At 54.3% G+C, this 57671-nt stretch carries 54 protein-coding genes and 1 pseudogene (2 of these 55 running past the window's edge); 13 read left to right on the top strand and 42 right to left on the bottom strand.

Annotated elements, in window-relative coordinates; translation table 11 throughout:
• The 4 genes from AC07XF_RS02465 to AC07XF_RS02450 form a co-directional block, all read left to right on the top strand.
• On the top strand, window positions 1–354 hold the 3' end of the coding sequence (locus AC07XF_RS02465; RefSeq protein ID WP_495025249.1) for an acyl-CoA dehydrogenase family protein. Its footprint begins 810 nt before the window's first position; 354 of the gene's 1164 nt are visible here — the last part of the coding sequence; its start codon lies off the left edge, out of view; the stop codon is at window positions 352–354.
• A gap of 10 nt (window positions 355–364) precedes the next feature.
• Window positions 365–1714, top strand: a complete 1350-nt coding sequence (locus AC07XF_RS02460) for an MmgE/PrpD family protein (protein WP_495025248.1) — start codon at window positions 365–367, stop codon at window positions 1712–1714.
• 113 nt (window positions 1715–1827) lie between these two features.
• A complete protein-coding gene (locus AC07XF_RS02455) occupies window positions 1828–3030 on the top strand; it encodes a CaiB/BaiF CoA transferase family protein (RefSeq protein WP_495025247.1) in 1203 nt (400 codons plus the stop codon).
• Between the two features lie 128 nt (window positions 3031–3158).
• Entirely contained in the window at window positions 3159–3995 is an 837-nt protein-coding gene (locus tag AC07XF_RS02450) for an HpcH/HpaI aldolase/citrate lyase family protein (RefSeq protein ID WP_495025246.1), read from the top strand.
• Between the two features lie 139 nt (window positions 3996–4134).
• On the opposite strand, the gene AC07XF_RS02445 is transcribed toward AC07XF_RS02450, so the two are convergent.
• The 3 genes and pseudogenes from AC07XF_RS02445 to gabD all read right to left on the bottom strand — a co-directional run bounded on the left by AC07XF_RS02445 (window position 4135) and on the right by gabD (window position 6648).
• Window positions 4135–4767: an alpha/beta hydrolase gene (locus tag AC07XF_RS02445; RefSeq protein WP_495019235.1), complete on the bottom strand. Its 633-nt coding sequence runs from the start codon at window positions 4765–4767 to the stop codon at window positions 4135–4137.
• A 151-nt stretch (window positions 4768–4918) separates the two neighbouring features.
• Window positions 4919–5036: pseudogene (locus AC07XF_RS02440) on the bottom strand (DUF7740 domain-containing protein); the annotation flags it as partial.
• A 169-nt stretch (window positions 5037–5205) separates the two neighbouring features.
• Window positions 5206–6648: an NADP-dependent succinate-semialdehyde dehydrogenase gene (gene gabD, locus AC07XF_RS02435; protein WP_495025245.1), complete on the bottom strand. Its 1443-nt coding sequence runs from the start codon at window positions 6646–6648 to the stop codon at window positions 5206–5208.
• A gap of 628 nt (window positions 6649–7276) precedes the next feature.
• On the opposite strand from gabD, the gene AC07XF_RS02430 reads away from it, so the two are divergent.
• Window positions 7277–8854, top strand: a complete 1578-nt coding sequence (locus AC07XF_RS02430; protein ID WP_495025244.1) for an APC family permease — start codon at window positions 7277–7279, stop codon at window positions 8852–8854.
• Window positions 8855–9144: 290 nt separating this feature from the next.
• On the opposite strand, the gene can is transcribed toward AC07XF_RS02430, so the two are convergent.
• Entirely contained in the window at window positions 9145–9783 is a 639-nt protein-coding gene (gene can / locus AC07XF_RS02425; RefSeq protein WP_492583388.1) for a carbonate dehydratase, read from the bottom strand.
• A gap of 753 nt (window positions 9784–10536) precedes the next feature.
• Between can and AC07XF_RS02420 the strand changes: the two genes are divergently transcribed.
• Entirely contained in the window at window positions 10537–11304 is a 768-nt protein-coding gene (locus AC07XF_RS02420) for a helix-turn-helix domain-containing protein (protein WP_492583390.1), read from the top strand.
• Window positions 11305–11633: 329 nt separating this feature from the next.
• On the opposite strand, the gene AC07XF_RS02415 is transcribed toward AC07XF_RS02420, so the two are convergent.
• From AC07XF_RS02415 to AC07XF_RS02320, 20 genes are all read right to left on the bottom strand, one after another.
• Entirely contained in the window at window positions 11634–12239 is a 606-nt protein-coding gene (locus AC07XF_RS02415; protein ID WP_492583392.1) for a thiamine pyrophosphate-dependent enzyme, read from the bottom strand.
• Window positions 12240–12247: 8 nt separating this feature from the next.
• Window positions 12248–12763, bottom strand: coding sequence for a phosphonopyruvate decarboxylase (locus tag AC07XF_RS02410; protein WP_495025243.1), 516 nt, complete (start codon window positions 12761–12763; stop codon window positions 12248–12250).
• A 231-nt stretch (window positions 12764–12994) separates the two neighbouring features.
• Window positions 12995–13447, bottom strand: coding sequence for a VOC family protein (locus tag AC07XF_RS02405; protein ID WP_495025242.1), 453 nt, complete (start codon window positions 13445–13447; stop codon window positions 12995–12997).
• Window positions 13447–14241, bottom strand: coding sequence for an NAD(P)H-dependent oxidoreductase (locus tag AC07XF_RS02400; RefSeq protein WP_495019233.1), 795 nt, complete (start codon window positions 14239–14241; stop codon window positions 13447–13449). The genes AC07XF_RS02405 and AC07XF_RS02400 overlap by 1 nt, the downstream gene beginning before the upstream one ends.
• A 70-nt stretch (window positions 14242–14311) precedes the next feature.
• On the bottom strand, window positions 14312–14902 hold the full coding sequence (locus AC07XF_RS02395; protein ID WP_495025241.1) for an adenine nucleotide alpha hydrolase family protein: 591 nt from the start codon (window positions 14900–14902) through the stop codon (window positions 14312–14314).
• Window positions 14903–14931: 29 nt separating this feature from the next.
• Window positions 14932–16209, bottom strand: coding sequence for an aspartate aminotransferase type Ic (locus AC07XF_RS02390; RefSeq protein WP_495025240.1), 1278 nt, complete (start codon window positions 16207–16209; stop codon window positions 14932–14934).
• A complete protein-coding gene (locus AC07XF_RS02385) occupies window positions 16206–16811 on the bottom strand; it encodes a TetR/AcrR family transcriptional regulator (protein ID WP_492583402.1) in 606 nt (201 codons plus the stop codon). The genes AC07XF_RS02390 and AC07XF_RS02385 overlap by 4 nt, the downstream gene beginning before the upstream one ends.
• Before the next feature lie 18 nt (window positions 16812–16829).
• Window positions 16830–17225: a biotin/lipoyl-containing protein gene (locus tag AC07XF_RS02380; protein WP_495025239.1), complete on the bottom strand. Its 396-nt coding sequence runs from the start codon at window positions 17223–17225 to the stop codon at window positions 16830–16832.
• A complete protein-coding gene (gene accC, locus AC07XF_RS02375) occupies window positions 17222–18580 on the bottom strand; it encodes an acetyl-CoA carboxylase biotin carboxylase subunit (RefSeq protein ID WP_492587431.1) in 1359 nt (452 codons plus the stop codon). Before accC ends, AC07XF_RS02380 begins: the two co-directional genes overlap by 4 nt.
• A gap of 4 nt (window positions 18581–18584) precedes the next feature.
• Entirely contained in the window at window positions 18585–19091 is a 507-nt protein-coding gene (gene accB, locus AC07XF_RS02370; protein WP_492583406.1) for an acetyl-CoA carboxylase biotin carboxyl carrier protein, read from the bottom strand.
• An 11-nt stretch (window positions 19092–19102) separates the two neighbouring features.
• A complete protein-coding gene (locus AC07XF_RS02365) occupies window positions 19103–19912 on the bottom strand; it encodes a LamB/YcsF family protein (protein WP_495025238.1) in 810 nt (269 codons plus the stop codon).
• Window positions 19912–20862, bottom strand: a complete 951-nt coding sequence (locus AC07XF_RS02360; RefSeq protein WP_495019228.1) for a 5-oxoprolinase subunit C family protein — start codon at window positions 20860–20862, stop codon at window positions 19912–19914. Before AC07XF_RS02360 ends, AC07XF_RS02365 begins: the two co-directional genes overlap by 1 nt.
• Window positions 20859–21527, bottom strand: a complete 669-nt coding sequence (gene pxpB / locus AC07XF_RS02355) for a 5-oxoprolinase subunit PxpB (RefSeq protein WP_495025237.1) — start codon at window positions 21525–21527, stop codon at window positions 20859–20861. Before pxpB ends, AC07XF_RS02360 begins: the two co-directional genes overlap by 4 nt.
• Before the next feature lie 9 nt (window positions 21528–21536).
• The gene (locus AC07XF_RS02350; RefSeq protein WP_495025236.1) at window positions 21537–22313 is read right to left on the bottom strand and encodes an SDR family NAD(P)-dependent oxidoreductase; all 777 of its coding nucleotides are present in this window, start codon (window positions 22311–22313) and stop codon (window positions 21537–21539) included.
• 95 nt (window positions 22314–22408) lie between these two features.
• On the bottom strand, window positions 22409–23125 hold the full coding sequence (locus AC07XF_RS02345; RefSeq protein WP_492583416.1) for an ABC transporter ATP-binding protein: 717 nt from the start codon (window positions 23123–23125) through the stop codon (window positions 22409–22411).
• Window positions 23122–23997 carry an ABC transporter ATP-binding protein gene (locus tag AC07XF_RS02340; protein WP_495025235.1) on the bottom strand — a complete coding sequence of 292 codons (876 nt, stop codon included), beginning with the start codon at window positions 23995–23997 and terminating at the stop codon, window positions 23122–23124. The genes AC07XF_RS02345 and AC07XF_RS02340 overlap by 4 nt, the downstream gene beginning before the upstream one ends.
• Window positions 23997–25328, bottom strand: coding sequence for a high-affinity branched-chain amino acid ABC transporter permease LivM (livM, locus tag AC07XF_RS02335; RefSeq protein WP_492583420.1), 1332 nt, complete (start codon window positions 25326–25328; stop codon window positions 23997–23999). The genes AC07XF_RS02340 and livM overlap by 1 nt, the downstream gene beginning before the upstream one ends.
• Before the next feature lie 2 nt (window positions 25329–25330).
• On the bottom strand, window positions 25331–26245 hold the full coding sequence (locus AC07XF_RS02330) for an ABC transporter permease subunit (RefSeq protein WP_492583422.1): 915 nt from the start codon (window positions 26243–26245) through the stop codon (window positions 25331–25333).
• A 79-nt stretch (window positions 26246–26324) separates the two neighbouring features.
• Window positions 26325–27440: a branched-chain amino acid ABC transporter substrate-binding protein gene (locus AC07XF_RS02325; protein ID WP_495025234.1), complete on the bottom strand. Its 1116-nt coding sequence runs from the start codon at window positions 27438–27440 to the stop codon at window positions 26325–26327.
• A 338-nt stretch (window positions 27441–27778) separates the two neighbouring features.
• Window positions 27779–28498, bottom strand: a complete 720-nt coding sequence (locus AC07XF_RS02320) for a helix-turn-helix domain-containing protein (protein ID WP_492583426.1) — start codon at window positions 28496–28498, stop codon at window positions 27779–27781.
• 363 nt (window positions 28499–28861) lie between these two features.
• On the opposite strand from AC07XF_RS02320, the gene AC07XF_RS02315 reads away from it, so the two are divergent.
• Both AC07XF_RS02315 and AC07XF_RS02310 read left to right on the top strand, forming a co-directional pair.
• Window positions 28862–30034, top strand: a complete 1173-nt coding sequence (locus tag AC07XF_RS02315) for an NAD(P)/FAD-dependent oxidoreductase (RefSeq protein WP_492583428.1) — start codon at window positions 28862–28864, stop codon at window positions 30032–30034.
• A 62-nt stretch (window positions 30035–30096) separates the two neighbouring features.
• Window positions 30097–31374, top strand: a complete 1278-nt coding sequence (locus AC07XF_RS02310; protein WP_495025233.1) for an MFS transporter — start codon at window positions 30097–30099, stop codon at window positions 31372–31374.
• Between the two features lie 14 nt (window positions 31375–31388).
• Here the strand turns inward: AC07XF_RS02310 and AC07XF_RS02305 are convergent, their stop codons facing one another.
• A complete protein-coding gene (locus tag AC07XF_RS02305; RefSeq protein ID WP_495025232.1) occupies window positions 31389–31841 on the bottom strand; it encodes an Lrp/AsnC family transcriptional regulator in 453 nt (150 codons plus the stop codon).
• A gap of 147 nt (window positions 31842–31988) precedes the next feature.
• On the opposite strand from AC07XF_RS02305, the gene AC07XF_RS02300 reads away from it, so the two are divergent.
• Genes AC07XF_RS02300 through AC07XF_RS02290 form a run of 3 tightly spaced genes read left to right on the top strand, consistent with a single transcriptional unit; the run spans window position 31989 to window position 33980 of the window.
• A complete protein-coding gene (locus AC07XF_RS02300) occupies window positions 31989–32606 on the top strand; it encodes a LysE family translocator (RefSeq protein WP_492583434.1) in 618 nt (205 codons plus the stop codon).
• Between the two features lie 25 nt (window positions 32607–32631).
• Entirely contained in the window at window positions 32632–33495 is an 864-nt protein-coding gene (gene panB / locus AC07XF_RS02295; protein WP_492583436.1) for a 3-methyl-2-oxobutanoate hydroxymethyltransferase, read from the top strand.
• A complete protein-coding gene (locus AC07XF_RS02290) occupies window positions 33495–33980 on the top strand; it encodes a MaoC family dehydratase (RefSeq protein WP_495025231.1) in 486 nt (161 codons plus the stop codon). The genes panB and AC07XF_RS02290 overlap by 1 nt, the downstream gene beginning before the upstream one ends.
• A 104-nt stretch (window positions 33981–34084) precedes the next feature.
• Here AC07XF_RS02290 and AC07XF_RS02285 read toward each other — a convergent pair whose 3' ends face one another.
• The 3 genes from AC07XF_RS02285 to galB are packed head-to-tail and all read right to left on the bottom strand — an operon-like array spanning window position 34085 to window position 36629.
• A complete protein-coding gene (locus AC07XF_RS02285; RefSeq protein ID WP_492583440.1) occupies window positions 34085–35179 on the bottom strand; it encodes a 4-oxalomesaconate tautomerase in 1095 nt (364 codons plus the stop codon).
• 2 nt (window positions 35180–35181) lie between these two features.
• Complete coding sequence (locus tag AC07XF_RS02280; protein ID WP_056854689.1) at window positions 35182–35898, bottom strand: 4-carboxy-4-hydroxy-2-oxoadipate aldolase/oxaloacetate decarboxylase; 717 nt, start codon at window positions 35896–35898, stop codon at window positions 35182–35184.
• Window positions 35895–36629, bottom strand: coding sequence for a 4-oxalmesaconate hydratase (gene galB / locus AC07XF_RS02275; protein WP_253397357.1), 735 nt, complete (start codon window positions 36627–36629; stop codon window positions 35895–35897). The genes AC07XF_RS02280 and galB overlap by 4 nt, the downstream gene beginning before the upstream one ends.
• Window positions 36630–36786: 157 nt before the next feature.
• Here galB and AC07XF_RS02270 point away from each other — a divergent pair, with 157 nt between their 5' ends.
• Entirely contained in the window at window positions 36787–38013 is a 1227-nt protein-coding gene (locus tag AC07XF_RS02270; protein WP_495025230.1) for a LysR family transcriptional regulator, read from the top strand.
• A gap of 80 nt (window positions 38014–38093) precedes the next feature.
• On the opposite strand, the gene AC07XF_RS02265 is transcribed toward AC07XF_RS02270, so the two are convergent.
• The 4 genes from AC07XF_RS02265 to AC07XF_RS02250 form a co-directional block, all read right to left on the bottom strand.
• The gene (locus AC07XF_RS02265) at window positions 38094–39719 is read right to left on the bottom strand and encodes a methyl-accepting chemotaxis protein (protein ID WP_492583444.1); all 1626 of its coding nucleotides are present in this window, start codon (window positions 39717–39719) and stop codon (window positions 38094–38096) included.
• A gap of 119 nt (window positions 39720–39838) precedes the next feature.
• Window positions 39839–41086 carry an OprD family porin gene (locus AC07XF_RS02260; protein WP_492583446.1) on the bottom strand — a complete coding sequence of 416 codons (1248 nt, stop codon included), beginning with the start codon at window positions 41084–41086 and terminating at the stop codon, window positions 39839–39841.
• A 137-nt stretch (window positions 41087–41223) separates the two neighbouring features.
• On the bottom strand, window positions 41224–42486 hold the full coding sequence (locus AC07XF_RS02255; RefSeq protein WP_495025229.1) for a gallate dioxygenase: 1263 nt from the start codon (window positions 42484–42486) through the stop codon (window positions 41224–41226).
• A gap of 25 nt (window positions 42487–42511) precedes the next feature.
• Window positions 42512–43849, bottom strand: coding sequence for an MFS transporter (locus tag AC07XF_RS02250; RefSeq protein ID WP_495025228.1), 1338 nt, complete (start codon window positions 43847–43849; stop codon window positions 42512–42514).
• Between the two features lie 798 nt (window positions 43850–44647).
• Between AC07XF_RS02250 and AC07XF_RS02245 the strand changes: the two genes are divergently transcribed.
• Window positions 44648–45196 (top strand): hypothetical protein, encoded by a 549-nt coding sequence (locus AC07XF_RS02245; protein WP_401313849.1) that lies wholly within the window; start codon window positions 44648–44650, stop codon window positions 45194–45196.
• A 365-nt stretch (window positions 45197–45561) separates the two neighbouring features.
• On the opposite strand, the gene AC07XF_RS02240 is transcribed toward AC07XF_RS02245, so the two are convergent.
• The 10 genes from AC07XF_RS02240 to AC07XF_RS02195 all read right to left on the bottom strand — a co-directional run.
• On the bottom strand, window positions 45562–46437 hold the full coding sequence (locus AC07XF_RS02240; RefSeq protein ID WP_492583450.1) for an ABC transporter ATP-binding protein: 876 nt from the start codon (window positions 46435–46437) through the stop codon (window positions 45562–45564).
• Entirely contained in the window at window positions 46434–47387 is a 954-nt protein-coding gene (locus AC07XF_RS02235) for a FecCD family ABC transporter permease (RefSeq protein WP_495025227.1), read from the bottom strand. The genes AC07XF_RS02240 and AC07XF_RS02235 overlap by 4 nt, the downstream gene beginning before the upstream one ends.
• A 116-nt stretch (window positions 47388–47503) precedes the next feature.
• Window positions 47504–48505 (bottom strand): FecCD family ABC transporter permease, encoded by a 1002-nt coding sequence (locus AC07XF_RS02230; protein ID WP_492583454.1) that lies wholly within the window; start codon window positions 48503–48505, stop codon window positions 47504–47506.
• Window positions 48505–49437: an ABC transporter substrate-binding protein gene (locus AC07XF_RS02225; RefSeq protein ID WP_492583456.1), complete on the bottom strand. Its 933-nt coding sequence runs from the start codon at window positions 49435–49437 to the stop codon at window positions 48505–48507. The genes AC07XF_RS02230 and AC07XF_RS02225 overlap by 1 nt, the downstream gene beginning before the upstream one ends.
• Window positions 49438–49652: 215 nt before the next feature.
• A complete protein-coding gene (locus AC07XF_RS02220) occupies window positions 49653–50948 on the bottom strand; it encodes an MFS transporter (RefSeq protein ID WP_495025226.1) in 1296 nt (431 codons plus the stop codon).
• 270 nt (window positions 50949–51218) lie between these two features.
• Window positions 51219–52502, bottom strand: coding sequence for an ABC transporter substrate-binding protein (locus tag AC07XF_RS02215; protein WP_492583460.1), 1284 nt, complete (start codon window positions 52500–52502; stop codon window positions 51219–51221).
• A 99-nt stretch (window positions 52503–52601) separates the two neighbouring features.
• Complete coding sequence (locus AC07XF_RS02210) at window positions 52602–53870, bottom strand: DUF1479 domain-containing protein (RefSeq protein WP_492583462.1); 1269 nt, start codon at window positions 53868–53870, stop codon at window positions 52602–52604.
• A gap of 350 nt (window positions 53871–54220) precedes the next feature.
• Window positions 54221–55543 carry an MFS transporter gene (locus tag AC07XF_RS02205; RefSeq protein WP_056854701.1) on the bottom strand — a complete coding sequence of 441 codons (1323 nt, stop codon included), beginning with the start codon at window positions 55541–55543 and terminating at the stop codon, window positions 54221–54223.
• Window positions 55544–55621: 78 nt separating this feature from the next.
• A complete protein-coding gene (locus AC07XF_RS02200) occupies window positions 55622–56794 on the bottom strand; it encodes a dihydrodipicolinate synthase family protein (RefSeq protein ID WP_495025225.1) in 1173 nt (390 codons plus the stop codon).
• Window positions 56769–57671: the 3' portion of a GMC family oxidoreductase gene (locus AC07XF_RS02195; RefSeq protein WP_492583466.1), read on the bottom strand. 735 nt of this gene lie beyond the right edge of the window; the window shows 903 of its 1638 coding nt (coding positions 736–1638); the start codon falls outside the window, past its right edge; the stop codon is at window positions 56769–56771. Before AC07XF_RS02195 ends, AC07XF_RS02200 begins: the two co-directional genes overlap by 26 nt.

Here is a 57671-nt window from a genome sequence, read left to right as displayed (position 1 = left end):
CGCGTGGTGTTTGGTCGTCCAATCGGCCAGAACCAAGGTGTGCAGTTTCCAATCGCCGAAGCCCATATCGAAATTGAAGCGGCCGACTTGATGCGCTGGCGTGCTTGCGAGGAATACGACAGCGGAATGAACGCCGGAGCCAGCGCCAACATGGCCAAGTACCTGGCGGCAAAAGCCTCTTGGGAGGCGGCCAACGCCTGCCTGCAAACCCATGGCGGCTTCGGGTTTGCTTGCGAATACGACGTCGAGCGCAAGTTCCGCGAAACCCGTCTGTATCAAGTCGCGCCGATCTCTACCAACCTGATTCTTTCGTACGTTGCCGAGCACCTGCTCGAACTGCCACGCAGCTTCTGAGGACATGATAATGAGCCATACCCAAGCCCTGGCCAGCTTCCTGGCCGAGCTGAAATACGACGACGTTCCCAATTCTGTTCTCGACCGCACAGAAGACCTGTTTCTCGACTGGCTCGGCTCCGCGCTGGCCAGTCAAGGCTCGCATCCGATCCCGCTGTTCGAGCGCTATGCGCAACATATGGGGCCAAGCGATGGCCCAGCGAAAATCCTGGTCAATGGCCTTGGGACGTCGGCGTATTTCGCTGCTCTGGTGAATGCTGCGTCATCGCATTTAGTTGAGCAGGACGATCTACACAACAGTTCGGTACTGCACCCGGCTACGGTGGTGTTTCCCGCTGTATTGGCGGCCGCCCAAGACTTGGGCAAGTCTGGACGTGACTTGCTGCTGGCCTCGGTTGCCGGCTATGAAGCGGGAATCCGTATCGGCGAGTTTCTGGGCCGTTCGCATTACACGGTGTTTCACACAACGGCTACCGTCGGCACGCTGGCGGCAGCTGTCGCCGTTGGCAAGTTGCTTGATTTCGATACGGAGAAATTTATCAACGTGCTAGGTAGCGCAGGAACTCAAGCTGCCGGGCTGTGGGAATTCTTACGCGATGCTGCTGACTCCAAGCAACTGCACACGGCCAAGGCGGCTGCCGATGGTCTGCTTGCGGCCTACTTGACGCTCGATGGTCTGACCGGTGCCCGAAATATTCTCGAAGGTGACCAGGGTATGGCTGCCGGAATGTCCCGCGATTCTAATCCTGGCAAATTATCTGACCGTCTGGGTACGCGATGGGCGCTGGCTGAAACCTCGTTCAAGTTCCATGCATCGTGCCGTCATACCCATCCAGCGGCCGATGCCCTGCTGCTACTGATGAAACGTGAAAACCTGCATCACGAGCAGATTGCCGGGGTCAGAACCCTTGTTCATCAGGCTGCCATTGACGTGCTGGGACGCGTGGTGGTGCCACAAACCGTGCACCAGGCCAAGTTTTCCATGGGCGCTGTGTTGGGCTTGATCGCTGTACACGGCAGCGCGCAGTTGATCGAGTTTCAGCAAAAGTCGCTGACCGATCCTGACGTAGCCGCATTCCGCGAAAAAGTCAGCATGGAACTCGACAAAGAAGTCGACAGTGCTTACCCGGTGCGTTGGTTGGGTCGAGTGATCGTTACTACTACCGACGGGCGCACGCTATCTGCAGCCATTGACGAACCCAAAGGTGATCCGGGCAACACTCTTTCGCGGTCTGAGCTGGAGGACAAATTCCAACGCCTGCTGGCCTTCTCCGGTGCACGAACAGTAGAACAGGGCAAGACCTTGATCGAAAAGGTGTGGCAACTGCGCGATGCCACTTCCCTGAAAAACCTGATCTAGAAGCCACCCCGTAGGGCAGCCCTGGGCTGCGATCGACCAGGAGCCGGTTGGGTTCAATGCTTATCGCAGCCTACGGCAGCTCACAGGTTTGGCGTCAATTGAGGTACAGAAACATGACCACCCAGCATAATCTGCGTCCTCTGGACGGCATTACTGTCATCAGCCTCGAACACGCAATTGCTGCGCCGTTCTGTACACGGCAACTGGCCGACCTCGGCGCTCGCGTGGTAAAGGTCGAGCGCCCCGGCAGCGGTGATTTCGCCCGTGGGTACGATGAACGGGTACACGGCCTGGCGTCACATTTCGTCTGGGCCAATCGCTCCAAGGAAAGCCTGACCCTAGACCTGAAACAGGACGAAGCGGGCGAAATCCTTATGGCTCTTCTGGGGAAAGCCGACGTGCTGGTGCAGAACCTGGCGCCGGGGGCTGCTGCCCGCATGGGCTTGTCATTCGAAGCGTTGCATGAGCGCTTTCCTCAACTAATCGTCTGTGACATTTCGGGCTATGGCGAGGGCGGGCCTTACGAGAAAAAGAAAGCTTACGACCTGCTTATTCAAAGCGAGGGCGGCTTCCTTTCCGTGACAGGTGGGCCCGGTGAAGATGAGATGGCAAAGGCTGGTTGCTCAATCGCTGATATCGCTGCAGGCATGTACGCCTACACCGGAATTTTATCGGCGTTGATGCTGCGCGATAAAACCGGGGTTGGCAGTCGCATTGATGTGAGCATGCTCGAGAGCCTGGTGGAGTGGATGGGTTACCCGATGTACTACGGATTCGAGGGCGCGGCACCGCCACCTCGTGCAGGCGCGTCCCACGCGACAATTTACCCCTACGGCCCCTTCCCTACCAAAGGCGGCGATACCGTGATGCTCGGGTTGCAGAACGAGCGTGAGTGGGCACTGTTCTGCGAAAAAGTGTTACTGGATACAGCACTGGCGACTGATGAACGCTTCTCAGCGAACTTCAAACGTTCTGCCAACCGCGAAGTGCTACGCCAGATCATTGTTGACGGGTTTTCGCAGCTGAGCGTCGACGAAGTCGTGGCCCGACTGGAGTCCGCGCAAATCGCCAGCGCTCGGGTCAACGATATGCAAGGCGTGTGGGATCACCCACAACTTAAGGCCCGCGACAGTTGGCGTGAAATCGACAGCCCCGCCGGCAAATTGCCCGCGCTATTGCCACCAGGGCGAAATACGTCCTTCACCCCACGCATGGACTCGGTGCCGGGGTTGGGAGAACACAACATGGGCATTCTCGCTGAGTTGGGTTTCTCTAACGAAGACCAAGCGCGGTTGGAGGCAGCAGGGGTCATCTGAGCCCTAGGTTCTGTTTAGGAGCCGTCTTGTTGGCAGTGTGTCAGATATAGCCTCGCCAACAAGCTGGCTCTAACAGAGGTCGATGAAGTAAACCAACCGCTAAACAATGACAACACAGGAAGCCTTCCATGTCCGGTTCCACCATTCGTTCCGCACTCTTTGTGCCTGGCAGCCGCCCTGAACGTTTTGCCAAAGCACTGGCTGCGGGTGCCGATGCCGTGATCGTCGATTTTGAAGACGCCGTCGAAGAGTCCCTCAAGCGCCAGGCACGGGACAACCTCGCCGCATTTCTGCAAGCCGAAACACAAGCATCAGTCTGGGTGCGTATCAATGCTCCAGAGCACGCTGAACATGCCGCCGATATCGTCTTTTGCCAACAGCAATCGGGCATCGCTGGAGTTCTACTACCGAAGGCCGAAAGTGCGGCTCAGGTCGCCGCGGTAGCAGGCACAGACAAACCGATATGGCCAATCATAGAAAGTGCGCGCGGGATTTTAAAACTCGCTGAAATCGCTGCCGGACAGAGTGTTCAACGTTTGGCATTTGGCGCCTTGGATTACGGACTGGACTTGAACCTGAACCTAGGCTCACCCGCGGGTCAGTTCGTGCTAGATCAAGCACGCGTGGCGTTGCTACTGCATTCACGGGACGCTGACTTGCTGCCGCCGCTGGACGGTGTCTACCCAAGTATCGACGACCTGGAAGGTCTGCATCAAGCTATCTGCCACGCGCATGAAATGGGGTTCGCCGGCGCTATGTGTATCCATCCCAAGCAAATTCCAGTTATCCAGCATGCGCTGTCCCCGAGTGCGGAAGTGTTAGCTTGGGCGCAACGAGTCGTTGACGCCAGCGCACACGGTCGTGGTGCCTTTCAAATTGATGGGCAGATGGTCGATGCGCCAGTGCTGATCCGTGCGCAACGGATAATCGCGATGGCTTCGATCAATCCGAACACTCATCGATGAAGCTGGGATTTTCTTAAGCATCCGGTCTTGTGTGCTCTGCATTTACCCACGCACTAAGTTGGCCGAGGTAGAGTGCCGTGCACATATGACTTGGCTTTGCTTTGAGATAATGAACCGCCCGAACACAGATTGAGTTCGGCTAGATCTTCGACTTGATCCTTTCAGAAATCAACGCTGAGAGCACACCTAGGCGCCCAGTGAAAAAATGATCCGCACCTGGTACGACTCTTACTGACGCGTTACTCCGCTCAGCCCACCGAAGAGCCTGCGATAGCGGAGCGCTTTCGTCCATCTCCCCGTGTATCAAACATGCTTCAGCGACTACTGGTGTCGCGTAGTTTCTCTTGCCTGGAACCTCGCCATCTGGAAGCCCACAGAGAATAACGTCATCACAGGATAGAGAGGCCTGCGCCAATGCCTGCTCTACTCGAGCCGCAATGAAGGCACCAAAGGAAAATCCCATCAGAATGAAGGGCACCCTGCCCTCCCTTTCGCGCAGCAGATTGATCAAATCGATGATGTCCTGAGTTTCAAGAACTCCACCATCATATTTACCTGATGATTTCCCGACACCTCGAAAATTTGGACGATAGACACTCACACCTAGCGCGTTAGCGGCACGCATCATCGTAAAGGGGACTTTGTGATTAGCATTACCCCCTAGCAACGGATGAGGATGGGCAATCAACGCTACCGCTTTAGGTGATGCCAGACAGTCGCTCAGTACCTCTGTGACGCCATTGGATACTTCAAAAAATTCACTTGTTGCCATGGAAAACACCGCAGCTAGTTTACGCGTCCCTCTACCTGGGAGCTCGCGTCAGCGCCCGTCGGGGGGCTTAGTTCTGGGACAGGTACATCTTCAATAACGCGCGACAGCAGTACCATTGGTTTTTTGCTATTTATAATGGCAAACATCATACCCCTGGCGCTTCTGGGCAATTTCTTGATAAGGCTCTTGGCCGTGTCCCTGAGCGCTTGATCCGTCCCGTGAATCTTGGCCGCCAGAAGTAGACAGATAGTTGCATCGATCATATTCATGAAACGTTGGTCTCGACAACTACAGCAGGATTTATAACGTCCAGTAGACACCGTTTTTCTGGTAGTTCATTACTAGATACGCTATCAAAATTAAAAATCAGTCTCATGTGTTGCTCAGCACGACGCAGCAGAACTAGCATCGTGCTGGCTCATTGACCGAGTAATGGGCCTAGACGCTAAGGCACAAGTATTTGATTTCCAGATAGTCTTCAATACCGTATTTGGAGCCTTCTCGTCCCAATCCGGAGGCTTTAACACCGCCAAATGGGGCAACCTCGTTAGAGATCAGCCCAGTGTTGATGCCAACCATCCCATACTCGAGCGCTTCAGCGACGCGGAACACTCGACTCATGTTCTGGGCGTAGAAGTAAGAAGCCAAGCCGTACTCCGTATCGTTGGCCATCGCGATGACTTCAGCTTCGTCTTTGAAACGGAACAGCGGTGCCAGTGGCCCGAAAGTCTCCTCCTTTGCCACGGCGGCATTCGTGGGCACATCAGCCAAAATAGTTGGCTCGAAGAAATTCCCCTCCAGGCCGTTCCCACCCGAAAGAATCTTGGCCCCCTTGCTCACTGCGTCAGCGATGTGTTCTTTGATCTTCGCCACGGCTTTTTCGTCGATCATTGGCCCAGTGGTAGTACTCAAATCCAGACCGTTACCGACCTTCAGCTTAGCCACTCCTGCTTTTAGCTTTTCTGCGAAGGCATCATAAATAGCATCCTGCACGTAGATCCGGTTGGCGCACACACAGGTTTGCCCGTTGTTGCGATACTTGGAAATGATCGCGCCCTCAACGGCTTTATCAAGGTTGGCATCATCGAACACAATAAACGGTGCATTACCGCCCAACTCAAGAGAAACCTTCTTGATGTCCTTGGCACACTCACCCAACAGCTGCCGGCCGATTTCGGTTGAGCCAGTGAACGAAAGCTTACGCACGATCGGATTACTGGTCAGCTCTGAGCCGATATCGCCAGCGCTCCCAGTGACTACGCTGAATACACCAGCAGGAATTCCTGCACGCTCTGCAAGTGCCGCTAATGCGAGCGCTGAATAGGGGGTTTGCGAAGCGGGTTTGAGCACCATGGTGCAACCGGCGGCCAGTGCGGGGCCAGCCTTGCGAGTGATCATCGCCGACGGAAAGTTCCAAGGTGTAATGGCGGCAGTAACACCGATGGGCTGCTTTAAAACGATCAATCGCTTGTCCGGTTGGTGGCCCGGGATCACATCGCCATAAATTCGTTTCGCTTCTTCAGCAAACCACTCAAGAAAGGACGCCGAATAAACAACTTCCCCTTTAGCTTCAGATAAAGGCTTGCCCTGCTCGAGCGTCATCAGACGAGCGAGATCGTCTTGGTTTGCAATGATCAGCTCAAACCAGGCCCGCAATTTACTTGAACGCTCTTTGGCAGTCAGAGCACTCCAAGCTGGAAGTGCGCGGTTTGCAGCCTCAATGGCACGCCGAGTTTCGACTGCGCCCATTTTAGGCACAGTGCCAAGAATCTCATTGGTGGCTGGATTGTTCACCTTGATCGTCTGGCCACTGTCGGCATCAACCCACACGCCATCTAAATAGGCTTGCTGTCGAAACAAATTGGAGTCTTTGAGCTGCATGATCACTTCCCGCCTTATGATTTTGTGTCGAAAACTGCTCCGGTGAATTGGCCATCATCGCTGGAGTTCAACGAGGGAAATATGGTCACTGTGGCTACTTGGGAGGGGCCATTAAAGCCTGCTCCTAGCGTCACAGACACGAAGCAGCTTCAATCCTATCTCCAAAAGTTAACGGCCTGTTTTTTCGCGCATTCACATTTTCCGAAGCCCCCGTTCACCGAAATAAAATCAACCGTTAGTTTTAAATAGTTCCCTTCGGAGTTCGCTCAATCCACGGCCGTAATCTGGGCAAGCAACTATTACTTTTCTTAGGTGGAATACTCATTTCAATGGTTATACGTCTGACGATCTGACCGGCATTATGCAGAAATCGGCGACTAACTGACTGTATTCCTGCAAGCCGCCACCAAGAGTGGCGGATAGACTGACCATTCCACTCGAAGATCCCGCTCACCGCGGAAATCTGACTGATCCAACAACAAGAAAAAGCTCAGTTGATTACAAAGCGGGCATGTCCCGCCTAGATACATGTTGTCCTTACTGCCCTACCTCTAACGTTGTGCGCCAATGATGTGTCACACCTCGTGCGTGGCCGCTGTTTGTTCACGCTTTCGAATGGAAGAAAAGAATGTCAAACCTAAATAATCTCAAACGCAAATTATCCCTACTGGATCTCACGCTCATAGGACTGGGAGCCACGTTCGGTTCTGGATGGCTATTCGCATCAAGCCACGTTGCAGCCATTGCCGGCCCAGCGGGCATCATCTCCTGGATAATTGGTGCTGCTGCCGTGTTTCTCCTGGGCCTTATGTACTGTGAGCTTGGGGCAGCGATGCCAACCACTGGTGGGATATTGCAGTACCCGATCATCAGCCATGGCCCAATGCTCGGGTACATGATGGGTTTCATTACGCTGGTTGCTTATTCCAGCGTCGTAGCGATCGAGGTGGTAGCAGCCAGACAATACGCAAGCGCATGGTTTCCATCCTTGACTGAAGTAGGCTCAAGCTCTCCCACAATGCTGGGGTGGATGGTTCAATTCTGCTTGCTTTGTTTGTTCATGTTGACGAACTACTTCAGCATCAAATCGTTCGCCCTGGCAAACAACATCATCAGTCTGTTCAAGTTTATAGTGCCGATCTGCGTAGTCGTGGTGCTATTCCGACACTTCAACAGCGAAAACCTGACCCAGTCTGGATTCGCTCCAAATGGCGTTGAAGGGATTGGTGCCGCGATTTCCGCAGGCGGCATTATTTTCGCGTACCTCGGGTTGACTCCAATCATTTCCGCGGCGAGCGAGGTGAAGAATCCTCAACGTAATATTCCACTGGCTCTCATGCTCTCCATCGCTTGCTCAGCCGTCATCTATTTGCTTTTACAAATAGCCTTCTTGGGTAGCCTGCCCACTGAGATGCTCGCCAATGGCTGGAGTGATCTGGGTAGCAAGCTTCCACTCCCCTTCCGTGACATTGCGTTGCTGCTTGGGGCAGTGTGGCTTGCGACGATTGTGGTTGCTGATGCAGTGGTGTCCCCCACCGGTTGCGGCAACATTTTCATGAACTCCACATCACGAATTGCTTGTGGGTGGGCAGGGTCGACAACTCTGCTGAATGGCTTTGCCAAGGTCGATCCAAAATCCGGTATCCCTCGCCGAGCATTGTGGCTGGCATTCGGACTCTCGGTGGCCTGGACGCTGCCCTTCCCATCCTGGGAAAAACTGATCAGCGTCGTTTCAGCAGCGCTCGTGCTTAGTTACGCAATCGCGCCAATTTCGGTTGCAGCATTGCGGCAGCGGAAATTCTCTCGGCCATTCAAGGTAAAAGCTCTTTTCTTGCTCGGGCCGTTGTCGTTCTTCGTGGCCAGCTTGCTGGTATTGTGGTCTGGTTGGGGCGTCATCTCTTGGCTCGCCGGCTTGCAGATCCTGATCTTCATCGTGCAGTTGGTGCTTAAATCGATGAGCGGTACACGTTCGACGATGCATAGGGAAATCGGATCATCACTTTGGCTGGTTGTTTATTACGCTGGGATGATGGGGCTTACCTGGGCAATCGGGCCTGGCAAAGTAAGTGAAGTAACCGTAATTTCGATCCTGGCGATGTTCTCGACTGCTATTTACTTCTGGGGAGCCACAAGCTGTTATCCCCTCACCGAGAAGACGGACTCGCTTGCTATGCCATCTGGGGACTTAAAACCGCATACCGTTTAATCAACCATGAACTGATGCCAAGCCAGCCAACAGGCCGGTTTGGCACATGTGAAGCCTACTGTTTTCCATACCTTATACTCAGCGCCTCGTGAGTTAGGATCTGTGAATCAGAGTCGATGCTACATCTGGCATCGCCGCATTGAATTGACCACCTGGTTGCGTACTGTTTGACCAAGGTGAGATTCGCACTCACCAGCAGTTCAACAAATTAGAGCTCCACCAAGATCACATGAGCGACCGGGCCCGTGAGTCGCTCCCTTCTGAGACAGAAGGAAGCGACTTAGGCCGACTCAGTTGATTGGCCGCAGGCGATATTGCGGCGGCAGGTGCTCAAAGCCACTGATGGTTGAGTTCAGGCTCTTCCAGCGGCCATCCTTGATGCCATAAATGCACCCATGGATCGACAGGTTCTGACCGCGGCTCCAAGCGTTCTGGATGATGCTGGTGTGGCCGACGTTGGCCACTTGCTGGATCACGTTAAGCTCACAGAGGCGATCGACCCGTTCTTCTTCAGTCGACAATTTGGCCAGTTCTTCGCGCTTTTCGTAATAAAGATCGCGAATCGAACGCAGCCAGCCGTCGATCAGGCCGAACTGGCGATCCTGCATCGCCGCACGCACACCGCCACAACCATAGTGCCCGGTGACCAGTATGTGTTTGACCTTGAGCACATCCACGGCGTATTGGATTACCGACAGGCAATTCAGATCAGTATGCAGCACCACGTTGGCCACGTTGCGATGTACGAACAAATCGCCCGGGAGCATGCCTACGATTTCGTTGGCAGGCACCCGCGCATCCGAACAACCGATCCAGAGGTATTCGGGGGTTTGCTGACGTGCCAGTTTTGCGAAAAAATCAGGATCTTCCTGCTTAATTGCATCGGCCCAACGCTCGTTGTTATCGATCAGTATTTGTAGATCGTTCATGTTCAAACCTCATAAATGATCCGCAGCTTTGGCGCGCGGCAAGCGCCCGAGGTCACGTTTCCATTCGCGAGTCGCGGGCAAAGTCTCCGATCTCTCACGTTGAGTGCTGGGCCTATTTTGAAATACAGGCCCAAGTATGAGAAGTAGTCATAACCAGGTCGCTTCTCCCAATGGCGATTCAGTCGCTCTGCAAATTTGCATGTTCCCGTATAACCTAATCGCATCGTAGCAAGTCAGTGCAAACGCAATTTCCTGGTCAACGGAAGTGCTTCTGGTAGTCAATTGTCGTGCAATTTTGCGGCATTGCGATATTAACGAGCCTAGCGTCACCCCTTCACATTTGGGTCAAGCGTGGTGCGTTTGGATCATTGCTTCCACGAGCATCAGAAACTCACTTGGCCACACCTAAGTAAACAAAATTCGACGCATAAAAAAACCGCTTGGTATTTGCTAACCAAGCGGTAAAAAGCGCTGACCAAGCGCAAGCCAATAGTTCAAAGTTACTCGTCAACCATACCGTGTTGTGCATAGCGAAGATTATGGCTTTGAAAAAGCAAGCATTACTATCGCAGCTGGGATAATCTTCAGCCTTCGAAAACATTGCTAAATCATACAGCGCCCCATATTCATTCGCTGTATGATCTCTCCGTGATATTTTGCGGCATTTAGCATAGCAGCCCGAATCTTCACAAATTAATCTCATGCTTGGCGAGTAAACTAACACCTCGACTTCTTACTAGAGCGGCGCTTTAAATGATCGACAGTAAAGATTTGCTACATTGGATCGACAGGGATCTTTCGTTGATGGACAAGATCTTTGATCGCATGCCTGATTTGATGTTTTACGTCAAGGATACATTGGGGCGTTACGTCGTAATTAACCAGACGCTCGTCCGGTACAGCGGAAAGCGAAATAAACAAGATGTCATCGGCCTGACAGCTGACGATCTGTTCCCGATCACAAGCTCGAGCATAGTCGCACAAGATTTGAGCGTCATTCACACAGGAAAAGAAATCATCGATGCCTTACGGCTTTTTCGCTCCGCCGATGGACATCGACAATGGTGTCTGAGTTCAAAGTTCGGGATTGTTGATGCTAACGATCAGACTACAGGATTGGTAGGCATATCTCGAATTCTGGCACGCCCGGATGAAAAGCACCTGGGATATAAACGGCTAATGGAATTTTCAAGGCTAGTTAAAGAAAACCTTGCTCAGCCGCAGCTCATTGCCGATATTGCGAGGGAAGTTGATCTCTCAATGGATACTCTGCAGCGATTAACCCGAGAGGTTTTTCAGTTGTCGCCGAAGCAGATTTTGATGAAGGCAAGAATCGAGAAGGCGTGTGACATGCTCGAACACAGTGAGGCGAGTATTACTGATATCGCAACTGAGTGCGGGTACTCGGATCACAGTGCATTTAGTCGTCAGTTCAAGGCTACGCTTCACTGCACGCCACAGCAATACCGCAGCACAACGATAAAAAATATAGCGCAAGATAATTTAGTATCAGCGCTATAAAAGTAAACCCTACAATCATCCGCGATCATTGAACATCAATATCGCGGATATTTATGACTTTAGTAGGTTGGAAGCTCTCCTAAGCGCTCCACAATATCGACACACCAACGTTTGAAACGAATGCACCAGGATTTTCTTATCATTATTGTCTCCACCTGAGAAGCGTTAACAATTCGATCCAGCGGTGATAGGGGCGCCAACGGCCTCCCTTTTTAATCTGTAAAAAAGTTATATTTTTTAGAATCGAATTAAGTCACCACAATCGAACCAAATGCATTGATGGCGCAGGCACGCCATCAATGCATATACAGTTCGGAGTTCGCCGGTCATTAAACGTGACTGGCGCTACCCATAAGGGCCTCTCTGAAACGGCTTCTCAGATACGGGCCATCGCGAGGTGGCAACGCAGTCGGTGCTGGGTCTGTCGTAACCTTCACACACAGCGTAACCGGGCCTTGGTGGCTATACAGTGTGTCGATTGCACTCTCAAGACCATCCTGGTCGTTCACGAGAATACTCTGGCCAAAGCCCACTGCTGTAGCGACGGCGTTGATACTGACACCACGGCCAGCATGGGCTGGCTGCATCCCTGTTTCGGCATAGTGCTCGTTATCAATTACAACAATGCTGAGGTTGTCAGGGCTGTGACAAGCAACTGTAGCCAGAGAGCCAAGGCCCATCATCATTTCGCCGTCACCGACAAATACGATGACACGTTTTGTCGGTTGAGCCAGAGCGATGCCCATACCGAACATCACTGCCCCCCCCATTGCCCCCCACAGGTAAAAATTCTGGGCGCAGTCGCCTGCAGCAGCGACGTCGAAAGTGGGGTTGCCGAGGCTTGTGACAGCTAGCGCATCGCCGCGATCTTTTAGAATCCGGGCCACGACTTCACGACGATTGAGAGTCGGTTTAATCTTCTGAATAGCCTGCATGATCACACTCACTTATTAAAGTTTTTGGTGCCGATGACGCGCTGCCCAATCAGGACTGCAACCATACGGCCGGTCTGGTAAGCGAAACGTGCGCCAGCGCTAACCGTCGCCTCGACCTCTTCGGCAGAATCGGCGCGGTACACATACACACCAGACGCTTCCAAAACTTCTTGAGTGGACTTACCCATAGCTACCTGCCATGGGTTGAACTCGCCCCATTCCCCCCTCATGGTAACAATCATGAAGAGTGGCATTCGGGTTTCATGTTGCAAGGAAAGCATGTTGATGCAGTTACCTACACCGCTTGACTGAACAAGAAGAACGCCACGTTGCCCTCCTGCCCAAGCGCCACCTAGTTGAGCAACACCCTCCTCCTCTGTGGTCAGCGAAACGGAGTGAATTTCCGGATCAGCATCACACATCTGGATCAACTTGCTATGCCCAGCATCCGGAACATAAACAACTTGCTTCACATCCAGTTTCTTAAATTCAGAAAATATTTGCTCTGGCCAATTTATCGTCACGTCTGCTCAACTCCAGTTGTTATTTTTGGCAAGAAAAAGCATGCAACCATCACGGGGTGTGGTAGCAAATTTTCGCTTAATAAATTACGGGCACATCAATATACAAGCCTTCGGGCAGCCTGAAAGCTGATAAGACGCGATCAGCCAGACAGTAAAGTTTTGCTTTAATTTCCACGGCAAGCCTCCGCCGCGAGACTTTTTAAGTCTCGCTAGTACCAATCAAGTTTTATACTACTTAACTGCGCGAACCTGGAGGGTTATTCCTGAACCATGCTCCGCAGAGTCAAAGTACGTAAACCCATTTCTGTTAGGCAAACGACCGCGAAGAATAGGCGTCAACCCGGCAGCAAATGCCTCTGATTCCGCAACATCGCAGTCAGGAACTGTGAACCCTAGATGGAACACGCCTTCACCTCGTTCCTCAAGGAAGCGACGTTGAAGAGTGTTTCCTTCAGGTGGCGCACATAATTGAAGCTGAAAATTTTCGAGATTGGCATATTTGTAGTGCAGCTTCACAAAGTCTTCGGCATTCGGAGCAAGCAACTCCCCTTTGAAAGCTTCCAATGAAGGAAATTGATTCCAAGGGCCTATTCCGAGAGATTCGTAGTAGGCGACAGCCTTATCCATGTCGCGAACAATTACGCAGACATGATGGAGAGTTTTGAAGATGCTTGTGTCGCTCATCACTTCACCTGTTTTTTCGCAAAGGCATCAGCAGATTCGACAAAGCTCTGACCAATCAACGGGTTCCATTGCACACCAGATTTAGCTTCTACACCTGGTTTAAGGCGCTGAGTTTCGTCGTAGTCACTCCATGGGTGCATGAACAAGGGCTCGGCACTTTCCAACGTCTCTAGACGCTCCGCATAGTCCGCGAGGTAAGCCACTCGCTCTTCAGCAGTCACACGGCCAGGCATCCATGCCGCAAATGGCGGTAGGACGGAGAAGCCGGTATAAGCCAGGAGGCCGTTGTGAATTGGCCAAAGTACATGCAGCAAATCCCCATCGATCCCGTTGGGCTCATAGAGTGTCGATGCAGTCCCTGTTGTCAGGCACAGCATTGCCTTCTTGCCTTTGAACAAGCCCGAGTCGTATTTGCGGCCGGCAGCATAGGCAAAGCCACGACTGAATACCCGATCGCACCACCCCTTCAGGATCGAAGGCATGGAGAACCACCACACTGGAAAGTGGAACAACACAAGGTCAGCCTCAGCAACTTTCTGCTGCTCACGAACAACGTCAGCACTTTGGCTATTCTGTGCGAACGCGTGTTCTTGCTCACGAGACAGATCCAAGAAATCCGCATTCTCGCGTTCAGCAAAATCTGCTGCCGACAGCACTGGATTCCACCCCATTGCGTAGAGGTCGCTGACGACAACTTCGTGACCTAAGCGGGTCAATGTTTCCACAGCTGTGTTCTTAAGCGCTGCGTTGAACGATGCCTGCTCTGGGTGTGCATAAACGATGAGAGCTTTCATTTACTACCACTCTGGATCTGAAAAAAAGGAGGCCTAAAAAACAGCCCAAACGAATCATCTGTGATCAACTTTAGGCCGCAAAGGGTTCAGTGTCTTGATGATCCTCGACCAGTTTCTGCGGTTTTTTGCATAGTCTGTGTTTTTTCCTTCCCCGTAAGATACTCCGTACTGGTGGCACAGCCCCGGGAACCCACTGCACAGGTGTAGCACCGCCCGTAGCAGCAACCGGCTGAATACTCCCAGGTGCCAGCAGCAAGAGCTGCATGGTGGGACGAGCCAAGATGATTGGAACCGACTCGGGAGTGCTTTCTTCTAGAGGTTGATCGACGTCCAGCATTGCGCAAACATGCGCCATGATCTGTTGGCTTGCTTCAGTTGAAGCGCAAAGGATATGGCTGCAGGCAAGCACCTCATGTGTAAAGACTCTTACGATGAGTGCGGCGAGGCTCGCCGGCAACGAATGCTCGTATGCCGGATGCTGAGCCAGCCAAATTTTTTTAATCCCGCAGACTTGGGCAGCTTGAAACGCAATCTCGCTCACTGCTTCACCCGCCAGTAGCAAATACACTTCAGCGCCTGGCAACTGTGCAGCGGCAATTGTTGCGCGCGTTTCCAGGGTTAAAGCACCGTCGGCATACTGAGCCAAAACCAGAAGCTTCATTTGGTAATCCGTGAGTTTTGACCAAGCGCTTAAGACAGCTTTTGCTCACAAGCCGCTAGTAATATCGATGCACAAATAACTTCTGATGCCGTCCGCAATGCCTCAACAGCAGGTGACGATGGCGCTATGCGCAACTGCTGATCGTGCGGGTCAATTCCATGGGGAAAACACGACCCCGCATCTGTCATCTGAACACCCGCTGCCTTGGCTAGCGCGACGACATGCTTCGCGGTTCCTGGGTAAACATCTACGCTGATGAAGTACCCACCCTTAGGGGTACTCCACTGTGCAAAGCCGTGTTGGCCGAGCTTGGCTTCCAGGATTTCGAGCACTGCGTCGAAACGAGGTTTAAGCAGCTCCCTGTGGGAATCCATCAGCGCTTTGAGGCCATTCAGATCACGCAGAAACCGGACATGGCGGAGCTGATTTATTTTGTCGGGCCCAACACTCCGCACCGAAGCGTGTTGCAACCACCACTTGATGTTGTCTCCCGAGCTACCAAACATGGCGAGGCCCGCACCAGCCTGGGTGACCTTGGAAGTCGAAGCAAAGACAAGCGCACGATTTGGATAACCATTTCGCGTGCACGCTTCATAAATGTTTTCAATCTGAACATCTTCGTCGGTCAGGTGATGCACGGTGTAAGCGTCATCCCAAAACAATCGAAAGTCAGGCGCAGCTGTAGGCATCGACGCGAGCGCCTCAATAACCAACTCACTGTAGATAGTGCCCGTAGGGTTACTGTACTTCGGAACGCACCACATCCCTCGAATAGAAGCATCCCGAGCAACCAAGCTACGAACTGCACTCATGTCCGGGCCATCTTCCAGCATTGGGATGGGGATCAAACGAATGCCAAAAGCTTCGCAGAGAGTGAAGTGACGATCGTATCCCGGAACAGGGCAGAGAAAGGCCACTGTCTCCTTTTCTTGCTGCCATGGACGAATGGATCCAGGCACTCCTCCGCGCATGGCGAACGACAGACAGTCGTACATAAGCGCAAGGCTTGAATTTCCGCTGACCACTACCTGGCTTTCAGGCACACCCAGCACGGGTGCAAACAGTCTACGAGCCTCAGGGATACCTTGCTGCCCCATGTAGTTTCGGCAGTCCGTACCATCCTCTGCTATGTAATCTCCAACCCCTGGTAGCTCCAGCAACTTGTTAGAGAGTTCAAGCTGCTCACTGCTGGGAACGCCGCGAGCCATGCTGATCGACAATTTCAACTCGCAAAGGCGAATATAATCATTCTGCGCACGCGCATGCAGCTGCGAAAGATCTTCCCTGGAGAGATCATCCAGTTTCATTTGTTAAGCCTCTGACTATTTTGAATACCCAGCAAACGTCGGGACAGTTCGGTAAGCGTCTGTACAGCGAGTGATTCGGAATCAGCTATAAAAGTCGCTCCGCCGGTCAACAATCCCATCAGCGCCCGAGCCGCAATATCGACATCCGAAACATTGAAAATGCCAGTTGAGACACCTCGCTTGATAATCGCAATGAGCTCCTTGCGGTACAGCTCATCTTGAGCAACAACCGTCGCGCGCTGGGCCCCTTTTAGATTTTTGAGCTCGAGCATCACCAAGTCTTCCTCTCTAGAGTTTCGCAATACGCGCCCCACGTGAAACGAGATGAAGGCATTGAGCTGCGTTAACGCGCTGGCACGTTTTGGCTTGATGGACAGCCAGTCGTTCAAGCGTTGCTGGAGAAGGGAATCCAGCACTTCTTCGAGCACATCAATCTTGCTTGGAAAGTGGTAATAAAGGCTCCCCGCCTGCATGCCCGCCTTTCTGGCCAGACTACGCATCGACATTGCAGAAAAGCCGCCTTCCATAATCAAATCAATGGCAGCGTTCACAATGAGCTGATCAGAGCCCACCTCAGTTGTTACCGCATTTGCCTGGTGCATATGGATAAAAACCTTGAGTTAACGGAGTTCAAACAGGGGCTGCGCGAAGCCAATGACTTGCCCTTCTTCAGCAACAGCCGCGACCAGCACTCCTGTACAACTTGCTTTAACCTCCTCCAGCAGGTCGTCGTTCTGCAGAAACGCAACGATCTGGCCTTCCTTGATCTCACTTCCAATCTTTACGAACGACTCTTCTCGCTGAGGATGAATGAGGCGCAGAACGCCCATGGACGGCGAGAGGATAATTTTGCACGGTTCCTCCTCTACCATCTCAATGTGAGCAGATGATGAGGTGCCGTTCGCCTTGGCGTCGAACCTCAGACTTAAACAGGCTCCCGCCTGCTCAAATTCAAAGGCTCTTAGAGAGTGTTTCTGAAGCAGAATCACAACCTTTTCGATGAATTCGGGGCTCATTTCGACGTCTCCTTATCCTGATCGAGATAGCGTTCTAGATGGTGAATGTCGAATCCCCCTTGAACGAAACCTGGTTCGCTCATGAGGCGTTGATGCAGCGGGATATTATTTTTGATACCAGTGAGCTGCGCCTCTCCCAAGGCACCGGCCATACGGTTGATAGCCTCCTCTCGGGTGGAACCATGGGCAAGGAACTTGGCGACAAGCGAGTCATAATGGGGTGGTACCTGATATCCAGAATACAGGTGGCTATCAATGCGAATACCTGGCCCTCCAGGTGGAAGCCAAGACTTCACTGTCCCTGGGGCTGGGACAAAACTGAACGGATCTTCAGCATTAATCCTGCATTCGACCGCATGCCCCCGAAGTGTGACTTGGCTTTGATCGATCGACAGAGGGAAACCTTGAGCAATCAGCAGTTGTTCACGCACGATATCCACCCCTGTTACCAATTCGGTAACCGGATGTTCAACTTGAACTCGGGTGTTCATCTCGATGAAAAAGAACTCACCGTTCTCATAGAGGAATTCGAACGTGCCGGCGCCCCTGTAACCTATCAGTTGGCATGCCTTCACACAGCGCTCGCCGATGAATGCAATAGCCTCTCTATCGACACCTGGAGCCGGAGACTCTTCGATAATCTTCTGGTGGCGTCGTTGCATTGAGCAGTCACGCTCGCCAAGCCACACGGCGTTGCCAAAATTGTCAGCCAGAATCTGGATTTCGATATGACGGGGATGCTCTAGAAACTTTTCCAGATACACCTCAGGATTACCAAAGGCTCGCCCGGCCTCCTCACGCGTCATGGCCACAGATTCATTCAGCTCAGCAGGTGTGCGGACAATGCGCATGCCGCGCCCTCCACCACCTCCAGATGCTTTTACGATGAGTGGGTATCCACACGTCTCAGCAATGTGGCGAACTTGCTCGACATCATCTGGCAGCGCGCCTGGTGAGCCAGGGACGCACGGAACACCAGCCTCCAGCATCGCTTGCTTGGCCGAAACTTTGTCCCCCATCAAGCGGATGGATGCAGAGCTGGGCCCAACAAATACGAGTCCTGCTGCTTCGATGTCAGCAGCAAAGCCAGCGTTTTCAGCCAAAAAGCCATAGCCCGGGTGGATAGCTCCCGCGTCTGTGAGCTTCGCCGCTTGAAGTAAGCGCTTGGAGTTCAGATAACTTTCACTTGCTGCAGCCGGGCCTATGCAAATGGCCTGGTCAGCCAATGCCACATGGCGCAGACCTGCATCAGCCTGGGAGTGCACCGCAATTGTGCGCACCCCTATATCCCTAGCAGCTCGCAACACACGTAACGCGATCTCACCGCGGTTGGCGATAAGTACACTGTCAAACAACGGCTTACTCATGATCGTCCATCGCCTCGATTGTGAACAAAGGGCTACCGGCTTCAATCATCTCGCCGTCACTTTTAAGGATCGCCACAATGCGACCGCTGCGATCTGCCTCAATGGGATTGAGCATCTTCATGGCCTCAACGATTGCCAGCGTCTGCCCTTCTTCGACAACATCTCCCACCTCAACAAAGGGTGGCTTGTCTGGTGAAGGCGAACGATAAAAAATTCCGACCAAGCTGGACGACACTGAATAGCCGGGTTTATCTGATGACACAGGCGGGACTGCTATTGAGCTATCTTCAGTCGCAGCGCTCGCAGGAATGATGTTGGTGGCAACCAGTCCACGCTGTGCTGAAGCGACAACAGTCAGACCGTGCAAGCCGAGACGGACGCGACAGTCCCCCTCGCTGTATTCCAACTCCGCGACTCCCGAGCGTTCGACAATTTCAATCAGGCGCTCGATAAACTCTATGTTCATATCTCTTCTCGCTTTGACGATACCGTCAGTCATTCGCTTAACGCTCAAACGAAACTGGCAATGACAACGTTTTGGGTTTCCAGAGTGCTTCGCACATGGGCGGCGATTGCGACAGCAGCCGGTGTATCGCTATGGACACAAATTGAATCGATGGGGCATGGAATGATCTTGCCCGAGATGGTTTCGATACCTTGAGCACGCACCATTCGTACAACCCGATCTGCAGCTTCGTCAGGATTGTGGATTACCGCGCCAGGTAACTTGCGCGAGACGAGATGCCCGTCCTCGGTATAAGCACGATCGGCAAAAATCTCTGAGCGCACTTCAAGGCCCATTTCGGAGGCAATGCGCGCCTGGTGCCCCAGGGCAATGACCAGACAGATCAAAGAAGGGTCTACGGCATGTATAGCGCGACACACCGCAGCAGCAACGTCTGGGTCAGTTTGCGTCAGATTTCCAAGCGCTCCATGAGCCTTGACGTGCGTGAGCGTATGGCCGGAATAGCTCGCCATCGCTTGTGAAGCACCAATCTGGTACGCCACTAACCGCTCTATTTCTGACACCGAGAAAGGAATATTCCGGCGACCAAAACCCCAGAGATCAGGAAAGCCGGGATGCGCGCCCACGGCCACGCCTCGTTCTTTTGCCATCGCATAAGTGGCAGCCATGATATCGGGGTCGCCACCGTGAAAGCCGCAAGCGACATTGGCAGAGCTGACGATGTTCAAAATGGCCTCATCATCGCCCATCGAATATGCGCCAAAACCTTCGCCCATGTCCGAGTTCAAATCGACCGTCAATGCATGCTGTGACATGAAAATACTCTCGTAAAAATTGTGGGCCTGCCGGCCCATCAAAGGGTCAGGCCCAACGTCCGCTCTAACTTGTTAAGCTCGAGATCCTGCTGCGTCTGAGCTTCGATTGCCTCTGCCAGATCAACCACCAAAAAACGCAGTTTGCTGCCGACCGGTGCTTGACCAAGCAGCGATAAGTCCGCGTCGATGACGTTGGCGATTTTTGGGTAGCCACCACACGTATTGGCCTCTGCCATCTGAATAATGGGTTGGCCAGATGGAGGTACTTGAACGGTGCCGGGGAGAATTCCGTGCGACAGAAGCTCCAACCGACTGCGCAACTTGAGCACCGACCCACTCAGTCGCATGCCCATGCGATTTGTCTCCTGAGTGACCTGCCAGGGCTCAGAGAAAAAACGCTCGCGGGCCTCCTCCTCGAAATCTTCATACTGAGCAGCAGCTAATACGCGAATGGTGGTTTCTGTAGTCAGAGATGGCAGTTCACGAGCAGCAGCGAGCCCACAGCTGCCGGTGTTTTTTGTCCGAGGTAGATTCAATGCCAGTTGATCACCGCGAGAAAGCCCACGGCCCTCAAACCCACCAAAACCGCTTTTCAAATCCGTCGCACGTGAGCCCAATAGCACTGGAACATCGATTCCACCTGCGAAGGCCAGGTAAACCCGGGCACCTCGTCGTGGGGCTTGAATAATCAATGTCTGACCAGCTTTGCCTTCACAGGCCCAGTTCGGTGGCAACTCAAAACCATCCAAATGAGCCAGCGCATCCGCGCCAGTTAGTGCAAATCGACTGTCAGTTATGAATCTCAGACGCGCAGGGAAAAGTACGATCTCCAGTCCTGCGAAATCTGCAGGGTTGCCGACCATGATGTTGGCCGTGCTGAGCGCAAACCTATCCATAGCGCCAGATTGGCCTACGCCAATGTTGAGGTAACCCTTGCGCCCCAAATCCTGAACAGAGTTCAAGGCACCAGTAGATAGAATTTCGATCATGATTCAATTCCAGCAATGCTGAAGCGAATGCTATCGCCTGGTTGCAAGAACGAAGGCGACTCACGCCGCTGGTCGAATAATTTCAGTTCTGTTCGGCCAATGACGTGCCAACCGGAAGGGGCCGAGCACGGCATGATCCCAGCCTGGGCACCACCAATAATGATTGCTCCTTCCTCCAGACGCATCCGAGGCACTGAGCGACGGGGAGTTGCGAGTCTAGGGTTCAACCCAGACAGGTATGGAAAACCTGGCATAGCGCCAACACAGGCAACCCGATAAACCGCCTCGCTGTGCAACCCTATGAAGGTTTGAACATCCATATTTGCCAGCTCGGCAATGACGGCCAAATCCTCACCTTGTTGCCCGCCATAGATAACTGGTACATCGATCTCTCGCCCCACGTGCTCATCAACAGTCACATGCGACCAGGCATGAAGTAGTTGCTCGGTTAGCACACCGACTGAAGTTTCAGTCGGTGAATAAACGATCAGCAGATTGTTCATCCCAGGTACGACTTCGCGTACGCCGGGCAAATGAGCAACCAGATTCGCCGTTGCAAGCACTCGCTGCTGCATTGGCTCACTGAATCCAATTGAGGCGGCATCAAGAAACAAACCTTGGCTGCCTGCAATGCAGACTTTTGGCATGGGATCGAGAGAGGACATGTCAGTGACTCACTCGTTAACAGGAACGGTGTAGTTCAGGATGAGGCGACCGCCATCGGGATAGATGGTCTGGCCGACGATGTAAGACGCGTCCTCGCTCGCCAGGAATGACGCAACACTGGCCACCTCTGACGCTTGACCTACGCGTGCGATTGGAGTGCGAGACAGCACGGTGTGCCGCTGTGCAGGGCTGGCCATTACCGAGTTCATCACCAGATCGGTCGCAATCGTTCCTGGGCCGATCGCGTTGACCCGAATTCCATGCGAGATCAAACCAACGGCCATAACGGCTGTTAGCTGCTTGATGCCACCTTTTGAAACTGCGTAAGCAACCGCTGTAGGGTTGGCGAGTACAGCATTGATGGACGACATATTGATGATCGAACCTTTGATCCCTTTCTCGATCATGACGCGGGCTGCAGCTTGGCCGATCAAAAAAGGAGACTTCAGGTTAACGCGCTGAGTTTTATCAAAGGCATCTTCGGGATAGTCAACGAAGTCCGCGGTGATGATAATTCCGGCGTTGTTTACGACAATATCCAGCGAGCCAAAGTGATCCACTGCCTTTGCTACAATCGCCTTGGCCATTGATGAGGAAATATCGCTCAAATCCGCGGCGTACCAAGTTGCGTTTTCGCCGAGACGCTCGGCCTGTGCACGAACTTTTTCCTCTTGCACATCGACCAACACTACCTTGGCACCGTCAGCCAAAAAACGCTCGGCACACGCCAAACCCAATCCCTGTGCAGCGCCAGTTACCAATGCGACCTTGTTTACGTGTTTCATAGCTACTCCCGTTTACTTTGGATAATCAAAAACTCAATTCGAAGTTTTGGTGGTAGAGACCTCAACGCACTGATTTACGAGTTAGCGCGACACAGTCAGTGGCCGCCCAGGTATGCGTTGCGAACTTCATCGTTGGTCAGTAACTCGTGCCCGGTGCCTGTCAAACGAATCTCACCGTTAACCATTACGTAGGCACGATCCGACAGCCTCAGCGCATGGTTGGCGTTCTGCTCGACCAGGAAGATCGTCATGCCTGTTTTCGCAAGCTCACGCAGTGTGGAGAAAATTTGTTTGACGACGATTGGCGCCAGCCCGAGGCTTGGCTCATCCAACAGCAACAGCTTGGGGCGGCTCATCAGGGCACGTGCAATGGCCAGCATTTGCTGCTCACCGCCGGACATAGTCATCGCACGCTGGTTCCTACGCTCCTTGAGGCGCGGGAACAGTTCAAACATGCGTTGCATATCTTCGTTGGCGTACTTGTCCCCAATCGGGATGGTGCCCATCATCAAGTTCTCTTCCACCGACATGTCGGGGAACACACGGCGTCCTTCTGGCGATTGAGCAATGCCGTTAGAGGCAATGTAGTGCGACGACTTGTGGGTGATGTCGGTACCTTGAAAGACGATCTGTCCGTTTGCTGCACGTGGTTGGCCGAAGATCGACATCAGCAACGTCGACTTACCTGCTCCGTTTGAACCGATCAGGCTGACAGTTTCGCCTTCGTTAATTTCTAGCGAGACTTTCTTCAGAGCCTGAATCGGCCCGTAGTACACATCGATGTCTTTCAGTGTGAGGATCGACTTAGTCATGCCAATTCCTCCTCATCTGCGCCCAGATACGCGGCAATCACTTTCGGATCGTTGCGGATCTGTTCCGGCTTGCCCTTGGCAATTACATTGCCGTGGTCGAGCACGACGATATCGTCGGAAATCCCCATAACCATGCCCATGTCATGCTCGATCAGCACGACGGTCATGTCATGGTTGTCACGCAGGTAACGAATCATGCCGCTGAGTGCTTCAGTTTCCTGTGGATTAAGGCCTGCAGCAGGTTCGTCCAGACAGATCACCTGTGGACGCGTGCACATGGCACGGGCAATTTCCAGACGGCGCTGCTGACCATAGGAAAGTTCACCAGCCAACCGATTGGCGCAATCCAAAAGATCGACCACTTCCAGCCAGTAGAAAGCGGTATTCATGGCGTCTTCCTCAGCCTTGCGGTAACCCTTGGTATTGAGGATCCCTGCAACCATGCTGCGGTTGACCCACATGTGCTGGGCGACCAAAAGGTTCTCGATAACGGACATCTCCTTGAACAGACGAATGTTCTGGAATGTCCGTGCAAGCCCTGCACGGTTTACCAAGTGCGTACCGCCGAACATCTTGTAGAACAGACGTCTGGCGAAGCGACCGGGCGAGATGAAGTCGGTGGGGAGAAATTGTTCACCGAGCAACTGAATGACATTGGTCTTCTTGCCGCGAGCATTAAGTTCTATGCGCCCGCCTGTTGCCTTGTAGAAACCCGTCAGGCAGTTGAATACGGTGGTCTTGCCTGCACCATTGGGGCCGATCAAGGCAAAGATCGAATTGCGGCGCACCTCCAAGCTGACATCGCTGAGGGCCTTGATGCCACCGAAGTGCATCACCAGGTGCTCGACGGAAAGAACGATTTCGTCGTTCATTACACGCCCCCCACTTTCGTCAGTACACCTTTGCGTGGGCGGATTCCGATACGGCTGATACGGATCAGGCCACGGGGCCGCCAGATCATCATAAGCACCATCAGGATGCCGAACAGAAGAACGCGGTACTCAGCGAAGCTGCGAAGCATCTCTGGCGCCACGGTCAGCACGAACGCCGCAATCACCACGCCAACCGTGGAGCCCATGCCGCCGAGTACAACGATGGCGAGAATCAGCGCAGACTCGAAGAAGGTGAACGAGGTCGGGTTGACGAAGCCTTGATAGCTGGCAAAAAACACACCCGCTAGACCTGCGGTTGAGGCACCAATAGCGAATGCCGAGAGCTTGACCAGAACATGGTTCAGGCCCATGGAGCGGCAGGCGATTTCATCTTCACGCAAGGCCTCCCATGCTCGACCGATCGGCATGCGGGTAAGGCGATGCTTGATGTACAACACAGCCAGAACCACCAGGAACAGCACGACGTAAATGAAGATAAATTTGAGGTTGGGGTTGTAATCCATACCCAGCAATTGGTGGATCGGTATCCCACCCTCTTTCGCCTGCCTACCGAACTCAATTCCCATGAATGTAGGTGCTGGAACTGGTAAACCGTTGGGGCCGCCAGTGAAGGACAGCCAGTTGTTGAGCACCAGTCGAATGATTTCACCGAAGCCCAAGGTCACGATGGCCAGATAGTCGCCATGCAGCCGCAAAACCGGAAAGCCCAATAGACAACCCGCGAACCCAGCAGCAATAGCGGCCAGTGGTAACACAGACCAGAACCCGAGCCCCAGGTATTGATATCCCAATGCCAGGCCATAAGCCCCGATCGCATAAAAGCCGACATAACCCAAATCTAGAAGACCTGCCAGACCGACCACGATGTTCAGGCCAAGACCCAGAAGAACGTAGATCAGACCAAGGATGACCACTGTAATCAGGTACTTGTCAGCGAAGGCTGGAAAGATCAGAGCGACGACCACCACCAATGGCATGATCCAGAGCAGGCGTGATCTGTGATCAGGCTTTAAGACATGCACACCGCTGTCGGCGTGAGTGAAATGATGGGATAACCGCTGCCCTGTTTGAGTTTGTAGGAACAGGCTCAACGCCAAACGTCCAGCCATGACAATCGCTGTCATCCAGGCTACTCGAGCGGGTTGCCAGTTGAAGCTATAACCGTCCAGAACGACACCCACAACCGGGCCAAAAACGATCAACGCCAAGAGGCCAGCGACCAACGTCTCGATAAGGCTTTTCTTGATATCGTAGGATTTGAAGCGATGCGCTTCATTCCCTAGTGCTTTATTCAGAGTTATGGAAGACATGCTCACACCTTTGTAACTAGGGGACGGCCAAGCAGGCCTTGTGGTCGCAAGATCAGGATGAGTACCAGCAGCGCGAAGCTGAAAACGTCCTTGTAATCACTGTTGACCATCCCTGCGAATTGCGACTCAGCGACACCCAATATCAAGCCACCGAACATGGCTCCTGGTAACGACCCGATCCCACCGAGTACTGCTGCTGTGAATGCCTTTATGCCGATGATGAAACCTGCATAAAAATCAAACGTGCCGTAGTTCATGGTGATCAGAACACCTGCCAAAGCAGCCATGGCAGCGCCAATGATGAACACGTAAGAAATAACTCGATCCGTATTGATCCCCAGAATCGATGCCATTTTTCGGTCTTGCTGCACGGCGCGGCACATCCGTCCAAGCTTCGTGCACTTGATTAACCACGTGAGGATCGCCATGCCGATGAAAGCTGCAATCAGGATGAAAATCTTGGTGTAGGTAAGCTGAACAAAGCCGGTGCCGATCGAAAACCTCATCGATCCTTCAAGCAAAGTAGGCACGCCCTGCTGACGCGCCCCTTGGCTTATTTGCACGTAGTTCTGCAGGATCAGAGACATGCCTATGGCACTGATCAGCGGCGCCAATCGCGTCGAGTTACGCAGCGGTTTATAGGCCACGCGCTCGATCACTAACCCATACACACCTGTGACCACAATCGTGAAAACCAGGGTGCCCAGAATGAGGAAGGGAAATGACTGGAGACCGAAGAAAGAAAATACGGCTAGCCCGATTGCAGCTAAATACGCAGAGACCATATACACATCGCCATGGGCGAAGTTGATCATCCCGATAATGCCGTAGACCATGGTGTATCCGATCGCAATCAGCCCATACACTGAGCCAAGCGTCAGGCCATTCACCATCTGCTGAAGAAAGATGCCGTCCACGATTAGAGTTCCGTCAGTGAGTTGAGAAACACGCACCTTGTCTCGACCCGCTAACGGGTCGAGACAAGTGAGCACCCGGTCAAATTTGTTTGTATTTGCCGTCAGGGCCCCACTGATACATCACATAATCGGAAACCTTCAGATCACCATTCTTGTCCCACTCTTTGTTGCCAATCGCAGTAGGTACCGGATGGTTCTTTAACCAAACAGCAGCCTTCTCACCGTTGGTGCTTTTGATCGCACTGAACGCCGCCGCTAATGCTTGAACCGAAGAATAGGAATACAGGGTGTAGCCTTCCGGCTCGTAGCCATTGGCTCGGAATTTTTCAACGACAGTTTTACCGGCAGGGTTGTTACGCGGATCGGCTCCAAATGTCATCATCACGCCATTCACGTACTGAGCCCCGCCTGCGGCGCTGACCAACTCATCGGTCACGATGCCGTCGCCAGAAATAAATTTCGCTGTAACACCCTGTTCACGCAGCTGCCGTACAAGCGGGCCAGCTTCTGGATGCAAACCACCGAAATAGACCACTTCGGGATCAGTCGAGCGAATCTTTGTAACGAGGGCATTGAAGTCCTTTTCTCCGCGGGTCAAACCCTCGTAAAGCACTTCCTTGACACCCTTTTTGTTGAGCTCAAGCTTTGTCGCGTCGGCTAAGCCCTGACCGTACGTATCCTTGTCATGAATGATCACAACTCGCTTGGCTTTGAGGACATCAGCGATGTAATCGCCAGCGACGATGCCTTGTTGATCATCGCGTCCGCAGTTGCGGAAAACTGTTGGCAACCCACGCTCAGTCACTTTAGGGTTGGTTGCTGCCGGACTGATGCTGACGACGCCGGCATCGGCGTAAATCTCATTCGTCGGAATAACTGATGACGAACAGAAGTGACCTACCACTGCGACCACTTTGTCTGACTCGATCAACCGGTTCGCAACAGCGACTGCTTGTTTTGGGTCACAGGCGTCGTCGCCCTTAACTAGGCGAATTTTCTCGCCATTGATACCGCCATCGTTATTTATGGCTTCTGCGGCAGCCTGGGCTCCTCGCCAGACCTGATCACCATAAGCCGCATAGGTGCCCGTAAAGGGCCCAGCCACACCGATCACAACATCAGCATGAACGGCACCGCTGACTAACGCAGCAGCCAACGTTGCACTCACCAAAAACGGTTTTGCTTTACCACTCATATCGCTCGCTCCAAGGTAGAACAGCTCTATTGCGACCCTCAACTCCATACCGCAAACTGCACAACGCGACTGAAAAAGAAGGTCTTTAAGGGATCAGCAGAAGAAAATTGGCAAACTCCGGGAAGCCGCCTGCCAATATCAAGGGCTTATTTTATTGATCTTCGTATGGGTGCCGGCCCTGGCATGTGTGCTCATTTTGCCGACAATAAGCGGACACTGGCTTGCACTAACACAGCCGATTCGATGCGGTTTTTTGCATAGCAAGCGGGCGAGCGGGCACGAAATGCCCCGCCTGGATACAGCAGCGTCCAAATGAAAAAAGTCGGATAAGCGAGGAGTTACTGAGCCTGAAGGCTCAATCGGTACTGCTGAGGGGTGAAGTGCGTTGCGGCTTTGAACTGACGAGAAAATGCGCTGTGATCGGCATAGCCGCACTCGCCAGCGATGTCGGTGATACTGGCTTGCGACTCCTCCAACAATCGACAGGCCTTGTCTATACGAATCCGGATGAGCATCTGCTTGGGTGTAAGCTGGAAGATCTCTTTCGTTAAACGCTCCAGCGTATCAACGGACAGATTGACGCTCTGGGCAACATCCGAAATAAGCAGTTTTTGATCGCTATCTGTTTCCAGAATTCGTATGAAATCCATCAGTCTTTTATAGCTGCTTTTTTTCTCATCCGGTCTGGGCAAAATTCGCGATATCCCCACCAGGCCAAAATTTCCCGTCACCGGATCCTTGAATTGGAATTTAGAGCTGAGACACCATTGCTTCCTTCCGTCAGCAGAGAAATACAAACGAAGCAGATCCACGATTTTTTTTCCATCATTGATCACACTCATATCCTGAGCCAACGTGTTGTGACCTGTTCCCGGAAAAAGCTCGTCTGCGGTTAAGCCTATAACCTGTTGCTTGCTACGCATCCCTGCCTGGTCAACGATCGCCTGATTGACCATTACATAGCGTGCTTCATTGTCTTTAACAAAGAACATCACATCCGGCAGTCGATCAAATACCTGCTCCAGTAATGGCAGATTTTCGTCGGCGCTACGTAGCAAGTCATCACACCTGAACATTTTTGTATCCAATCCAACATTTACAGGTATCTACCTTACACCAGACTAGCCAGGCGTATAGGGGGAAATCAAGGCGTCTCATTGTGCAACCTCCCGCTAGAAACTTGGCAAGGTAGCCGCACCCCATTGGGTCATGATCTACCAAGTGCGCACCGAAAACGGTCGATAAAGACTAGAAAAAATATAAGCGGAGGAGAAATTCATCCTTAACACATCGTGAAGCTCCGAGATCACCCGAGCAAAAATGACTATGCAGAAAGCCGTAAAAATCCACGGAGTAAATCACAAGCCACCGCCACCTGGTTACAGCAGACTGTGCCGAGTTCGCTACTTGAGGATTTCCCCGTGACCCATCCAACCGATTCAGTTGTCATCATCGGCGGCGCCATCATCGGCAGCTTCGTCGCTTACTTCCTGCGACGTGAGGGCCATAAAGGTTCGATCAAAGTTATCGAGCGCGATAGTACCTATCAGTTCTCCTCCACCGCTCTCTCCGCGTCTTCGATCCGTACCCAATTCGGCTGCCCTTTCAACATCAACATGAGTCTTTTCAGCGCCGGAGTTTTCAAAGATATCAAGAAGTGGTTTGGCGAAGATGCAGACATCGGTTTTGAGGAGCGTGGGTATCTCATGCTCGGGTCACCAGATGGAGCCGACGTGCAACGCACCACAGCTATGATGCAGCGCGAGCATGGTGCCACGGTTGATATTCTGACCCCTGAACAAACCAAAGAGCGCTTCCCCTGGATCAACGCCGAAGACCTTGGAATCGCGACCTATGGAGCCGCAAACGAAGGCTGGTTTGACGCTTGGGCGCTGCTGCAATTGGTTCGCCGTGAAGCCAAAAAACTTGGCGTTGAATATATACAAGGCGAAGCCTGCGGTATCACCTATAACGGCGGCAAAGTCGAGTCCGTCCAACTAGCAGACGGAACCAGTTTGCCATGTGCCTGGTGCGTCAACGCCGCTGGGCCGGCAAGCGGAAAAGTAGCGAGCTGGCTGGGGATTGATCTGCCGGTAGAGCCACGTAAACGAACCGTCTTTCACATCAAAACACCGGTACCGACCGAAGGCTTTCCAATGCTTTTCGATAATTCCGGCGCGTGGATCCGTCCTGAAGGCGATGGGTTCATCGCTGGTATTGCTCTGGAAGAACCGGTGGACGTACATGCCGAGGGTGACTTCGAGCCGAGCCATCATTTGCTCGAAGAAACACTGTGGCCACTTCTGGCACATCGCATCCCAGAGATGGAGCAGATTCGCCTGCAGCGGTCATGGGCAGGTCACTATGAAATGAATTTGCTGGATCACAATGGCATCGTTGGTGCACACGACCAAATCACCAATTTCGTATTCGCAACCGGTTTCTCAGGCCACGGAGTCATGCACTCCCCTGCAACTGGCCGCGGAGTGGCTGAGCTGATCGTTCACGGCAAATACAAGACACTGGATCTGTCGCCCTTGGGTTACGAGCGCATACGTGACAATCAGCCCATCGTTGAGTCAGTCATTTATTAACTGCTGCGCGAGTCGGCTTTGCCCGGCTCGCTATCCAAAACATTTTCGGCTACCTAGCGGTATTGAACGTGACAGCTGTCTCGAATGCGCTCACCCCCACTTCCCCTTCCCTTCAGCAAAACCAAGCGTTGTTGGACGTACTACCTGTCTCGAGTTACATAGAGAAAGGAACCCCTCAGTTCCGTAAAACCTCGTGGGCATTACTAGCCGGAGGATTTTCCAGTTTTGCTCTGCTCTACTGCGTTCAACCGATGATGCCCGCCTTGTCAGAGGCTTTTTCAATCAATGCCGCCCAGAGCAGCCTCATCTTGTCTGTTTCGACCATTACCTTGGCAATTGGACTCATCTTAACTGGCCCAATTTCAGACGCCTTGGGTCGAAAGCCTGTAATGGTGGTCGCGTTGATGGCCGCTGCGCTATGTACCCTCCTGGCGTCGGTGATGCCAACCTGGCAGAGCTTGCTACTGATGCGTGGGCTACTCGGGTTGTCGCTTAGCGGCATAACGGCGCTTGCTGTGACCTACCTGAGTGAAGAGATACATCCTCGCAACATAGGCGTCGCGATCGGCTTATATATTGGTGGCAGTGCGATCGGAGGTATGTCAGGACGCTTGGTCAGTGGACTGATTCTTGAGTACGGATCATGGCGCATGGCCGTGGGGGCGATAGGCATTGTTGGTGTGGTTGCCGCGGTACTTTTCTGGCGCTACTTGCCGGAGTCTCGGCACTTCACACCCCGCGCAATCAACACGAAAAATCTGATGGGAGGGTTTCTTCTCCATTTCCAAAACTCAGCATTGCGCCTGCTCTACTTTCAGGCGTTCTTGCTGATGGGCAGCCTGGTAACCTTTTTCAACTATATCGGTTATCACCTACTCCAAGGCCCGTTCTTTCTAAGCCAACAGATGGTCAGCCTGTCGTCTTTTGTATACCTGACAGGCCTCTACAGTTCAGCCAAAGTTGGCTCTTTGGCAGACCGAGTCGGACGACCAAAAGTTTTCTGGAAGATCATTCTAATGACATTGATCGGCGTCGTGCTCACGCTAGCGAACAACATCTACTCACTCGTCATCGGCACAGTGATTTTCACATTCGGTTTTTTTGGTTCTCATGCTGTTGCCAGCAGCTGGATCGGTCGATGCGCGAAGACTGCAAAAGGACAAGCTACCTCCCTTTATCAGATTTTCTTCTACATAGGAGCCAGCGTTGCGGGTACTTGGGGAGGGATGTTCTGGCAGCATGCTCACTGGCTGGGCGTGGGACTTTTCATCGCTGGCCTGCTGACCGTGTCCCTTCTGATCTCACTGAAACTCGCTCAAGAGGTGGCTAGCCAATCTTGATGCGCTGGCCCCAGTCACAAAGGAAGGGGCCTGTCCTGAACGACCCGTTTCATTACAAGCGTTGAGGTCAGACGTTGCACATTGGGCAGCGTCGAAAGGTTCTCATCATAGAGCCTTTGAAACGCTGGCAGATCTTGAGTGATGATGTGCAGCAGGTAATCTGGCTCGCCAAATAATCGTTGAGCGTCAACCACTTGCGGGATATCAACAAGCGCTCTCTCGAATGCCTCGACCGCTTGCCTGTCACCTTCACGCAACGTGGCAAATACCATGGCGGAAAAGTTAAGGCCTAATGCGCCTGGATCAAGTTGTGCTCGATAGCCGAGCAGCACACCCGACTCTTCCAGTGCGCGTACCCGTCGATGGCAAGGGGAAAGGCTCAGCCCAACGCGCTCGGCGAGCTCGGTGACTGAAAGGCGACCGTCCTTTTGCAGTTCGGAAAGAATCTTGCGATCAATCCTGTCCATCTAGAAGAATCTCCCCACCAATAGCGATTAGCTGATTATCTTTGGAAGTAAATTCTAACAATAATTCATTATTCTTCCTCGCATCAATAATTACCGGAGCGGGACGATGCAGTACGCGGGATGTCAGCAGCAGGGGTGGATAGCACCATGACCTTGAGCGTTTTCGTTGCCTTTTGGGCAGTGTCGATTTTATTCGTCATTACCCCTGGCGCAGATTGGGCCTATGCAATTTCGGCAGGCATAAAGGGCCGAGTGGTCATACCCGCCGTGGGTGGGCTGTTGTCCGGCCATTTGATCGCAACCATGATTGTTGCCGGCGGTGTCGGCACGCTGGTGGCCAACCACCCTACTACCTTGACCGTACTGACCGTTGCCGGGGCAGGCTATCTACTTTGGCTGGGCCTGAATATGCTTGCGCACCCCGCTACACCACACTCTGATGAAGTTCAGACATCGGGATCCTGGACGCGCTGGGCGATCAAGGGGCTTTGCGTGAGCGGGCTGAATCCGAAGGTGTTCCTGCTGTTCCTGGCGCTTTTACCGCAATTCACCGACGCCACCGCTGCCTGGCCTGTGCCGACGCAAATGATTGCGCTGGGGCTCATCCACACCGTCAGTTGCGGCGTGATCTATCTGCTGGTCGGATTTGGCTCGCAGGTGGTACTGCGGGCACGTCCAGCTGCAGCTCAATTCGTCAGTCGTTTTTCCGGCGCGGCCATGATCATCATCGCAGTCATTCTGCTCAGCGAGCAGATGTTCAGTTAATCCAATTTTTCCGCGAGACCACATCATGAGCGATCAGCCTTCGCCGTATGGCAACGCCCAACCGGCGACCCGAGTGCGAATTCCGCACCTGAAACAAATGAAAATGGAGGGCCAGAAATGGGCGATGCTCACTGCGTATGACATGTACACCGCAGCCATTTTCGAGGAAGCGGGAATACCCGTCCTGTTAGTCGGCGACTCTGCATCCAACAATGTCTATGGTAATGAATCCACGCTATCGATCACCGTTGACGAAATGATCCCGCTGGTTCGTGCGGTCAGCCGTTCGACCCGACGGGCACTGGTGATCGCCGATCTTCCATTCGGCTCCTATCAGGCATCTGCGGAACAGTGCTTCCATACAGCGGTGCGCTTCATGAAAGAAGGCGGTGCGCATGCGGTCAAACTCGAGGGCGGGATCGAAATGCTGCCGCAGGTCGAGAAGCTCGTGAACTCAGGCATACCGGTCATGGCGCACATTGGCTTTACCCCTCAGATGGAACATCAGCTGGGCGGTTACCGCGTCCAGGGCCGAGGCAAAGATGCGCAGCGCCTGATTGATAGTGCCAAAGCGCTTGAGGCCGCTGGTGCCTTTGCTGTTCTGATTGAGATGGTGCCTGGTGACGTCGGTCGAGCGATCACGGAAGCCATTTCAATTCCGACTGTCGGGATTGGCGCGGGTAATCATTGCGATGCCCAGGTGCTGGTCTGGCAGGACATGGCCGGAATGCGCGGCGGTCGTCTGCCGCGATTCGTCAAACAATACGCAGATCTTCGATCAGTACTTCACTCGGCAGCGAGGGACTTTGCGCTTGAGGTGAATGCTGGAACATTTCCAGGCCCTGACCATACTTTTCAGGCTCAGCCCTCACCGCCCAGGGAGTTGTGATGAAAAGTCCAAGAGAGCGTGCGGCCGAAGGTCTTGAGGTAGGAGACCGATTCACGGTAGTCCGCTGTTTTACAGAGGACGATATTCGCCGATTCGCGCAAATCTCTCGCGATTACAATCCGGTTCACTGCGACACACGCTACGCAGAGTTGCGTGGGTTCAAGGCCCCCATTGCCCATGGCTTGCTGACGGCCAGCCTCGTCACCGAAGTGGGTGGGCAAATTGGTTGGCTCGCTACAGGAATGAGTTTCCAGTTTGAACGTCCCGTTTATGCGGGAGACGAGATCACCTGCCACTGGCTCATCGTTGATATCGATGAGCGCGGTCGCGCAAAAGCAGAAGTCAGAATACTGAACGCAGAGGGCATTACCGTGCTGGAGGCGAAGACGACTGGCGTACTGCCTGGAACTGAGGAACGTCAGCGATTGAAACAGATGCTCGCTGATGGAGATCAAACCAATGGAGTCACACACTTTGTCGGCTGATTGCTTGCCGTCGATGGATGGGTGTCCGACTTTAGCTGCTGGGTACCGACTGCGGCTGCACAGGGCGCAGCCCGTCGGCACCAGGTCTTGCATTTCGCTGAGTGTTATCGCCGAGATGGGCCCCGGCCTGCCCACAAATTCGCGGGAACACATACGGCTCCATCCAACAACAACCTTGCCGTTCGCATCAGCCCGCAACTGACCAACTGGCCATTGTCCAGACGCAGTTCCACGGTGAACTCGCCCATCGAGTGTTCAACCGAAACTTGCTTTACGTCTCCATCCTTCACCCTGGCCAGACGTGAAGCCACACTGCCCTCGATCAAGCAGGCAGCGGCAACACTGACCGCACCGAACACCCCAATGCTGGTATGGCAACGATGAGGAATGAATGTGCGGGTGCTGAGCGCCCCACCGGCCTGTGCCGGTGCAATCAGGCACATTTTGGGCACGTTGCGTTGGCTCACATCACCGAGGTTCATGCGCGGGCCGGCCTGCAGGCGGATCGATTCAAGGAGGGCTTTCAACTCAGTATTGGCATCCAGTTGTGCCGGACTCTCATAGCCGCCCAAAGCGAGGTCTTCGGCTCGGATCAGCACCACTGGCATGCCATTGTCCACGCAGGTGACTTCAACGCCGTCGAACAGATCCACTGCGTTGCCAGTCGGCAACAAAGCACCGCAACTGGAGCCGGCGACATCCTCGAACTCCACGATCAACGACGCACCACCGCCGGGAACTCCGTCGATTCGCGCATCACCGGTATAGCAAACCGCACCATTGGGAGTAGGCACATGCGCAATCGCAATCTGCCCGGTGTTCTCCATGAAGATACGTACCGGGGTCACATCCCCCGTCACATCCACCAGTCCGCGTTCGATGGCGAACGGGCCGACACCGGCGAGGATGTTGCCGCAGTTCTGGCCATAATCGACTCGCGGCTCCTCCACCAACACTTGGGCAAACAAGTAGTCGACATCAGCTTCGGCACGCGTGGACGGCTTAATGATCGCCACCTTGCTGGTCAGCGAGTCGCCGCCACCGATGCCATCGATCTGGCGCGCATCAGGCGAGCCCATGACGGCCAGCAAAACGCGGTCTCGCAGTGCCGACGCCTCTGGCAAGTCTTGAGCAAGGAAATAAGCCCCTTTCGACGTCCCCCCGCGCATCAACAGGCAAGGAATGCGTGTCTGGCTCATGCTCAATCTCCGAGATCGTCAAGACTGTCGACGTACCGCAACCCTTTTTCAGCGAGGCGTGCACGCATGTTGTAGATGTCCAGCCCCAATTCGCCCTTCGCCAAGCGCAAGGCCTTTTGCTCTTCCAGATCGGCACGCGCTCGACTGGCTTCGACAACCTGGGGCACTTCGCCGCGACGTACAATAACCACACCATCGTCATCGGCTACCACCACGTCACCAGGGTTGACCAACTGACCGCCGCATACCAGTGGCAAGTTGACCGAACCAAGGGTCTCCTTGATCGTGCCCTGAGCACTGATGGCACGAGACCATACCGGGAACCCCATCTCGCGCAGCGTGTGGGTATCACGCACGCCGGCATCGATCACCAGGGCGCGCACGCCGTGAGCCTTGAGCGAAGTGGCGAGCAGGTCGCCGAAGTAGCCGTCGGTGCATGGCGAACTGGGGGCGACCACCAGGATATCGCCGGGGCGGCACTGCTCCACCGCCACATGGAACATCCAGTTGTCGCCCGGCGCCACCAGCACCGTGACCGCCGAGCCACTGATCACTGTGCCTCGTTGTATTGGTGTGATCGAAGACGTCAGCAGGCCTTTTCGCCCCTGAGATTCGTGGACGGTCGCGACACCGAAGCGCCGCAATTCATCGACCAACACCTGGTCGGCCCTGGCGATGTTGCGCACGACAACACCGGTTTTTCCGATCAACTCGCTCATCCCAGATTCTCCGTCACGCGCGGGAAGATGCTTTGGTAGCCCTCGCCATAAATGATGTCGCGGCTGGAGGTGATCCCTACGTTGCGCTTGGCTTGCACACCACGCTGCAGGGCAACGCGCGTGTAGTACTCCCAGAGGTGTTCCTGACCGGCCATGCACTGGATGGCGGCGTACTTTTTGTCCCAGACCGAAGTGATGTCCAGCAACACGTCAGGGCGCCATTCGCATTGCTCGGGCTGGTGAGGTTCGAAGCTGTAGACCGGTGGTGCGCCGACGATTTTCTCACCCGGTTTGTAGCCTTCGGCCTGGGCGATGATACGCGCCTCTTGGGTCAGGTTCATGGCAAGCGGGTGATCGTAGTTGTAAGGGTCTTTCAGCGAATGGCTCAACACGAATTCTGGCTGAACCCGGCGGAACACATCGGCCAGGCGAAACAGCGTTTCCTTGTCGGCACGCATCGGGTAGTCGCCGATATCGAAAAACTCGACACTGGCACCCAGGATATCGGCGGCGGCCTGGGCCTCTTCGCGGCGAGCGCTTTTGACTTTTCCTTCGCTCATCTCGCCCTTGCGCCACAGCTTGGCGGACTCACCGCGTTCGCCGAAGGACAAGCAGACGATGTGCACGTTGTAACCCTGCTGTGCATGCAGCGCGATGGCACCACCGGCACGCCAGACGAAATCGGCAGAGTGTGCGCTGACGACCAGCGCGTTTTTTGGTGATTCGTTCATTGCGGATTCTCCTCCTGCGTTTCGAAAGAGCATCGCACCGCGAACCACTGAGGTAGAAATGCGTTAGAGTTTTCGAGGTATGCTTTTTTTTTATTGTCTACAGCCAATGGGCGATGCATAGTCAGACTTAAACATCGATATGTAGAGCACGCTTCCCATGGAGACCAATGAACTTCCCAGCCTGATGCAGGTGCGAGCCTTCGTCAGAGTCGCCGACCATGGCAGCGTTTCGAAGGCTTCTGTGGCCCTGTTCCGGGCGCAGTCGGTGGTCACCCGGTCTATTTCCGAATTGGAAGCCCGGCTGGATGTACCGTTGTTTGAACGTCATGCCAACGGTATGCGTTTGACCGATTACGGTGCGCGGCTATTGCCTCGGGCGCGTCGGGTACTGGTGGAGCTCGAAAGCGTGCCACGCTTACTAGGTAGTGGGGAGAAGCGTGCTGTCGAACCGCTTTACCTGTTCCAGAACAGGCGTCTGCAAGTTTTTGTCAAACTTTGTGAAACCCACCATATGCAGACCGTTGCCAGCTTGCTTGGTCTGAGCCAGCCGGCGATCAGCTCGACCATCAAGGTCATGGAAAATGGCTGTGCCCAATCATTGTTCGAGCGTACACCTCGCGGGCTGCAGCCGACGCGTGTCAGCCATGAAATCCTCTTTCCGATCCGTCGGGCGCTGAACGAGTTGCGCCATATCGAGACCGATATCACCGCAATGCGCGGTGACCTGCAAGGCGTGGTACATGTCGGTGCCCTGCCCTTGGGTCGTACGCGTATTTTGCCCGAGGCCATCGTGCGCTTGATGGCCGAACACCCTGCGACCCAAGTTATCACCAACGAAAGCCCATTCGATCTGCTGGCGACCGAGTTGCGAGCCGGCGATGTGGACTTCATTTTTGGCGCCCTACGGCCGCAGGCCTACGCCAGCGACCTGAGCGGCGAAGTGTTGCTCACGGAGGAAATGGTAGTGGTGGCGCGGCGTGATCACCCGCTCTATCTAAAAACGGCTTTGCAAGATGAGCTTAGCGCCGCCCAGTGGGTACTGCCTCGCGCCGGATCGCCCGCCCGGCAGATGCTCGACGAGTGCTTCACCCGGTTCGGGATTGCGCCGCCCCGACCGATGGTGGAAAGCGGCGACATGTCTATCATTCGTGGACTGTTATTGCGTTCGGACATGCTCGCCGCAGTGTCCACTCACCAGCTGGAACATGAGATTTCCTCGGGCGAATTGTGCATCCTGCCGCTGGAGCTGAGGCAAACTACCCGGGCCATCGGCCTGACTTATCGTAGCGGCTGCCTGCACTCTCCGGTGGCTCAAGCCCTGATGGATACGATTCGCCAGGTAATCCTTGAGGCAGGCAGTGGTTCAGGCCCGTCACCAACCTAATATGTGCCTGGAGCACTGCTTCGCGAGGAGGCTCAATGAAACAGTTTGAGTTTGCCCATTTACGGGGAAACTACCAATAGTCACGTGCGAAAGCGTCCTACCAGCCCGCTTAACTCCTCCGCAAGCTGTGTCAGCTGCTTGCTGGCAGTGTTCGTTTGTTGCGCACCTTCCGAAGATTTCGCCGACAGGTCGCGGATTGTGAGGAGATTGCTGTCCACTTCACGCGCCACCTGCGCCTGTTCTTCCGCTGCGCTCGCGATCACCAGGTTGCGCTCATTGATCTGGCCGATGGCAGCGAATACTTCTTCCAGCACTACACCGCTCGCTTGAGTCATGTTTAGCGCCACCTGTGCTTTAGACGAACTAGCATGCATAGCTCCAACCGCCTGTTCAGCTGTGCTCTGCACGCTAGCAATGATCTGTTCGATTTCACGAGTCGACTCCTGCGCCCGGTATGCCAGCGTCCGTACCTCGTCGGCCACCACCGCAAAACCACGTCCAGCTTCACCGGCGCGTGCTGCTTCAATGGCTGCATTGAGCGCCAGTAGGTTGGTCTGTTCGGAAACCGACCGTATTACGTCCAGTACTTTGCTAATGTTTCGCACTTCATGAGCCAGATTTTGAATGCATTCGGCGCTGCCCTGGATATCGGCTGTCATCGATTGGGTTCCCTCGATATTCTCGTGAACTTGCTGACGGCTCTTTTTCGATAGGTTGTCGGAGGCAGCGGCCGTTTGCGAAGTCGACACGGCGTTACGAGCCACCTCTTCGATGGCGCTCGTCATTTCGTTGACTGCCGTGACGGCCTGTTCCAATTGCTGGTTCTGCTGCTGAAGCCCACGATTGCTCTCTCCTGTTATCGCATTCAGTTCTTGTGCAGCTGACGCCAGTTGGGTCGCGGAACCGGTGATCAGATCCAGGGTGACGCGCTGACTGGTTTGCATGCGCTGAAGCTCGACGAAGAGTTCGCCAATTTCGTTGCGGCCAGGAACGGTCACAGGCTGAGTGAGATCGCCACCTGCGATACGTCGAAAATGTTGACCTGCATCGCGCAAGGGCCGCAATACACGGGTAGCGATAAAGACCCAGCACAGGATGGCCATGGCCAATGTAATAACGCCCAGTGTAGCTGCCACGGTCTGCGCCATTTTCAGCCGATCAACTGATTGCACAATGATCTGCTTGCTTCGTGTTTCCAGCTCGCCAACCAGCTTTAGGCGTACCGCCTGCAGCTTGGCCATGCCATCAACGGCCGCTTTATTTGACTCAATGTAATCTGCGGCCGACAAAGCACGCACCGCTGCGCGCTGGCCGACAACGGCAGCCCCGAACTTGTCGAAGCAGACCTTGAGTTCGTCGGCCATACCCTTGAGCACCGGATCTTTAATGGCGTCGGCGGCAGCGTTGAGCTTGGCGATACTTTCCACCCAGATACCCTCGCTACGCAACAGACGCGCTTGTGCATCCTCAACGTGGCCGCCCATACTTTCTATGAACGCCGAAGAGACGTTAGCACTGGTTCGGGTAGCCAATAGCAGCGAATTGTTTACGCCGTCGATGACAATAGTGGCGCTGTTCAACTCGATGATCTCGTCGTGGCTGGTGACTGCCGCCCGCCAACTGCTCAGGGTCAAGAAGAGCAATGCCACGATGAAGAGTAAGAGCACCGTGATCATACCGGTGCGGATTTTAAGATCAGGGAACATTTGACGAGCTCCAAGTAGTGACTGCGGCTGAGCAGGCTCGCACCCGCAGGGGATTGATGTCGTACACGACTTCGTGAACGACAATGGCCACCTGTGGGGCGAATCTGCTTGCCAAGGCGTTAGAGCAGGCTCAATGGATAGCTGATGATCAGACGGTTCTCATCAAACTCATTGCTGCTGTAGTCCCGACGAATGCTGGAATTACGTAGGCGCAAGTTGAGGTTCTTGAAGGTGCCGCTCTGCACGGTATAGGCCAGCTCGGACTCACGTCCCCACTCCTTGCCATCGGTGATGCTGCCTGTGTGCACGTTTTCCCCGCTGATGTAGCGGTTCATCAAAGTCAGGCCGGGGATGCCAAGGGCAACGAAATTGTAGTCGTGGCGCAGTTGCCAGGATTTCTCTCGGGCGTTGTCATAACTGTTGTTGAAGCTATCGTTGGCCAGGGTACCGCCGCTGGTGCCGTTGACCCGCATCCATGCGTTGTCACCGGTGAGCTTTTGCAGGCCGACGTAGAAGGTGTTGCCACCGTACTTGGCCGAGAGCAGCGCTGAGGCGGTGCGGTTGTCTAGGTCGCCGGCGCGGGCACTGCCGTCCTCGCGTCCCCAGAAGTAACCCAGGTTTGCCCCCAGCGTCCAGGCGCCGAGCGGTTGACTGTGTACCAGTTGCAGATACTGTTGCTGATAGATGTCCTTGAGCTCGGCATTCCACAGGCCAATCATGGTGCGCTTGTCGTTAAAGCTGTATTCACCGCCGACGAAGTTGAAGCGATCGGACGTGAACGCGGTTTTCCCCTGCATGAACATGTCGTCCATGCTTGAATCGTTGCGTGGGCTGTTCTGCCGGAACTGACCGCCGTACAGGGTCAGGCCATCGATATCCTGCGAGGTGATCTGGCCGCCACGGAAGGTTTGCGGCAGCGAACGGCCATCGTCGGAACGCAGGATCGGCAATACCGGCATCCACTCACCGACCTTCAGTTCGGTTTTGCCCACTTTCATTTTCCCGGCGACCGCCAAGCGGCCGAAATCATCGGCAGGACGCCCATCGCTATCGAGTGGCAATAGCTGCGTACCACCGGTGCCCTGCCCACCATCAAGCTTGACCGAATAGAGTCCCAACACATCTACGCCAAATCCCACCGTGCCCTGGGTGAAACCCGAACGAGCATCGAGGATAAAGCTCTGCGTCCACTCTTCGGCCTTGCCTTGCGGGTAAGCCGGATTGGTAAAGTTGCGGTTGATGTAGAAGTTGCGCAGGTTCAGGTTCGCGCTGGCGTCATCGATGAAACCTGCGGCCTGAACTTCCAGAGGTGCCGTACAAGCAACAGCCAGCGAGCAAGCGATTCGGCGATTAACGGTGATTTTCATTGTTATTGTTTTCCGATTTTTGGGTAAAGAAATGCCCTGCGCCCTTATTTGCCGGGCACACTGGGATCAAGCGAAAAATGGGTGATGGCGACCCGGAAAAGGTCGCCGAGAACTAACGGAGCGATCGCCCCTGAGGATCAGCGAGAGGTTTTGCCCGCCACCGAGTACAGCACCTGCTGGTTGCGGGTCTTCATAAACTCCTCAAGGGTCTGCCCACGCATTGCTGCGTAGACCTGCAGATTTGGAATGCCGAGCACAGCAGCGAGTTTTTCCAGCACAAAGAAAATCGCCCCGTACTGGATCAGACCGCGCCAGTCACGACGTCGCAGCAGATCGCATTCCTCTTCGCTCAAGCCACCCTCCTCGTACAGCGCCTCCGGTGCCTCAAGAAATCGTTGGCGCCATTGCGGCTCGATCATCCGGTGCAGGAATTTGTTCAGGCGATAGCCCTTGGCGCTGCGCTCCAAGGTGAACGGGTAGGTGCCTTCCAGTTTTTCGATACCCGCCAACTGATGCTGCATATGCTGCAAGTGACGCGTCGTGACTTCGACGGGCACCTCCCTGTCCTGATTCTCCAACAACAGCGTGGCGATACCCGTCATGGACGGCAGGTAGTAGTCCTGATGCAGGTTCTTCACCGTGGCCGACAGCGCACCGCGCATGATCAGCCAGGTGATGACTTCAGAGCCTTCCATTCCGCCGAGGGTGGCGTACTCGGCATGGGTGATTTCGGTCAGGCGCACCGGGTCGTTGACCAGCAGATCAACAAATTGCTCATCCCATTGCGGGTTATTGAAGCCGCAACGCTCGCCATGCACCTGATGGGACACCCCACCGGTCGCGACAATGGCCACCTTTAGATCTTCGGGATAGCTTTCAATGGCACGGCGCAAGGCATGGCCCAGCTTGTAGCAGCGCAGGGCACTGGGAATCGGGAACTGCAACACGCCGACCTGTAGCGGCACGATTTCTACCGGCCACTCAGGTTCGCACGGCAAAAGTGCAGACATCGGCGAAAAAAAGCCATGATCCAGTGGCTTGTCACGGAAGAAACTCATGTCGAATTCATCGGCCATCAGACTTTGACCAATGTGCCGCGACAGCGCCGCATGTCCGCCAACCGCGGGCAGCAAGCGCGGATTACCGCCCTCATCCGCCACCTCGTAATGCTCATCGACTCCCAAGGAGAACCCGCCATAGTGGTCGAAGAAGAACGAGGTCACATGGTCGTTGAAGATGTAGAACAACACATCCGGTTGTTGCTCCTTCAGCCAGACTTTGATCGGTTCGAAGCCTTCGAAGATCGGCGCCCAGGCCGCCTCATTCTGTTTTTCGTGATCGACGGCAAAGCCGATGGTTGGTGTGTGCGATACAGCGAGGCCACCGATGATGCGTGCCATGATGAGTTCCTTTGTTCGAAGTAGATTATTGCGTCAGCAAAGCCTTATTTACCCGTCGCCGAGCATGACCGTTGGCCAGGATTGCCAGTGCAGCGATGAAAGCCGGCACGCTCAGCAGGGTGAACAGCAACGGCAGACCTAACCCGAGGCTGAGCACTGCACCACCGATGAGAGAACCAAAGATAGCCCCGAAGCGACCAATCCCCAGCATCCAGCTCACACCCGTAGCGCGAAAATCAGTTGGGTAGTAGCCGGGAGCAAACGCATTGAGTCCGGTCTGCGCACCGCTCATACAGAATCCAGCCGCCACTACGCCGAATGCCAACAGACTTGACTCGAGACTGAATGCTCCCAGTAGCAGGATGAACGCACCGCCCATCGCGTAGGCCGTTGCAATCACACGGTTTGGATTACGCCGATCCATGGCCCAGCCGACCACAATTGCGCCGACCGTTCCGCCGATCTGGAACAGGCCAGTAATAGTCGCCGCGCGCTCGATGGACAGACCACCTTCGCGCAAAAGCGTCGGCATCCAGCCCATGGTCAGGTAGATCACCAACAGGCCCATGAAATAAGTCATCCATAGCGCGACGGTGCCAAACCGGAAGCCCTCGCTGAAGAGCATGCTCACGGGCGCCTTATGCTGAGCCTGAGGCTCGGTCATGGTGAATTTTGTGGTGGCCGAAAAGGTGCCACCCAGTTTGTTCAGCACTCGGGCGATCTGACTGGCGGGGGCATTACGCGTTGCCAGGAAACGTGCGGATTCGGGCAACAGCAGCCAGAGGAACGGCAACAACACCAGCGGCAAGATTCCACCAGCCAGGAGCACCGATTGCCAGCCGTGGTGCGGAATTAGCCAGGCCGCCAAAAAACCGCCCAACCCCGACCCCATGTTGAAACCGGTAAACATGATGGTAATGAACAACGACCGGTTGCGCTCTGGCAGGTACTCGGAAAGCAGTGTTGTGGTATTGGGCAGCGCTGCGCCCAAAGCCACACCCGTCAACAAACGCAACGCCGCCAGTTCGTAAGGATTGCTGGCAAATGCACAAGCAAGACTCAACAAACTGAAACCAGTAACGGCGAACAGCAGTATTTTTTTGCGCCCTAGGCGATCAGCATAGGGGCCAGCCGTCAGGGCGCCAATGGCCAACCCGACCATGCCGGCACTCATGACTGGGCCAAAGGCCGCTTTGGACAGGCCCCAATCTTGAATCAGCGAAGGCGCGATAAAACCCATGACCGCGACGTCAAAGCCATCGAACAGCACAATGAAGAAACACAGGCTCATGATGAGCCACTGATAGCCGGCAACCGGGCGGTTGTCGATCCACGCTTTGATATCGACCGTTTCGTGACGCATGCTTTTCACCTTCTTATTTTTGTAGACCATCCGACAGGCACGGGAATGAAAAGACCTTTTCACTCAGTCGGATACTAGGCATGACTGTAAAGCCGCAAGTGCTCGCCCCGCCTCTAGGAAATCCTTAAGCAGGTATCGGTTTTTCTTATCGGGCACGCAAGGACGGCGTAACCAACGCAATGGTTCGCGAACAGCTAATCAGTGCCCGCATGATCACAGGCACCAGCGTATTGTTTCCCGCGCTGCCTGCTTCGGAGAGCGTTTTGGATGTCTTCGTGGCAACCGACTCTTCCGGCAACTTCAGCATCGCAACTCAACAGGCAATCTATGAGCGCATGACATAAACAGGCGCTCTAATGCTGCTTGGTTATCGCTGCCCCATGAGCAATTGCGCGAATGGCGCTACGACACCACAGCCCTGTAGTGCCGAAACCGCATTTGCGCAGATGGTCGCAGGTGCTGCGTGCTCGCACTGTGTTTATCCCTTTGCCAACCGTCGCGCCAATCGCGAGAAGGTGCAGGCGCAGGATAAGCCAAGTTTCTGGCTGGCGGCCCGCCGCCAGCATTAGGCCAAGTTCTTCTTGCCCGATTCTCGGCACGGGTCGCAGATTCAATCACCCACGTTGTTTGCTAGATAAGCTGACACAAAGCTCAAAATCACCCGATAAAGAAAAACGATACCTGCTTAAGCATTTCCCAGAGGTGTAGCAGAGACCTGCGGCCTACAGTCAGCCCCAGCGCTAGGCTATTAGGCAGTCCAGCTCTGTAGTTTTTTTACAACAATAAGAAGGTGAAAGCATGAGTCACGAAACAGGTTTCAGCATGAGCGACAACGATGTCAACACGGGGTCGACGTTGAACTCAGATAAGCAGAATCTGAGAACTTTAATTCGCGCCGGTGTGATTGGCGGCCTGACTGGCGCGGTAATCATCTGGATTTACGAGGCCCTGATTTGGGTTGGGGTACAACATCTGATGCCGCTCGCCGGCATTCCGCGTAACGCGACAGGTCTCGTGTTCGGCAAGGAAGTTCAAGAGGCGCTCGGCCCATGGGCCTATCTTCTCGGCACTGCGATTCATTTTTTCTTCGCAATCGGATGGGGCGTCCTGTTTGCTCTCATCTGGCCGTATTTCCGCCGTCGTGGATATGAAGCGACTTTCATCGCGTTGTTCTACGCCATCATCGCGTGGATCGTGATGCACGTGGCTATCGCCATTGCTTCGGACAATCATCCAAATTACTACGACCCTGTCGTCATCATTGGCGGCTTCATGTCGCACTTCTTCTTCACGGTATCACTCGCACTAACCGTGAAGAGGTTGATGGCGTCGTGCCCGGGCGCGTAGTTCGGAGCACCCGTTAAGACTGATCTATCGGTAGCTTGAAAGCGTTCGACCTTCAGGCGGCGGAGAACCGGGTTTTCGCCTTGCGCCGGTTCACCGCCCCTGAAGGAAATGTCCTTAAGTAACAGCTTGATCTGTTTGGGCCGTTAATACGACGCCAGGTTCTCTCGGTTTACTCTTCCGGGCCCGATCACCTTGAGTCCGGCAGCAAACATCCCATAAGGTCATTAGTTACAGAAAGAAGTCGACCGTTGTCGCTTCCCTACCCACTCGATCATTCCGCTCCCCATTACATCTAGAGAAAACATTCAATCTCTGAGCAACAGAGCCTTGTGGTACTTGCTTGAGACTCTTACTGGCAGTCTCGATCAGCACTGAAACTCTTCAGCCACGAACTCTGTCTGACCTTGCTGCTTCTGCTGCTTATGCGGTAGTGGTTGAATCGCGGTGATAACAGGCGTGCCTGTCTGGGGGCACTTCAACAGTACACAACTCACTCCGTAAAGCTCTTCAATGAGAGCAGAAGTCACGACTATGTCTGGAGCGCCCTCAATCACAATACGCCCCGCCTTCATGGCCACCAGATGGTCTGCATATCGGCACGCGCTGGAAAGATCATGCAGAACCATGACCACCGTCTTGCCGGCATTGGTCAGTTGGCGAACGAGCTCAAAGACTTCTATCTGGTGACCCAAATCCAGCGCTGAAGTTGGCTCGTCCAACAACAGCAAAGGCGTGTCCTGGGCGATTGCCATCGCAATCCAGGCGCGTTGTCGCTGTCCACCGGACATGGACTCGAGCGCACAGTCTGCCAACTCGACAAGGTCTGCGGCGTGCAATGCATTTTCTACGATCAGTTGATCCTTGGAGCTCCACTGGCGCATCATGCCCTGATGCGGTTGCCGGCCAAACCGGATGAGCTCATTCACGGTTATCCCCTCTGGCGCACTTGCGTCCTGAGGTAGCAGGGCCAATAACCGGGCTACGTCGCGGGTTGGCAATGAACCAATTGGCTGACCGTTAAGCAGGACGGCGCCACTGCGTGGTTTATTGAGCCGCGCCAGGCCAGCGAGCAAAGTGGATTTGCCACAGCCATTGGGGCCGACGATGACCGTCACCTGTCCTTGCGGAATGTGCAAATTCAGGCCATTGACCACCATGCGTCGTCCGTACCCGAGATACAGATCGCGGGTTTCCAGAGTGGCCATGGCGTCGCCGATGCACGGTAACTCGAATCGCTTCATTGGACTCTCCGATCAGGTTGGCACAAAACAATCCATATCAGATAAGGGCCGCCTATGATGGCCATCACGATACCGACAGGCACCTCTATGGGGGACAGGATATTGCGACCTGCCCAGTCGGCGACCACCATCAGCAGCGCCCCGCTCCAGGCCGAGTTCAAAACCGGAACACCACGCTGCCTGGCAAGATAACGCGCTATTTCCGGTGCGATCAGCGCCACCAGTCCTACCGGGCCGGCCACCGCTACGCCCAACGCTGTAAGCCAAACGGTCGCCGCCAACGTCGTCATGCGCAAAGCGCCCAGGCGCACGCCGAGGCTGATAGACACCCGTTCAGAAAAACCCATCGCAGCCAGCTGGCGCCCCAGCAGACAGGCCCAGGGCAAGCCAAAGAACAATCCTGCCGCGAGCGCCCTAATAGCAACGGCCGACGTCCCATTCAGACTGCCTACCGTCCACGGGTAGGCGCGATTGGCAACGTCTATAGGGGCCTGGGAGAGCATGAGATTTGTTAGTGCGCTGAACATCGCGCCGACGCCGATACCCGTAACGATGAAACGATAGCCCCGCGAACCCGACCCAGACGCCAGAGCGAACGTCAAAACAGCTGCAGTGGCCGCTCCGGAAAGAGCCAGAATCGAGGGCAACAGGCTAGTGGACGTTGCCACGATGGAAGCCACCGCAAAAGCCGTGGCGCCATTGTCCAATCCGACAATTCCAGGAGTAGCCAGTCGATTGCGCGCCAAGGTTTGCATAAGGCAGCCGGCGGCGCCCAAGGCGGCGCCGGTCAACACAGCCGCGAGTATCCGCGGCATTCGAAGCGTGTTGATCAGCAACCGGCTGACGGCATCTCCCTGGCCTGCCAGGACGAGCAGCGCGTCCTTGACAGGTATTGGCCGACTGCCACCGAAGGTCAGTGAGACCAGACAGGAGCATGCCAATAGCAGCAAAAGAAGTGCTCCCGCGACAAACGAACGGCGCGATACCAACTGAGTCCAGGGGCCTAGGCGCAACAGCCAAAAACCGGCGGGAGCATTATGTGAGGGACGACGTACGACCATTGATTTCATAGGATCGGCAGACGCTGCGCGCGCACCGTTGCTATGAGTACAGGCGCACCAATGAAGGCGGTGACAACGCCGATGGGCAATTCATAAGGGCGTACTAAAAGGCGTGAAACGATATCGGCACCCAGAAGCACCGAAGGGCCGAGCAACAGGCTTAACCAAAGTGTCTGGCGAATGTCGCTGCCCACCATTCGGCGAGCCATGAAGGGCACGATAAGCCCAAGAAATCCAATCGGGCCGGCTGCGGCATTGGCCGTTCCGACCAGCATCGCGACCACGATCAATACCCCCAGACGCACTCGCTGTGGATGATGGCCAAGGCTGCTGGCCAACGCCTCTCCCAAGGCCAGCGCCGCCAATGGGCGAACCAAAGGTAGCATCAATATCAGTCCGCAAATCAGGCCCGGTAGCGCTGCGGAGAGTGTTTCGACAGGCCGACCAGCCAGAGAGCCAATCACCCAAAAGCGCATTTCGTCGGCGGTACGCTGATCTCGGAGCAGCAATAGACTACTCAGGGCGCTGAGAAACCCGGAAAACGCGGCGCCAGCCAAAATCAGGCGAACCGGATCACTGCCTACGCCACGAAGCCAGCCGACCGCCATGACCAGCAAACAGCCGATTAGCGCGCCGACTACGGCGACACTGAAAGCGAGAGATGAGGCCGAAGCGCCGAGACTAATCGCCAAGACCACTGCAAAGGATGAACCAGCGCTGACACCTAGAAGTCCAGGCTCGGCCAAGGTGTTTCGGGTGACGGACTGCAATAGCACGCCTGCCGCGCCCAACGCGATTCCCACCACGACGGCAAGTTCGGTACGCGGCCAACGCAGGCCATAAATGACAAACCTTGATTGCTCATCCCCCTGCCCGAATAGGGTTTCCAAACTTCGCCAAGCGCCGACATCACCCGCACCGATCAGCAGGCTGATCAGGCACAGCAGCGCCAACCCGACGCCAGCTACCGACAACATGGGTGCGAGGTATCGCGAACGCTCCGGCATCAGAGGGCCAATGCCTTCGCGATATCCGCAAGAATACGCTCGGCCGCCATATAACCCGCGCTACTACTCCATACTTGCCCGTCGACGCTGACTACGTGCCCGTCCTTTACCGCTTTCAGTTGTGCGAAAACCGGTTGCCCGCTGACTTCATCCAGCGCTTTATCGCCATCGGCGTTCAGGGTTGCTAGGAAGATCCAATCGGCATCGGCCTTAGTAAGGTTTTCGAGACTCAAGATGTCACTGTGCGGGCGATGATTGAGCGAGACAGCCAGCTCATTTGGTAAAAAGCCGAGGCTTGCGAGTATTTGACCGGCGAAGACTTGGGCCGACATCAAGATCGGCCCTTGAGGATTCAAGCGCAACACCGTTGCGCTTTGCCCGGTTGCGATGCACTGGCGCAAGCTCTCAACCTGATGATCGAAATCCTTCAGACGTTCTTCGGCCATGGCTTGCTTGTCCAGCGCAAGCGCATAAAGGCGGAACGAGGCTCGCCAGTCATCCAGGCTGCCCACTTTCGGAATCACGGTTGGAGCAATAAGGCTGAGCTGGTCAAAGAGTTGCTTGGATAAGTCATTGGTAGCCAGGATTAGATCCGGCTGCAATGCCAACACCGCTTCAAGGTTAGGTTCGCGTACGCTGCCGACCAATTCGATGTGCCCTGCCTTTTCCTGAAGATACTCCGGCACTTGACTACCGCCTCGAGCCGCCAGCGCCCCCAGGGGATGAGCATTAAGCGTCAAACTGGCGTCGAGCGCAGTTTCCCCCAGTGTTACGACTCTTTTAGGCACTCCGTTGATTCTGACCAGCCCGTAGGCGGTATCCAGAGTCCGCTCTGCCGCTGTCACGACATCGCACCACAGGCTAATAGAAACGACTGCGGCCATGAAGCACCGAGCAAACGCGAAGCGTGAAGAGACCAGCAAGAATTTCAATGAAAAGTCCGAAGCAGCGCATGTAGTAGATGAGCGCAATTCTAAGACCACAGGTGTTCAACCGCCGTTGGGAAACCTTTATGCAGCTATCGATTTTTGTTATTGATAACCATCTGCAAATAGTGCTCAAGGCTGCCACCTGTCCCGGACAAGCATTACTAGAGATCGGGGCGGCAGCATACTTTCAATGCATAACAGTGATTAGTGATGACGAGTCAGGATCGCTGCCCCTGATCAACGACTGGACTTTCGGATGAGTCGCCGCGCATCGGTGTTTGGGAGACTTCAGTGTTCATATCGACCCCGGTCGCGTTGGGCAGGCACATTGCCGCGAGAAATGCGATCAGATATGAACTGATAGCGAATACTCCCATTGCAGTGGAAAGACCCATGCTCGTTGAAGCAAACCCAACAGCGGCTGGCATGATCGAACCGAAGCCGCGGCCAAAACTGGTGCAGAACCCAGCGCCATTGGCACGGATACGCGTGGGATATAGCTCAGCGAAGGCAACAGGTAACCCAGATGCCAGTCCACCCTGGAAGGCTCCCAGCAATAAACCCAAACCCAGCGTTACAGCCATATTGATCGGCGCAAAGGTATACACCGAAACCACGCACGCCTGGCAGATCAAAAACAGCATGAAGGCCTTACCGCGACTAATGTTGTCGCTGATACGGCCATAGATGAAAGGCCCCAATAGCGAACCGATGATGTTCACCGCCAGGTATCCTGAGGTCGACGCCACCGGTAGGTTGAGCACCATGCGCATGTAGGTGGGGAGCCATGTGATCATGATGTAGGCACCGCCAAAGATGCCGCTGGCCAGAACCGTACTGATCAAGGTTACTCGACGGTGCTCACTGCCGAAAATTTCCCGTAAGTTCATTTTCTTCGGTGTGCGGCTGGCTTGAGTAAATGCCTCGGATTCTGGCACAAGGCGCCGGATGAACCAGATCAGAAACGCGGGCAACAGCCCAATGGCGAAGAAGGCGCGCCAGGCAATATCTTCGGGCAGCCAGGCAAATACCACCGGCATCAAGGTCAGCGAAATCGCGTAGCCGACGGCATAGCCACTTTGCACTGAGGCGGCAACTCGGCCACGCAAGGCCGGCGAAATGGCTTCACTGATCAGCACTGCACCAACCACCGCTTCGACGCCGTAGCCGATTCCTTGTAGAAACCGCACGGGCAGAAACTGCCAGAAGCTGCTGCATAAGCCTGCCAGACAAGTAAAGAGTGCAACCCACAACACAGTGACTTGCATAACCCTTACGCGACCGAAACGGTCAGCCAACAGGCCAGCGCCCCAACCGCCAATGGCACTGCCAATCAATGAAACCGAACCCAGCATGCCGGCGTCAGAGTTGCTCAAAGCGAGCACAGTCATCAACACCGGCATCATCAGTGCGTAGATGGTGGAGTCCATCGAGTCCAGGGTGAACCCACCGAAGCAGGCCCAATAGGTACGTTTTTCTTTTGGCGTAAGCGCTGAATACCAACCTAGTCGCATAGCGGAAACCTTTGTTTTTATGGTCTCCAAATATGTTAACGGCGGCCTTCGGCACGGGGACATGCGAAAAACTTATGCGGCAAGCAGTAATTTTTATGCGGACTGAATCCTCTAAACGGTATAAAAATCACCAGCCCCCTGTTTACATTCAACTCAACCCGAAGATGGTCGGGACACGAAATTTCCGCAGGAGCGTTCTAGCAAGTGGTAACCCCTTGATCCAAGGGGCTACCGCATCATTGGCGGGTCTCCAATGCAATAAGCTAAACGCTACTGCGCAGCGGCTTTGATGGCCGTATACATCTGCTTGCCAGCTTTGCTCGGATCAGCTTTTTTGTCGCTCATGAAATTGCTGACCACATCGAAGATTGCCCCCTGCACTGCTTGGGAAGTAGACATGTTGAAAGCCATACTTGGTTCCAACGTACCAGCCTTCTCGGCTTCGGCGAAATCTTTGGCGGAAGCTTGAGCACAGCTATCAAACTTGCTCATGTCCAAGCCCTTGATAACCGGGATTGAGCCTTTGTTCTGATTGAAGACGTACTGGAATTCCGGTTCCAGAGCGACCTTGGCCAAGTCGTCCCGCGCCGCATTGTTGCCGGGCGTATCATTCTTCTTGGACAATTTGAACATGACCAGTGAGTCAATCGTGTAGGTATAGATCCCTTGCGAACCTGGGAAAGGTACACACTCGTAATCCGTACCAGCATTCTTACCGGCCGCCGTCCACTCACTCTTGACCCAGTCCCCCATGATTTGCATGCCTGCCTTGCCACTGATGACCTTTGCAGCTTCTAGGTTCCAGTCCTGGCCAGTTCCATCAGGATCCATGTAAGACTGCAGCTTACGAAGAGCGGCAAATACCTCGGTCATTTTCGAACTGGTAAGCGCCTTTTCATCATTATCAATTAAGGCCTTCTTGTAGCCGTCTGCTCCCATGATGCTTAGAACCAGATCTTCAAATACCGTAGTGTCTTGCCATGGTTGACCACCGTGAGCAATTGCAACAAACCCAGCGGCCTTAAGTTTGTCGCCAGCAGCGTAGAGCTCTTCCAAGGTCGCCGGGGCTTTGGCGACGCCAGCTTTCTTGAGCACCTCCGGATTGATCCACAACCAGTTGATGCGATGGATGTTCACCGGTACTGCTACATAGTGCCCATCGTATTTCATGATGTCCGCAACAGTCTGAGGCAGCAGACTGTCCCATTTGTTTGCTTTAGCCACGTCATCGACGTTGGTTAGTAAGTCCAGCTTCCCCCACTCCTGGATATCCGGCCCCTTGATCTGCGCGGCAGAAGGAGGGTTACCGGCGATGGCGCGGGTTTTGAGCACCGTCATGGCCGCAGCCCCCCCGCCCCCCGCCACAGCGCTGTCTTGCCAAGTGAAACCATCCTTTTCGACGATCTGCTTAAGCACGTTCACAGATTTGGCCTCCCCCCCTGATGTCCACCAGTGAACGACTTCGACAGTGCCCTTGCTTTCAGCAGCATGCACAACGAGAGGAAAAAGAGTGGCCAAGGAAATGACAGTGGCGAGGCGATTAATCGCGTTCATCTTTGTACCTTTTTTTGTTGTTATAACCGGCAAGCGTCGCGCTTGCCGTGTGAGGGGTTCATCCAGCAATTGAGCAATGCAACAAGACAGCAGTTTCTATCAGGAGATACCTAACCCGTTACGACCAATGGCGTTCAATTGCTCCAACGTGAATCGGTCTTTCCATGCCGTTTCGTAGTGTTCTGGGGGAAAATCATCCGGCGACTCGCCAGCCTCAAATGCTCGGCATACATCCTTTGCATATTTGAGATTTTTTGGGCACATCGGAGCAGCCGGCACGTACATTACGTTGCCCCAGCCCTCTTGGTTCTCAACAGGGGCGACACTATGGATAACATCGCAGTGCCACCAGACCGAGTCCCCTGCCTGCACGTCGGGAATGGGTGTCATCCCTTGAACCAATAGCGGATGCCATTTTTGCGAAACCGGAAGCACCTTGCCTGGGGCAACACCACACAACTCATCTTCTGGAACGTCATTAAGCAACGGACGCAGAAGCATGTAGGCCATAGCCTTAGGGATAGGTAATGTATGCAGTACTCCTTGATCAGCTTTCATATCGGACAATGCAGTCCATCCTTGAAAGGTTCTAAACGCTGAGCACTTCACCGTGTCTTTGTAAGCGTACTCATCGACCTCCGTGCGATGCGCCGCATCCCAAGGGTCGTATGATTTGAAATCATTGCTGTAGATTTTGTCGAACACCTTCAAATAGGCGGGATGTAGCCATCGCTCCAAAGCACCGGAGTCCGTGTGTGGCCCTAGCCCTTTAGAAGTGGTACCTGGTGGACGGCGGCGCACGCGGTCAGGATAAAGCGCGTTGACATCTGGATTGAACCAGTCATGACCATGGGAATGAATTTTCCATAGCCGATTCAGAAATGATTGCGCTGCGCCCATGCGCTCATCCTGACGCAGTTGCATTTGTGAGCTCGACCAATAAATCGGAAAAATCTCAGGTCGCGAAGCGTCAAGGTTTCCAAAAAACTGATCGACTGGCCCACGATAGATCCTGTCAAAATCGTTCCTGTCGAGGTACTCCAACAGGTTCCTGTCCCACGTCAGGACTTGCTCTCTGGGGAAGTGATTTTTGATGACCAGGCAGCCGCGACGCTTGATTTGCGCCAATTGCTCCTGCGTCACTTTCCCTTGGGCAATGGCGTCGAACTCAAGGGCAGGCCACCCGGAGCCGGTCAGAGCCTGCTGCTCTTTAATCGATGTGATTTCGGCTGCAATGAATTCGCTGACCTCGGCGAAAAGGGATTCCACATCGCCTATCTGCGCGCGCAACGTCTTTTTCATTTTGACGATATTGTCTTTGTAATTTTCGGGAAGGGCAGCACTTTCGAAAGCTTGATACTTGCTCATGACACACCTGAATTCTTGTTTTTTCATACGCGAATGAAAACACTGCAACAGGGTTTACGGCAGTCTCTTTACTAGCGTTGAACAATACGATTCTGGCGTTTTTATCTGTGTTTCCAGAACGATCGAGCCAGTGCTGGTGCTCGACCAACGGCTTTCTCACTCACAACGATCCACTTGCTGTCGAAAAAAAACACCGCATTGCCTGAATCAATTTGCGTGGAAAAGATTCAGGCAATGACGGTGAAAAGTAACTGCGTTGAGCTAACGTCCCATCCAAAAATCGTCATCATGTGGACTGCGACATGGACATACGCGCTTCGTTTTACTGGATGGTGTTGCCTACCCCAAGATCAAACGTTTATGTCTGAACCGCGTGTTTCGGGTGCGAAGAACGTTGCGACAAATGAGATACCGGCCAGCACCACGACGTAGGTCGCTACGGGCCAATAATGGTTGCCAGACCAACTCAAGAGCGCAGCCGCAACGAACGGAGCGATACCGCCAGATGCGAGCGCTGCGAACTCCTTGCTGACCGCGATACCGGTATAGCGATATCGGGCATCAAACAGTTCCGGGAAATAAGCGGCCTGCACGGAATACATGCCGAAGGCGCCCAAACTGATGGCTACAACCATGCTCAACACAATCAGCGTTGAGTCCATGGAGTTGAACAGCCAGAACGCTGGAAATGCCCAGAGCGCGGCGATCAAAGAAGTGACGCGATACATGATCCGACGGCCCAGACGGTCGGACAAATATCCAATGAACGGAATGGTAAACACCGACAATGCTGCGGCTGTAATCAGCCCAACCGTGCCGACAGACTTATCCACCATTAGTACTTTTGCGAGGTAGCTGAGGGCGAACACCTGGTACAAGTAAGACGTGCCGTTTTCCCCAATACGCAGGCAGCACGCTACGACCAGATTCTTGCGGGAGTAGCGCAGGAGGTCTTTGACCGGCTGTTTGCTTGCGAGCTTTTTGCGTTTGATTTCCTCAAACACAGGACTTTCCTTCACCTGAAGCCTGATCACGATGCCGACTGCGATCACGACCACACTGAATAGAAAAGGAATGCGCCAACCCCAGGACATGAAATCTTCCTGCGGCAGTTGCTGAACGGCCCAGAACATTCCCGCCGCCATAAGGATCCCGATGATGATCCCGGCAAATGGAAGAGACGCATAAAAACCTCGCGTTTCTTTGGGTGCGAACTCCGCAACGATCAAAGAGGCGCCAGCTTGCTCTGCACCAGAACCAAATCCTTGAAGCAGTCGTAATAGCACCAAGAGGCCAGTTGCCCAGACGCCTATGTCCGCATAGGTCGGCAGCAAGCCGATGAGCAGCGTCGAAATACCCATCAACAGGACAGTGGATACCAATACAAACTTTCGACCTTTTCGGTCGCCAACCCTACCAAAGAACAGACCACCAAAGGGCCTTGCGACGAATCCAACAGCATAGGTTGCGAAGATCGCTAAAAGTGCGGATGCCTTATCCATCCCTGGAAAAAACAACTCGGAAAAAACCAGGGCGGATGCTGTCCCGTAGATGGAGAAGTCGTACCACTCCATCGCACTACCAGCGACGCTTGCCATAATGACCCGATGAAGGTCTTTCTTCTCAACCACCGCAGTGGATGTCGTTGGAACACTGCTAGCTATGGTGCTCATGGTGAACCTCTTATTTTTGTTGTGGTGCTCAGCGAGACTCACGTAGGTGAGCCTCACCTTCAACAGCAGTCGCTATCCCTAGCCGGTTATCCCGCCACAGACAGAAGCCAGTCCCTTCATGCGCTCCACGGCAAGCTCAGGTTGAATCAGCACGCCTGCTTGATCCGCAAGACGGAAGACTTCGCTGTAGTGCGACAGGGAGCGTGCAGACTGCATACCACCCAGCATGCTGAAGTGATCCTGGTGGCCGTTCAGCCAAGCCAGCAACACCACACCTGCCTTGTAGTAACGGGTTGGAGCTTTAAAGATCTCGCGAGAGAGCGCCACGGTAGGGTTCATTAGTGCGTGGTAGCGCGCTACATCGCCGTCGGTGAGTGCCGCCAATGCATGAGCCGCGACTGGAGCGATAGGGTCGAAAATCCCCAAAAGCGCGTGGGAATGGTGGGTCGCATCGCCAGCAATCAATTCACCAAAGTTAAAGTCATCGCCGGTATACAACTTCACGCCGTCAGGCAGACGACGGCGTAATTCAACTTCCCACTTGGCTTCCAGCAGCGAAATCTTGATGCCGTCGACTTTGTCGACATTGGATTCAATGATCGACAGCACAGTGTTCATGGCAGTGCGTACATCGGTACTGCCCCAATAACCGCGCAGGTTGGCGTCAAACATCTCGCCCAGCCAATGAAGGACAACCTTTTGGCGTGCCTCGCCCAGCAGGGTTGAATAGACCTTTTCATAGTCTTCCCCACTCTTGGCTACTGCACAGAGTGCGCGACTGGCCATCAAAATGGCGCTTCCGCCGACACTATCGACGACCTCAAACTGCTCACGATAAGCGCCCAGAACGTCATCCAGGGTTGTCGACGGCGTAACGACCAACTGATCTGTGCCCACGCCACAGCTCAAATCAGCGCCTTCGATTTGACGGGCGTGAGTCACGCTACGACGAATCAGCTCGGCAGAATCCTTCCAGCCCAAGCCCATGCCGCGCTGGGCAGTGTCCATAGCCTCAGCAACCTTGAAGCCAAGGCTCCATAGGTACTCTCGAAAGCCCATGGTTTTATCCCAGTCAATCGCGACTGTTTCGTCCCATGGATTGGCTGGACGGGCTGGATCCACCACAACATGCGCAGCGGCGTAAGCAATGCGGCACAACGGGCGCTTTTGAAAGGTTGTGTAAGGTGCATCCGCATTTTGCAGCGAGTAGCGTTCAACACGGCCATCAAGCGTGGGCAGCAGAATATTCATGAGACTTTTCCTCTGATTGGGGGACTTTGCCAAGAATTAGATCTGCCGCTTTCTCGGCGATCATGATGGTCGGAGCATTGGTGTTGCTGCTGTTGAGACGCGGCATGATCGACGCATCAACCACGCGCAACCTGTCGATGCCATGCACCTTCAGCTCGGTGGAAACTACGGCGTCTTCACCGTTACCCATGCGGCAAGTACCAGCTGGGTGGTGGTCGGTCTTCGCGTTGGCACAGGCGTATTCAAAAAGCTGCTCGTCACTGAGCATATCCAGGCCTGGCAAGCGCTCTGCCAGCACAAAGCGCTGGAGTGCCGGCTGCGCCAGAATCTGACGTGCCAGACGCAACCCTTTGATGGACATCTCACGGTCGTAAGGGTCGGAGAAGTAGTTAGGGTCGATCAACGGTGCATCGGCTGGGTTGGCACTCGCCAAACGCACCGTGCCGCGAGAGCGAGGCCGCAGGAAGGCCGAGTTCAACGTTACACCTGGGTTTCTCATCTGGGCGACGCCGGCCTCAATGCCGGAACCAAGCCCGAGATGAAACTGGATATCCGGCGACCGCGCTTGCGAGTCGGCGTACCAGAAGCCACCTGTCTCGAACAGACTGGACGCTACCGGCCCCTTCTTCAGCAGCAGGTATTGGAGCCCCGCCCATGCCGCCATGTGTGGTTTGCCGTAGGGGTCGTAGGTGTGATTACCAGTGCATTCCGCGATAGCAAAAAGATCGAGATGATCCTGCAGGTTGGAGCCGACACCTGGGAGTGCGTGTTCAAGCGTAATGCCGACTTCGCTCAAATGGTCTGCCGGGCCAATACCTGATTGCATCAGCAGCTTGGGAGAGCCGATTGCACCGCTGCTGACGATGACTTCGCGGTC

The organism is Pseudomonas sp. GW821-FHT01C01 (assembly GCF_059422645.1).
This window is presented reverse-complemented; position numbering and strand designations above follow the sequence as displayed.

Coding starts and splice junctions, on each gene's coding strand:
- AC07XF_RS02245 (WP_401313849.1), top strand. CDS start 44,648: ATGAGTCACGAAACAGGTTTCAGCATGAGCGACAACGATGTCAACACG.
- AC07XF_RS02390 (WP_495025240.1), bottom strand. CDS start 16,209: ATGAAACTGGATGATCTCTCCAGGGAAGATCTTTCGCAGCTGCATGCG.
- AC07XF_RS02265 (WP_492583444.1), bottom strand. CDS start 39,719: ATGTTCCCTGATCTTAAAATCCGCACCGGTATGATCACGGTGCTCTTA.
- AC07XF_RS02300 (WP_492583434.1), top strand. CDS start 31,989: ATGACCTTGAGCGTTTTCGTTGCCTTTTGGGCAGTGTCGATTTTATTC.
- panB (WP_492583436.1), top strand. CDS start 32,632: ATGAGCGATCAGCCTTCGCCGTATGGCAACGCCCAACCGGCGACCCGA.
- AC07XF_RS02395 (WP_495025241.1), bottom strand. CDS start 14,902: ATGAAGCTTCTGGTTTTGGCTCAGTATGCCGACGGTGCTTTAACCCTG.
- AC07XF_RS02430 (WP_495025244.1), top strand. CDS start 7,277: ATGTCAAACCTAAATAATCTCAAACGCAAATTATCCCTACTGGATCTC.
- livM (WP_492583420.1), bottom strand. CDS start 25,328: ATGTCTTCCATAACTCTGAATAAAGCACTAGGGAATGAAGCGCATCGC.
- AC07XF_RS02350 (WP_495025236.1), bottom strand. CDS start 22,313: ATGAAACACGTAAACAAGGTCGCATTGGTAACTGGCGCTGCACAGGGA.
- AC07XF_RS02405 (WP_495025242.1), bottom strand. CDS start 13,447: ATGAGCGACACAAGCATCTTCAAAACTCTCCATCATGTCTGCGTAATT.
- AC07XF_RS02290 (WP_495025231.1), top strand. CDS start 33,495: ATGAAAAGTCCAAGAGAGCGTGCGGCCGAAGGTCTTGAGGTAGGAGAC.
- AC07XF_RS02460 (WP_495025248.1), top strand. CDS start 365: ATGAGCCATACCCAAGCCCTGGCCAGCTTCCTGGCCGAGCTGAAATAC.
- AC07XF_RS02210 (WP_492583462.1), bottom strand. CDS start 53,870: ATGAGCAAGTATCAAGCTTTCGAAAGTGCTGCCCTTCCCGAAAATTAC.
- AC07XF_RS02280 (WP_056854689.1), bottom strand. CDS start 35,898: ATGAGCGAGTTGATCGGAAAAACCGGTGTTGTCGTGCGCAACATCGCC.
- AC07XF_RS02400 (WP_495019233.1), bottom strand. CDS start 14,241: ATGAAAGCTCTCATCGTTTATGCACACCCAGAGCAGGCATCGTTCAAC.
- AC07XF_RS02450 (WP_495025246.1), top strand. CDS start 3,159: ATGTCCGGTTCCACCATTCGTTCCGCACTCTTTGTGCCTGGCAGCCGC.
- AC07XF_RS02325 (WP_495025234.1), bottom strand. CDS start 27,440: ATGAGTGGTAAAGCAAAACCGTTTTTGGTGAGTGCAACGTTGGCTGCT.
- accB (WP_492583406.1), bottom strand. CDS start 19,091: ATGACTGACGGTATCGTCAAAGCGAGAAGAGATATGAACATAGAGTTT.
- AC07XF_RS02270 (WP_495025230.1), top strand. CDS start 36,787: ATGGAGACCAATGAACTTCCCAGCCTGATGCAGGTGCGAGCCTTCGTC.
- AC07XF_RS02250 (WP_495025228.1), bottom strand. CDS start 43,849: ATGCGTCACGAAACGGTCGATATCAAAGCGTGGATCGACAACCGCCCG.
- AC07XF_RS02415 (WP_492583392.1), bottom strand. CDS start 12,239: ATGCAGGCTATTCAGAAGATTAAACCGACTCTCAATCGTCGTGAAGTC.
- AC07XF_RS02360 (WP_495019228.1), bottom strand. CDS start 20,862: ATGATCGAAATTCTATCTACTGGTGCCTTGAACTCTGTTCAGGATTTG.
- AC07XF_RS02420 (WP_492583390.1), top strand. CDS start 10,537: ATGATCGACAGTAAAGATTTGCTACATTGGATCGACAGGGATCTTTCG.
- AC07XF_RS02445 (WP_495019235.1), bottom strand. CDS start 4,767: ATGGCAACAAGTGAATTTTTTGAAGTATCCAATGGCGTCACAGAGGTA.
- gabD (WP_495025245.1), bottom strand. CDS start 6,648: ATGCAGCTCAAAGACTCCAATTTGTTTCGACAGCAAGCCTATTTAGAT.
- AC07XF_RS02220 (WP_495025226.1), bottom strand. CDS start 50,948: ATGCGACTAGGTTGGTATTCAGCGCTTACGCCAAAAGAAAAACGTACC.
- AC07XF_RS02215 (WP_492583460.1), bottom strand. CDS start 52,502: ATGAACGCGATTAATCGCCTCGCCACTGTCATTTCCTTGGCCACTCTT.
- AC07XF_RS02380 (WP_495025239.1), bottom strand. CDS start 17,225: ATGAGCCCCGAATTCATCGAAAAGGTTGTGATTCTGCTTCAGAAACAC.
- AC07XF_RS02385 (WP_492583402.1), bottom strand. CDS start 16,811: ATGCACCAGGCAAATGCGGTAACAACTGAGGTGGGCTCTGATCAGCTC.
- AC07XF_RS02230 (WP_492583454.1), bottom strand. CDS start 48,505: ATGCCGGAGCGTTCGCGATACCTCGCACCCATGTTGTCGGTAGCTGGC.
- galB (WP_253397357.1), bottom strand. CDS start 36,629: ATGAACGAATCACCAAAAAACGCGCTGGTCGTCAGCGCACACTCTGCC.
- AC07XF_RS02205 (WP_056854701.1), bottom strand. CDS start 55,543: ATGAGCACCATAGCTAGCAGTGTTCCAACGACATCCACTGCGGTGGTT.
- AC07XF_RS02260 (WP_492583446.1), bottom strand. CDS start 41,086: ATGAAAATCACCGTTAATCGCCGAATCGCTTGCTCGCTGGCTGTTGCT.
- AC07XF_RS02340 (WP_495025235.1), bottom strand. CDS start 23,997: ATGAACGACGAAATCGTTCTTTCCGTCGAGCACCTGGTGATGCACTTC.
- AC07XF_RS02455 (WP_495025247.1), top strand. CDS start 1,828: ATGACCACCCAGCATAATCTGCGTCCTCTGGACGGCATTACTGTCATC.
- AC07XF_RS02285 (WP_492583440.1), bottom strand. CDS start 35,179: ATGAGCCAGACACGCATTCCTTGCCTGTTGATGCGCGGGGGGACGTCG.
- AC07XF_RS02255 (WP_495025229.1), bottom strand. CDS start 42,486: ATGGCACGCATCATCGGTGGCCTCGCTGTATCGCACACACCAACCATC.
- AC07XF_RS02240 (WP_492583450.1), bottom strand. CDS start 46,437: ATGAAGCGATTCGAGTTACCGTGCATCGGCGACGCCATGGCCACTCTG.
- AC07XF_RS02305 (WP_495025232.1), bottom strand. CDS start 31,841: ATGGACAGGATTGATCGCAAGATTCTTTCCGAACTGCAAAAGGACGGT.
- AC07XF_RS02200 (WP_495025225.1), bottom strand. CDS start 56,794: ATGAATATTCTGCTGCCCACGCTTGATGGCCGTGTTGAACGCTACTCG.
- AC07XF_RS02345 (WP_492583416.1), bottom strand. CDS start 23,125: ATGACTAAGTCGATCCTCACACTGAAAGACATCGATGTGTACTACGGG.
- pxpB (WP_495025237.1), bottom strand. CDS start 21,527: ATGTCCTCTCTCGATCCCATGCCAAAAGTCTGCATTGCAGGCAGCCAA.
- AC07XF_RS02365 (WP_495025238.1), bottom strand. CDS start 19,912: ATGGGCCGGCAGGCCCACAATTTTTACGAGAGTATTTTCATGTCACAG.
- can (WP_492583388.1), bottom strand. CDS start 9,783: ATGAACGATCTACAAATACTGATCGATAACAACGAGCGTTGGGCCGAT.